47 protein-coding genes (1 of these 47 cut by a window edge) are annotated in these 57,671 nt (G+C 41.3%); 24 read left to right on the top strand and 23 right to left on the bottom strand.

Annotation, left to right across the window (positions count from 1 at the left end; translation table 11 throughout):
* Positions 1-104, bottom strand: the start of a protein-coding gene (locus HEQ36_RS01495; protein WP_052149747.1) for a hypothetical protein. 256 nt of this gene lie to the left of the window's left edge; only the first 104 of its 360 coding nucleotides appear in the window; the start codon lies at positions 102-104; the stop codon falls past the left edge of the window.
* Positions 105-700: 596 nt separating this feature from the next.
* Between HEQ36_RS01495 and HEQ36_RS01490 the strand changes: the two genes are divergently transcribed.
* Positions 701-1,747, top strand: a complete 1,047-nt coding sequence (locus HEQ36_RS01490; RefSeq protein WP_168635040.1) for a hypothetical protein — start codon at positions 701-703, stop codon at positions 1,745-1,747.
* Positions 1,748-1,840: 93 nt separating this feature from the next.
* Positions 1,841-2,167 carry a hypothetical protein gene (locus HEQ36_RS01485; RefSeq protein WP_039200004.1) on the top strand — a complete coding sequence of 109 codons (327 nt, stop codon included), beginning with the start codon at positions 1,841-1,843 and terminating at the stop codon, positions 2,165-2,167.
* A gap of 2 nt (positions 2,168-2,169) precedes the next feature.
* On the opposite strand, the gene HEQ36_RS01480 is transcribed toward HEQ36_RS01485, so the two are convergent.
* Positions 2,170-2,478 (bottom strand): hypothetical protein, encoded by a 309-nt coding sequence (locus HEQ36_RS01480; RefSeq protein ID WP_168635039.1) that lies wholly within the window; start codon positions 2,476-2,478, stop codon positions 2,170-2,172.
* 123 nt (positions 2,479-2,601) lie between these two features.
* Here HEQ36_RS01480 and HEQ36_RS01475 point away from each other — a divergent pair, with 123 nt between their 5' ends.
* From HEQ36_RS01475 to HEQ36_RS01460, 4 genes are all read left to right on the top strand, one after another.
* Positions 2,602-2,868 (top strand): type II toxin-antitoxin system ParD family antitoxin, encoded by a 267-nt coding sequence (locus tag HEQ36_RS01475; RefSeq protein WP_039200006.1) that lies wholly within the window; start codon positions 2,602-2,604, stop codon positions 2,866-2,868.
* On the top strand, positions 2,865-3,164 hold the full coding sequence (locus tag HEQ36_RS01470; protein ID WP_168635038.1) for a type II toxin-antitoxin system RelE/ParE family toxin: 300 nt from the start codon (positions 2,865-2,867) through the stop codon (positions 3,162-3,164). Before HEQ36_RS01475 ends, HEQ36_RS01470 begins: the two co-directional genes overlap by 4 nt.
* Positions 3,165-3,306: 142 nt before the next feature.
* Positions 3,307-3,759, top strand: a complete 453-nt coding sequence (locus tag HEQ36_RS01465) for a hypothetical protein (protein ID WP_168635037.1) — start codon at positions 3,307-3,309, stop codon at positions 3,757-3,759.
* 15 nt (positions 3,760-3,774) lie between these two features.
* A complete protein-coding gene (locus tag HEQ36_RS01460) occupies positions 3,775-4,389 on the top strand; it encodes a PIN domain-containing protein (protein WP_168466182.1) in 615 nt (204 codons plus the stop codon).
* Positions 4,390-4,459: 70 nt separating this feature from the next.
* Here the strand turns inward: HEQ36_RS01460 and HEQ36_RS01455 are convergent, their stop codons facing one another.
* The 8 genes from HEQ36_RS01455 to HEQ36_RS01420 form a co-directional block, all read right to left on the bottom strand.
* Positions 4,460-4,783 carry a DUF5615 family PIN-like protein gene (locus HEQ36_RS01455; protein WP_168635036.1) on the bottom strand — a complete coding sequence of 108 codons (324 nt, stop codon included), beginning with the start codon at positions 4,781-4,783 and terminating at the stop codon, positions 4,460-4,462.
* 1 nt (position 4,784) lies between these two features.
* Complete coding sequence (locus tag HEQ36_RS01450) at positions 4,785-5,003, bottom strand: DUF433 domain-containing protein (protein WP_127055616.1); 219 nt, start codon at positions 5,001-5,003, stop codon at positions 4,785-4,787.
* A 328-nt stretch (positions 5,004-5,331) separates the two neighbouring features.
* Positions 5,332-5,556: a DUF2442 domain-containing protein gene (locus tag HEQ36_RS01445; RefSeq protein ID WP_235334539.1), complete on the bottom strand. Its 225-nt coding sequence runs from the start codon at positions 5,554-5,556 to the stop codon at positions 5,332-5,334.
* 193 nt (positions 5,557-5,749) lie between these two features.
* Positions 5,750-6,223: a low molecular weight protein-tyrosine-phosphatase gene (locus tag HEQ36_RS01440; RefSeq protein WP_168635035.1), complete on the bottom strand. Its 474-nt coding sequence runs from the start codon at positions 6,221-6,223 to the stop codon at positions 5,750-5,752.
* 246 nt (positions 6,224-6,469) lie between these two features.
* A complete protein-coding gene (locus HEQ36_RS01435; RefSeq protein WP_168466179.1) occupies positions 6,470-6,817 on the bottom strand; it encodes a YbaB/EbfC family nucleoid-associated protein in 348 nt (115 codons plus the stop codon).
* A 132-nt stretch (positions 6,818-6,949) separates the two neighbouring features.
* Complete coding sequence (murB, locus tag HEQ36_RS01430) at positions 6,950-7,960, bottom strand: UDP-N-acetylmuramate dehydrogenase (protein ID WP_053540272.1); 1,011 nt, start codon at positions 7,958-7,960, stop codon at positions 6,950-6,952.
* A gap of 173 nt (positions 7,961-8,133) precedes the next feature.
* Positions 8,134-9,594: a UDP-N-acetylmuramate--L-alanine ligase gene (murC, locus tag HEQ36_RS01425; protein ID WP_168635034.1), complete on the bottom strand. Its 1,461-nt coding sequence runs from the start codon at positions 9,592-9,594 to the stop codon at positions 8,134-8,136.
* A 420-nt stretch (positions 9,595-10,014) separates the two neighbouring features.
* Positions 10,015-11,736 carry an IS1634 family transposase gene (locus HEQ36_RS01420; protein ID WP_053538855.1) on the bottom strand — a complete coding sequence of 574 codons (1,722 nt, stop codon included), beginning with the start codon at positions 11,734-11,736 and terminating at the stop codon, positions 10,015-10,017.
* Positions 11,737-12,059: 323 nt separating this feature from the next.
* Here HEQ36_RS01420 and HEQ36_RS01415 point away from each other — a divergent pair, with 323 nt between their 5' ends.
* Positions 12,060-13,073 (top strand): type I glyceraldehyde-3-phosphate dehydrogenase, encoded by a 1,014-nt coding sequence (locus HEQ36_RS01415; protein ID WP_053540270.1) that lies wholly within the window; start codon positions 12,060-12,062, stop codon positions 13,071-13,073.
* Between the two features lie 120 nt (positions 13,074-13,193).
* Here the strand turns inward: HEQ36_RS01415 and thiL are convergent, their stop codons facing one another.
* Entirely contained in the window at positions 13,194-14,237 is a 1,044-nt protein-coding gene (gene thiL / locus HEQ36_RS01410; protein WP_168635033.1) for a thiamine-phosphate kinase, read from the bottom strand.
* A gap of 61 nt (positions 14,238-14,298) precedes the next feature.
* On the opposite strand from thiL, the gene HEQ36_RS01405 reads away from it, so the two are divergent.
* The 3 genes from HEQ36_RS01405 to HEQ36_RS01395 all read left to right on the top strand — a co-directional run bounded on the left by HEQ36_RS01405 (position 14,299) and on the right by HEQ36_RS01395 (position 15,659).
* On the top strand, positions 14,299-14,952 hold the full coding sequence (locus HEQ36_RS01405) for a type I restriction endonuclease subunit R (protein WP_053540268.1): 654 nt from the start codon (positions 14,299-14,301) through the stop codon (positions 14,950-14,952).
* Between the two features lie 101 nt (positions 14,953-15,053).
* The gene (locus HEQ36_RS01400) at positions 15,054-15,389 is read left to right on the top strand and encodes a hypothetical protein (RefSeq protein ID WP_168635032.1); all 336 of its coding nucleotides are present in this window, start codon (positions 15,054-15,056) and stop codon (positions 15,387-15,389) included.
* Positions 15,390-15,659 (top strand): hypothetical protein, encoded by a 270-nt coding sequence (locus tag HEQ36_RS01395; RefSeq protein ID WP_168635031.1) that lies wholly within the window; start codon positions 15,390-15,392, stop codon positions 15,657-15,659.
* 89 nt (positions 15,660-15,748) lie between these two features.
* Here HEQ36_RS01395 and HEQ36_RS01390 read toward each other — a convergent pair whose 3' ends face one another.
* Complete coding sequence (locus tag HEQ36_RS01390; RefSeq protein ID WP_168635030.1) at positions 15,749-16,855, bottom strand: peptidylprolyl isomerase; 1,107 nt, start codon at positions 16,853-16,855, stop codon at positions 15,749-15,751.
* A 269-nt stretch (positions 16,856-17,124) separates the two neighbouring features.
* Here HEQ36_RS01390 and efp point away from each other — a divergent pair, with 269 nt between their 5' ends.
* A complete protein-coding gene (gene efp, locus HEQ36_RS01385; protein WP_039201846.1) occupies positions 17,125-17,682 on the top strand; it encodes an elongation factor P in 558 nt (185 codons plus the stop codon).
* Positions 17,683-17,994: 312 nt separating this feature from the next.
* Positions 17,995-18,516 carry an acetyl-CoA carboxylase biotin carboxyl carrier protein gene (accB, locus tag HEQ36_RS01380; RefSeq protein ID WP_039201845.1) on the top strand — a complete coding sequence of 174 codons (522 nt, stop codon included), beginning with the start codon at positions 17,995-17,997 and terminating at the stop codon, positions 18,514-18,516.
* Between the two features lie 154 nt (positions 18,517-18,670).
* On the opposite strand, the gene HEQ36_RS01375 is transcribed toward accB, so the two are convergent.
* Complete coding sequence (locus tag HEQ36_RS01375; protein ID WP_053540264.1) at positions 18,671-19,282, bottom strand: GerMN domain-containing protein; 612 nt, start codon at positions 19,280-19,282, stop codon at positions 18,671-18,673.
* Between the two features lie 1,324 nt (positions 19,283-20,606).
* Here HEQ36_RS01375 and HEQ36_RS01370 point away from each other — a divergent pair.
* The 9 genes from HEQ36_RS01370 to HEQ36_RS01330 all read left to right on the top strand — a co-directional run bounded on the left by HEQ36_RS01370 (position 20,607) and on the right by HEQ36_RS01330 (position 43,778).
* A complete protein-coding gene (locus tag HEQ36_RS01370; protein WP_168635029.1) occupies positions 20,607-21,752 on the top strand; it encodes an acyl-CoA dehydrogenase family protein in 1,146 nt (381 codons plus the stop codon).
* A gap of 12 nt (positions 21,753-21,764) precedes the next feature.
* Positions 21,765-23,363 carry an amino acid adenylation domain-containing protein gene (locus tag HEQ36_RS01365; protein WP_053540261.1) on the top strand — a complete coding sequence of 533 codons (1,599 nt, stop codon included), beginning with the start codon at positions 21,765-21,767 and terminating at the stop codon, positions 23,361-23,363.
* Positions 23,360-23,635, top strand: a complete 276-nt coding sequence (locus HEQ36_RS01360; RefSeq protein ID WP_199308362.1) for an acyl carrier protein — start codon at positions 23,360-23,362, stop codon at positions 23,633-23,635. Before HEQ36_RS01365 ends, HEQ36_RS01360 begins: the two co-directional genes overlap by 4 nt.
* A 57-nt stretch (positions 23,636-23,692) precedes the next feature.
* On the top strand, positions 23,693-30,133 hold the full coding sequence (locus tag HEQ36_RS01355; protein WP_168635028.1) for a type I polyketide synthase: 6,441 nt from the start codon (positions 23,693-23,695) through the stop codon (positions 30,131-30,133).
* Between the two features lies 1 nt (position 30,134).
* Complete coding sequence (locus HEQ36_RS01350; protein ID WP_168635027.1) at positions 30,135-35,756, top strand: type I polyketide synthase; 5,622 nt, start codon at positions 30,135-30,137, stop codon at positions 35,754-35,756.
* A gap of 288 nt (positions 35,757-36,044) precedes the next feature.
* The gene (locus HEQ36_RS01345) at positions 36,045-40,943 is read left to right on the top strand and encodes a type I polyketide synthase (protein WP_168635026.1); all 4,899 of its coding nucleotides are present in this window, start codon (positions 36,045-36,047) and stop codon (positions 40,941-40,943) included.
* Between the two features lie 136 nt (positions 40,944-41,079).
* Entirely contained in the window at positions 41,080-41,985 is a 906-nt protein-coding gene (locus HEQ36_RS01340) for a DUF4437 domain-containing protein (protein WP_053540257.1), read from the top strand.
* Positions 41,986-42,269: 284 nt separating this feature from the next.
* Entirely contained in the window at positions 42,270-42,962 is a 693-nt protein-coding gene (locus HEQ36_RS01335; RefSeq protein WP_325064574.1) for a DUF4437 domain-containing protein, read from the top strand.
* Positions 42,963-43,103: 141 nt separating this feature from the next.
* Entirely contained in the window at positions 43,104-43,778 is a 675-nt protein-coding gene (locus tag HEQ36_RS01330) for a GNAT family N-acetyltransferase (protein ID WP_053540256.1), read from the top strand.
* Positions 43,779-43,969: 191 nt separating this feature from the next.
* Here the strand turns inward: HEQ36_RS01330 and HEQ36_RS01325 are convergent, their stop codons facing one another.
* The 6 genes from HEQ36_RS01325 to HEQ36_RS01300 form a co-directional block, all read right to left on the bottom strand.
* Positions 43,970-45,193: an aromatic ring-hydroxylating dioxygenase subunit alpha gene (locus HEQ36_RS01325; protein ID WP_053540255.1), complete on the bottom strand. Its 1,224-nt coding sequence runs from the start codon at positions 45,191-45,193 to the stop codon at positions 43,970-43,972.
* Positions 45,194-45,226: 33 nt separating this feature from the next.
* Positions 45,227-45,457 (bottom strand): hypothetical protein, encoded by a 231-nt coding sequence (locus tag HEQ36_RS01320; protein WP_168635025.1) that lies wholly within the window; start codon positions 45,455-45,457, stop codon positions 45,227-45,229.
* Positions 45,450-46,010, bottom strand: coding sequence for a hypothetical protein (locus HEQ36_RS01315; RefSeq protein WP_053540254.1), 561 nt, complete (start codon positions 46,008-46,010; stop codon positions 45,450-45,452). Before HEQ36_RS01315 ends, HEQ36_RS01320 begins: the two co-directional genes overlap by 8 nt.
* Positions 46,011-46,175: 165 nt before the next feature.
* The gene (gene gntT, locus HEQ36_RS01310) at positions 46,176-47,543 is read right to left on the bottom strand and encodes a guanitoxin biosynthesis MATE family efflux transporter GntT (RefSeq protein ID WP_168635024.1); all 1,368 of its coding nucleotides are present in this window, start codon (positions 47,541-47,543) and stop codon (positions 46,176-46,178) included.
* 338 nt (positions 47,544-47,881) lie between these two features.
* Positions 47,882-48,634, bottom strand: a complete 753-nt coding sequence (locus HEQ36_RS01305) for an alpha/beta fold hydrolase (RefSeq protein WP_168635023.1) — start codon at positions 48,632-48,634, stop codon at positions 47,882-47,884.
* Positions 48,635-48,900: 266 nt separating this feature from the next.
* A complete protein-coding gene (locus HEQ36_RS01300) occupies positions 48,901-49,626 on the bottom strand; it encodes a lipocalin-like domain-containing protein (RefSeq protein WP_168635022.1) in 726 nt (241 codons plus the stop codon).
* Between the two features lie 343 nt (positions 49,627-49,969).
* Here HEQ36_RS01300 and HEQ36_RS01295 point away from each other — a divergent pair, with 343 nt between their 5' ends.
* A complete protein-coding gene (locus HEQ36_RS01295) occupies positions 49,970-50,350 on the top strand; it encodes a hypothetical protein (RefSeq protein WP_053540250.1) in 381 nt (126 codons plus the stop codon).
* A 236-nt stretch (positions 50,351-50,586) separates the two neighbouring features.
* Here the strand turns inward: HEQ36_RS01295 and HEQ36_RS01290 are convergent, their stop codons facing one another.
* On the bottom strand, positions 50,587-50,721 hold the full coding sequence (locus HEQ36_RS01290) for a hypothetical protein (protein ID WP_267902164.1): 135 nt from the start codon (positions 50,719-50,721) through the stop codon (positions 50,587-50,589).
* Here HEQ36_RS01290 and HEQ36_RS01285 point away from each other — a divergent pair.
* The gene (locus tag HEQ36_RS01285) at positions 50,696-51,460 is read left to right on the top strand and encodes a Uma2 family endonuclease (protein ID WP_190382197.1); all 765 of its coding nucleotides are present in this window, start codon (positions 50,696-50,698) and stop codon (positions 51,458-51,460) included. The two genes, HEQ36_RS01290 and HEQ36_RS01285, sit on opposite strands and share 26 nt — an antisense overlap.
* A 3-nt stretch (positions 51,461-51,463) precedes the next feature.
* On the opposite strand, the gene HEQ36_RS01280 is transcribed toward HEQ36_RS01285, so the two are convergent.
* Entirely contained in the window at positions 51,464-53,134 is a 1,671-nt protein-coding gene (locus HEQ36_RS01280) for a bifunctional serine/threonine-protein kinase/formylglycine-generating enzyme family protein (protein ID WP_168635021.1), read from the bottom strand.
* Positions 53,135-53,401: 267 nt separating this feature from the next.
* Entirely contained in the window at positions 53,402-55,210 is a 1,809-nt protein-coding gene (locus HEQ36_RS01275; RefSeq protein WP_168635020.1) for a proline--tRNA ligase, read from the bottom strand.
* A 215-nt stretch (positions 55,211-55,425) separates the two neighbouring features.
* On the opposite strand from HEQ36_RS01275, the gene HEQ36_RS01270 reads away from it, so the two are divergent.
* Positions 55,426-56,820 (top strand): 1-acyl-sn-glycerol-3-phosphate acyltransferase, encoded by a 1,395-nt coding sequence (locus tag HEQ36_RS01270; RefSeq protein ID WP_168635019.1) that lies wholly within the window; start codon positions 55,426-55,428, stop codon positions 56,818-56,820.
* 109 nt (positions 56,821-56,929) lie between these two features.
* On the opposite strand, the gene HEQ36_RS01265 is transcribed toward HEQ36_RS01270, so the two are convergent.
* The gene (locus tag HEQ36_RS01265; RefSeq protein ID WP_168635018.1) at positions 56,930-57,466 is read right to left on the bottom strand and encodes a hypothetical protein; all 537 of its coding nucleotides are present in this window, start codon (positions 57,464-57,466) and stop codon (positions 56,930-56,932) included.
* Positions 57,467-57,671: the final 205 nt, after the last annotated feature.

Raw genomic sequence — 57,671 nt, 5'->3', positions numbered from 1 at the left:
GCTATTTGTTCAGGTTGATTAGCAATGGTTTTGTTGGGAAGGAGAATGCTGGAAGTAGCTATGGCTAAGGGAAGCGTAGATAAAATCAATAGTCGGTTAATCATGATTTTTGGCTGTGCTGTGTTCTATGTTTCTATTAACACGGCTAAAAATTACAATTCCTCCTGGGTTTAAATTACAGTACAGTTTTGTAATTTACTTTGTTCGGTAATTTCTTGTAAAATACAACCAGAAAAGCTTACCTCAGTATAAATTCTGAGTCTAATAGTAAAAGTCGTCTTTAGACGAAACAGCCCTGGATTTATTGATGCTGATCTGGTTAGGGCTTATGATAATAAATTATAAGGTATAAGGTATAAATTACAAATATAGTATTTAAGTGTTTTACACATAGACAGATTTTTACAAACTTTGTTATTATTCAGATAATAACAACTCGTAGTTTTATTATTTAAAGCTACGAGTTGTTATATTACTAATCATTTTTCTATTGTTGTTAGTATGGGTGCATTTGGGAGGATATTAGATTATGAAATTTCCTAAAATTGATTATAAAAAAACAACACTTTATCTAATGAGACTTTTTTGGAAGGTATTCTCACAGATAATAATTTATTTAATTAGATTTTTTAAAAAGGTATTTTCAAGATTTCCAAGATGGCTAAAATTATTAACCATAATAATATTTCTTATCTTGAGTATGCTAACTATTCAAGGAATACAAAATTGGTTTCAAAGGTTAACATCACCATCTCCTGAAGTTGTTATTTCTCCTATATCTTCTCCAGTAGCTTTACCTCCAATTGACCGATTTTCAGATGGAGTTAATAAAGCTACTAATGCAGCAAAACTAGCTCAAAATGCAAAGACTTTAGATCAGTGGAATAAAGTAGTTAGTGAATGGCAGGCAGCTATCAATTTCATGAAGACTGTATCATCAACAAGTCCAAATTATGGTGTAGCAAAACAAAGGATGGTAACTTATCCAAAGAACTTAGCCTATGCACAAAAAAATGTTGAAAATTTGAAACAGCAACAGTCAAAACTTCAGAAAGGACAAACCATTCGTGGTCAGCAGGTTTTTAATAGTTTAAAGGGAATTTATCAAGTTCGAGGTGGACTTACACCTGTAACTGTCGTCAGCGTAATTATTCCAAAAACTGGATGGGATAAACTTTCCCAAGGAGATAAAGTTAATCTAACTATGTATACCCAAAGCCTTATTTCAATTGTCAAATCTAACCCTGCTAAATATGTTGATATTTCTCAATCTGCTCCTGCATACAATCCTTTAGTAAATAAAACAGCTAATATTTGTCAAGATTGTTGGTCAATTATTTTAAGTAATAAAGATAGTCAACCCTATGGTATTGATACAACTGTAGTTCAAGGGGATACTCCTTGGAAAGACGACGAGCCATGTTGTCGAGGAGTTAAGGCATCTGAATTTATTCAAAAGAACTTAGTATTAGCATCTGGACAAAAAAATGTTAGAAATTTGAAAAAACAAAAATCAAATTCGTCAAATTCGACTCCAGCATCAAATACATCAACTTCATCTTCCTCCACATCATCTCGAACTTTTTTAGGAAGAAGCGAGACGGGTTATGAGCTTTGGGCTGGTGAAAAGTGCGTTTACGTCAAGGGAATTACAGAAGGTGATTTGGCACGTCTCAATACCGATGTATGGGGCTTCAAAGATGCAGTCAAATTGCAGACAGGTTATAAATGTGTTCTATTTGAATAGATTGACAAAGACAAACTAACCCTGTATTTCTACTACCAGGAAATAATAATAATCTCCTGCTGTCTACAATTTACATTTTTTGAGGAATTAGATATGAAAGCTCGTGATTTCATTAAACCTGGTGAAAATATCATGGTTATTTTTACTGATGGTACGTTGCTTGAATTTAGTGATGATAATTCAGTTTTAACAGGAGATTGGAAGATTGATCCGAGTCATTCAATTAATCGAGTCATTATTTACGTGCATAACGATGAGAAAAATACTTTATATGTTGGCAATCATGCTGGTATAAAATTTATCGAAGAAAATAAGCGACATAAGATTCAATTAACTCATGTTCAATATATAGGGAAAACTAACTTGAATTGGAACGACTTTGCTGAAGCAGGAGCAAATCCTGTTCGGTATCTCCCATAGCCTTAAATATAGACTGAAAAGAGCGATCGCATTATCTGATGTAGAGTAGAGAGCGATCGCATTTCTGGTGTAGAGTTGGAGGCGATCCAATACTTGTCGGTTAAGGAAATGTAGTTAAGGAAATGTAGGTTGGGTTGAGCGACAGCGAAACCCAACATTACCAAGGATTTCGTTGGTTTTCGTTCCTCAACCCAACCTAGAGTAGTATTGGGAGGCGATCGCATTATCTGATATAGAGTGGAGAGCGATCGCATTTTTGATGTAGAGTGAGAGCGATCGCATTTTATTGATTTAGAGTAAACAGCGATCACATTTTTGATGTAGAGTTAGGAGCGATACCTTCGGTAATCTTCACTAACGCCTTGAGCATAATTAAATTTTTGGAATTATATTACAATAGTTATTATGTATAGCCAACTTAATCAAAATTTACTATGAGCATTAGTCTCACACCTAAGCAAGAACGCTTTATTGAAACAAAGCTGCAAACTGGAAAATACCATTCTGTAGAAGAAGTCCTAGAAATCGCTCTCAAGTTGCTAGATGAGTATGATCGTTCTGAGACAGCATGGGTTAAGGAAGTACGCGAAAAAATTGATGCTGCTATTGCAATTTCAGAACACACAGCACCTATTGACGGTGAAACATTTGTAAATCAAATTTTAGATCGTTTTCAGCAACAGGGACAGATACAAAAATGAATCGTTACGTTATTAATATTCTCGCTAGTCGTGACCTGAGCGAAATTGCTGAATACTTCTCACAAAACAACCTAGAAGCAGGTGAAAAATTTTTTCAGGAATTTAATCGCAAATGTCAACAATTAGTTTCCTTTCCAAACAGTGGTAAAAGCTACTCAGAAATACGTGCTGATTTACGAGGATTACTGATTGAAGGCTATATAATTTTTTATAGGGTCTTGGATGATGGAATTGAAATTTTGCGGGTAGTAGGTGGTCGTCGTAATCTTCCCTCTGTTTTTGATGATTATCAATAGAATAAATAGGATAAATTTTACCAGACTGTGAACTACACTAACGTATTTCTGATGTAGTGTTAAGAGCCATAGCGAAGCGCTCCGCAGGAATCGCATTTATAATGAAGATATTGCAATAGTCAATGTCACGAGGATTAAAAAAATGGACGTTACACAGCTTAGTAACAAAACAATAGAACTATCTGACATTACAGCTTGGGATAAAAACGGAAATAAACTTTTAGTATCAAAAGTTAGAGCTAGAAATATTGTAGAAGATATTACTGCCAAAGTCGAAGATATCCTCAAGTTTGAGTATGAACATAATCAAGTTATAATTCCTTATGCTATGACAGCTACCCGTGAAGAAATTAAGATTTTTCAATGGGATGGTGAAAATCTCAAAACTATTTACACTTTTCCAACTCATGAAGTTTTATCTGAATATGATCCAGAATTTAGTCATAAGAAGAGGATTTTTGAATATTATCTCGAAACATTAGTTGAAGGATGGTTGAGAGATTTGGCTGATAATTGGAAAACAGATAATCCACCAAAATCAAAAGAACTAACTCAGATAGGTTTTGTAGATAAAATTGCTGATGCAGCACAATAAAGGTTAGCAAATTTAATGATTACGCTTTATATAGAAACAAATTTTTTTATTGATTTTGCAAAAAACCAAGATCAAGAAACTGAGAACTTAGTCTACTCTCAAAATCCTGAAGTAACAACAAGACTTAAAATAATAACTCCTGCAATTTGTTGTATGGAAGCTCTATCTGTACTAGAAAGTGAGCGCAACAGAAGTAATCGGTTTGGGGATAACCTAAAGGATGAAGTAAGAAAACTTAAAGGAGATGTTAACTCTCAATACTCTAGAGAAATTAAACGATGTCTAGAGCAAGCAATAATTAAGAATAATGAGAGAATTAATGAGATTAATACTCGTCTTTTTGACATTTTAGAATGGGCTAAAAATTCTGTAGAACTAATACAATTAAAACCAGATATACTCAGTGCAAGTCTGGATAATTTACTTATTACTGATCCTACAGACAATTTAATTTTACATTGTATTCTTGATCATGCACAAACATCTTTAAATGAGCAGAAAGTTTTTTTGAGTGGAAATTCTAACGACTTTGGTACAAAAGAAATTAAACAAATATTACAGAAAGTAGGTATACAAAAATATTTTGCAAAAACGACAGACTTTTTAGGTTGGTTGCAGTCACAGCCTTAATTATTGGGTAATATCGCATTTCTAATGTAGAGTGAGAGCGATAGCGAAGCGATCCGCAGGAATCGCCTTATCATTCAAGACTAACAACTACAGCTTGACCTTTCACTACTTTAGATAAAATATCTAAAACTTTTGGAACTAAAGGTTTCAGATCCATTAATCTATTAGAAGATGCTTGTAAAACAACTACAGCAATATCGAACTGAGACAAATTTTGTTGAAAAGATAAATTCCTATCAACTGTAATAAAAACATCAAATTCTTTTTCTACTAAAGCCAGTAGTTTACCATTTTTAGTTCCCGCCCATCCCATTTGGGGAACTGTTTTGATTTCATAACCTACAAATTCCTTAGTTAACTTGCGGTCAATACATTCATCTAAAACCAATTTCATCCTAAGCAACCTTACTAATCATTTGTTTTCCTGCTTCCTCTAGGAATGTAATTACTTGTTCCCTAGTAACAGTGGGAAAACCATCTAAAAAATCATCTATTGAATCTCCTGCTGTTAAATAATCTAACAGTGTTTGGATAGGAACTCTTGTTCCCGTAAAAACAGGAGTACCACTCATAATTTCAGGAGACACACTTATAACTGAAGAATGATTAGACATTGTATTTGATATTTTCAAGTTATATTCCTAGTTTAACAATAAATGGAAGTAAGTGCGATACCTTTGGTGCGCTTTGCTAATACATTTTTGATGTAGAATGGAGAGCAATTATTCAGCATAAAAACTTACCTGATTTTGGGTGGTTAGTAGTACATAAATCACCAAGGCTCATAGTGGATCTGGGTCATCACAAGATACCATGATAATTCGACGTATTTTTGCAGCTATACCTAAATCAGTAAGCCAAATTTCACCAAGTTTAGGGTTCATCTCACAAATCTAAAACTTCTTACTCTACTGTACGGGATATGGTAAGCTATGATAACGCTTAACTGACTATTTTACTCCTTGGTGCAGGTGCGCCACGTAACATACCTTCTGTGCTGAGGTCTTCGTCAATTTCTTCCCAATGAATACCGTAACCACCTCCGCAGGTTTCCCATTTTAATCGTTGTTCAGGAGTAGCATTAAGCAGTTTTGGATACCAAACTAATGGTACTGTAATTGTGCGTCCATCTATTAAATCAACGCTGATATCTTCAGTAAACAACACATTCTTAATTCTTTCATCCCTTAATTTTTAATTATCTATGAACATCCTATTTGTTGAAGATGAATCAAAAATTGCTAACTTTGTCCAAGCGGGATTAAAGGCAATGCCCCAAATACCGGGGGCGCTACCCCTACGTTAAGTCCCCGACTTCTTTAAGAAGTTGGGATCTGAGGATCTGGGAATGATGATATTTTTAATTCTCAGTGATATGTTTCAATAGACCTTCACAGGCATCCATCAATAAATCTATCACATGATTAAAGCCCTCAACTCCGCCATAATAGGGGTCTGGAACTTCCTTGAGGGTGTGTGTAGAGCAAAAATCACACATCAACCTAACTTTAGAATGATATTGCCCAGAAGGGTCAACAGCGAGGATATCATCATAATTATTACGATCCATTGCCAAAATCAAATCAAACTCTTGAAAGTCACGGATTTGAAATTGCCGAGCTTGTCCAATGAGTTTAAATCCTAACTTATTCTCTGCTGCGGCACTCATGCGTCGATCCGGTGCTGCACCAATGTGATAACCAGCAGTACCGGCAGAATCGCAAAGAATTGTATTATTTAACCTGGCTTGGTCAATGAGATGATTCATAATATTTTCAGCCGATGGCGATCGGCAAATATTACCAAGGCAGACAAACAGTAGCTTATAAGGCATAATATTTTGATTTAAGTTTTAGCTTTGTGTCAGTTGCCAGTTATTTTACACTCCTGACCACTGACCGGGAATTTTAGATTTTAGATTTTAGATAAAAAAATTTGGTACGAGTCCCCATTCTTGAGAACGGAACAATACTCGCTTCGCTAACGTCAATCCCAAAGCCAAAATTTTTGAGCTTCTACACTTTAGGTTGGAGTCAATCCAAAATCCAAAATCCAAAATCGTCAATCCAAAATTGAGTGACTACATTCCAGGTAATTCCAGTCCACTGGTTAGATCTTCCATACGTTCTCGCATGGTTTCGGTGGACTTTTTATAGGCATCTTTCATCGCCGCCGCGACTAAATCAGAAAGCACTTCTGGACCTTCTTCTAAAGCAGATGGAGCAATTTCTACTCGTTTGGGTTCTTGGTTGCCACTGACGACGACTTTAACAAGTCCACCACCAGATTCTCCAAGAATCTCCATTTGCTCCAATTCTTCTTGAAGACGCTTTGCACCTTCTTGAACTTGTTGCGCTTTTTTAAATGCTTCGGCTAGTTCTTTCATTTTGCCTAAGCCAAAGCCAAATCCCTGTCCTTTTTCTGCCATAACTGGTTATCCGCTGTACGGTTGTTTATAAATCAAATTCAATTATAGATGCGATTAGTCATTGGTGATGGGTGATTGGTAATTGGTAATTGGTAATTGGTAATTTAATTACTCTTGCCTATTGCCTCTTGCCTATTGCCTCTTGCCTATATTTAACTGAAACTCACCCAACATTTTCACTTCTGGTTCTAGCCAAATTGACCAGCGTTCTTGCACCTCATTTTGAACATGACGAATAAGGGAGAAAATATCGCTGGCTTTAGCTCCTCCCCGATTGACGATAAAATTAGCATGAAGTTGGGCGACTTGCGCTCCTCCTAATTGATAACCCTTGAGTCCGGTTTGTTCAATTAACCAACCAGCAGAATAAGGTTTAGGATTTCTAAACACACTGCCACAACTAGGATAGCTGTAGGGTTGAGTGCTGAGTCGGTGTTTTTTATGTTCCTTAGTTCTAGCTGTCACTTGCACAGGATCTGATCCTGGTTGCAGTTGGAAGGTGGCTTGAGTCACAATCCGCTTACGACCTTGGAGGAGTGAACTCCTGTATGTGTAACCTAATTCCTCCGGGGTGAGAGTTGCCAGAGTTCCATCTGGAGAAAGAACTTGAGCGCTAACCAACATATCTGCGATACAGCTATTGTGCGCTCCAGCATTCATTACCACTGCACCGCCCACAGTTCCAGGAATACCCACAGCCCATTCTAATCCTTCCCATCCTAAAGCGGCTGCGTCCCATGCTAGAGTCGGGATAGGTTCTCCGGCGGATACAGTTAATTGACCTGTAGTTGGGTCAAAGTTTTTAGACCGGAGATGACGAGTGGCGATGACTAGACCGGGTATGCCGCGATCGCTCACCAACAAATTAGAACCAGCACCCAATACTGTGATTGCTAAATTATTTTCTTTTGCGTACTCAATACTTACTTGTAACGCCTCTAAATCATAGGGAGAAACATAGCACTCAGCCTCTCCACCAACTCGATAAGAAGTAAACGCTGACAAAGAAGTATGGGTTTTTAAAGGACAATTCGTCCCTGGTAGATAAATTAATTTACTATTATCCACATCATCTTTTGTTTGCAGTTGTGGAGTGAAATTAGAAAATTCGCAGATTTTGCCAAATCCCTGGGAAGTTATCATTTTTAATTCAATTAGTGAATTTTTGACATTTGTTATTTATAGCAACAGACAAGATAGTGAGGACATCAATTAACTGTGAAACTCAGAAGACAACAGGGTTTTATTCCTGAATCGGTGAATCTTTGTTCATGGCAGTGAATTGATGACAACACTACTAGAGTGAAGTTCTTAGTCTAAGAAGTGGCGATCGCTGGTTCACTCATGATGGTAATCAGTTCCGGAATAGCCTGATTTAAGTTACCCGCACCTAAAAACAGTGCCAAATCCCCCGGACATAAGGTTTGCAGTAAAAACTCACTAACCAAAGATAAAGTTTGTTGATAAACTACTTCAGGATTGTGTTTACTAATCGCAGTAGCTAAATCCTGTCCACTCACTTGTCCTAAATCAGGTTCACCCGCACTGTAAATATCCGTCAGCACAACTAAATCAGCATGAGTAAAAGACTCAGCAAACTCTTCTAAAAACGTTAATGTCCGCGTATAACGATGAGGTTGGAAGATAGCAACTACCCTCTGTCCCGGTCTAGCTTGAAGACGAGCAGCGGCTAAAGTAGCGCGAATTTCACTAGGATGATGGGCATAATCATCAATAAAAGTCACCCCAGCCGCCTCACCTCGGAACTCAAACCGTCGTCTTGCACCTTCAAATGTAGCAATACCTTGGGCAATTTCTCCAAATTCTAATCCCAAAACTCTACCCACAGCTACTGCTGCTAGAGAATTGCTGAGGTTATGATGACTCAATAGCTGTAAATTTAACAAACCCAAGGCTTTACCCTTTTCCCATACCAAAGCTGTTGTGCCATCAGCACGATAATCTATATTGGTAACGGTGTAATCAGCACCTTTATCTGGGTAAAGACTATAGGTAATGGTTGGTTTAAACCTATCACGCACTGTCTCACAATCAATGCTACCCACCAAAGTTTTGCAACCTTGAGCAAAGGTTTGGAAGGTATCAACCACCTCTTCCAATGTCTCATAGTGGTCAGGATGATCTAATTCAATATTAGTAATAATACCAATCTCTGGAGCGTGTTTTACCAGAGAACCATCGGACTCATCTGCCTCTGCTACTAAATAACGGCTTGCACCCATTCTAGCATTACCTTCCCAAGCCTTAACTTCACCACCGACCAAAATTGTCGGATCAAGCCCAGCTTGCAATAGCATATAGCCAATCATACTACTAGTAGTGGTCTTGCCATGAGTTCCTGCTACAGCGATACTGTAGTAATCAGCAATCAAAGCCGCGAGAACATCAGAACGATGCCAAATGGGGCAACCTAATTCTAGAGCCGCTTTATACTCCAAATTATTAGCATTAATAGCTGTAGAACAAATCACTTGGGGTAAAGCGGTTTTCACAGCAGACAACTTTTCTGGAGCAGTTAATGGTACGGTATTAGCCGTTACTTCTGACAGAAAAAATGCCAAATTATTGGCTTCTTGTTTACTGAAAATGTGAGCGCCCAGGGATTCTAACTTGTGCGTAATATGGTTAGCACGTAAATCTGAACCGGATACTGGCAATTGGCGTTTAGTTAGAACATAAGCCAAAGCAGACATTCCAATCCCACCAATCCCAATGAAATGAAATGGTCTGCCACTAAAATCTATAGAATTACTCATTTTTATTTACCTCTTACACCACACCAGAACCACATAAGACACGCGTATCATAACAGGATTTTGATTGTTACAGATCCTAACTATGCCATCCAAAATATTCATCCCTGCTGAATGATTAAATTTTGACTTTCGTTTTGCTCTGTGAGCCAGATTACCCCCCGGTCGAAAATTCTTGCTGTTTTTAATCTGCCCATAAGATTATTCTGAAAATTTCTGCTACATCGGGAAAGAAAATTGTGTAAATTTAAATACATTTTGTTATGATTGTTTTAGAACTAAGTAGCATGGGTTTAAAGACAGCAACTTGCATTACTTACTAAAAGCCTCTGTCGGAATTGACTACAATAGTACACTGGTAGTGAAATTATTGTTCAATTTATAACTCCCGGTTCGCCCATTTTTGCGAGAGTTAGAAGAATTCTACTCAGGAGTAAAAGATTGACCACTAAGCTGAGTATAAATAGTAGGGGGAAACCCAAGTAAAACAAGAATACGCTGCTGTAAAGGGGAAAGAGTAGTTAAATGAGTGTAGACTTCATTGTTAACCTCAATTAATATCAATGTGATTTCTTTAAATGCAACAAGAAGCATTTCAGCAGTAGGACGTGCCGTTTTACGCTGAGGATTACCAGCATAAAGTCCAGCCAATTTTTCTTGATTTTTGTCAAGATGGCGACGAACCTGAAACTCTAAAAGAGTCAAAACTCGCAAACCAATTGAAAGTAGTCGGATCAAACCAGTAATATGGTCTTCACGTTGTAAATAAATTGGAGTTAAAGAAAGAGGAAAGCCTTTAAGTCGAGCAAATCCTCGTTCTGTCAAATACTCATCTCTATAAGCACGAACTGCTTGTTTCAAACTCAGGTTAGCTTCAGTTTCATTAGTGACATAAACTCGCCAGCCTAACAGTTGAACTTGTTGTTTTACCGCGTCTTCATTAATTTTAAAATCTAAATTAAAGGAAACTTCTTCTATTATTTGAGATTGACGTTCGCCATATTGTCTTTTAACTTTTTCAACTCGCTGAGTTTGAATATCAATTTCAAATAATCCCCCAGTCCGATAACGCTTGAGAATCTCAGCTACAGATAACTCCCACTCTGGAAATGATGTCAGCTTTTTCTTGCCGCGTTTGGGGATTTTTAGTTGTTCAAGAGCATGAACGGTTTTCTGTATGCGTTCACGTAGATATTTTTCCTCTGTCTGGGCAATGGCATAAGAACGGACTACTAATTGTCGCTCTTCCCAAGATATTTCTTGCTCGTTAATCTTTTCTTTTTGGAGCAATTTTAGTTCAAATCCTTCAGCAATCTCTCTCGTTTTTCCATCTGCATAATCATAATTGATAGTTGTCAATTCTTGTTTTTCATCCCAAACTGGTTGCAGATATTCTCTTAATTTTTCTGTCGGTGTTTGCTTGGCATTTAAAGGACATAGATAAAAATCTCCCCCTGATACAATATGGATTCTTGTCCCCATTGATGCCATTTTACAGTCCCCAATATACAGTAATCCTGGCTGTTTTAGCGTCGAACGGACTCTCTCAATTGCGGGGATATATAAAGGGTCATCTGCTTTTTCTCCCGATAATATTTCTGTTGCTATTGGCATTCCTAATGGGTCTAATGTTGATAGCATGATTTTGACTTGTGCCAAATCTGGACGATGGTCTTTGCTATGACCCCATTGAAATAGCCCTTCAGTATTCACCCCGCAATAACTTGAAGCTGTTGTACTATCCAGTCTTACCCGTTCTGGTTTGATATCATACACTTGCAACAAATTACTTCCCAGTTCTTCCTCAAACGCATACCAGTTCTCGTCACAGTTAAGGTAACGCAATACTGCTTCTAATCGGTCATCGGTTAGGTCAAGTTCGTTTAAGCTTTCACCAATCAATTTTTTCAATGTTTCTAACCGTTTACCAGCCCAGGCTTGAACTTGATTTAAACGGTGGTCTGCTTGCGATAAGATATGTGTTAACCAGATCACTGCTACATTCCCCAAGCTTTGTCCTCGCCAATTTCCATGGGTGGGGAAGTTTTTATCTATTAGCTTTTGTACACCCATCCGTTCTATCTGTGTGAGTAGTACGGGTATGTCATCTACTCGTTCGTTTGTAATTATGGATTCAGTTGCCATAACGTCGAACATATACTTACTTAGCTTATTTTGTATAACCTGTCTCTGATTATACTTTTATCTGCACATTTTTCCTAACTCCCTAAAAAATGGGCGAACCGGGAGTTATAAAAATCATCATTGGGAATAGGGAACAGGAAGAATTTTCTTCTTCTTTCTAACTCCTGACTCCGAACTCCGAACTCCGAACCCCGAACTCTGAACTCCTTTCTGTATTTTTTTGTTGATCTAAAACTTTCTGGTTATAAATGGCCACCCTCTTTGCGATATGATTGGGGTCAACGATATCAACTTATAGGCATAAATACAGAGGGCAAGACACTGTGATTAGAGTTGCAATTAACGGTTTCGGGCGCATTGGACGTAACTTTGCACGCTGCTGGGTGGGCAGAGAAAATAGCAATATCGAACTGGTCGGGATTAATGACACATCCGACCCTAGAACTAATGCTCACCTGCTTAGATATGACTCTATGCTAGGCAGGTTGAAAGGTGTAGATATTAGTGCTGATGATAACTCCATCACAATTAATGGAAATACAATTAAATGCGTATCTGATCGCAACCCAGATAACTTGCCCTGGAAAGAATGGGGAATTGACCTGATTATCGAATCAACAGGTGTTTTTACCAGCAAAGAAGGGGCAATGAGGCACGTAAATGCCGGGGCTAAAAAGGTTTTGATTACAGCCCCTGGTAAAAATGAAGATGGTACTTTTGTCGTCGGTGTAAATCATCATGATTATGACCACAACAAACATAACATCATCAGTAACGCTAGTTGTACAACCAACTGTTTAGCTCCTATTGCCAAGGTATTAGATGAAAAATTTGGTATCATTAAAGGCATAATGACCACTACCCACAGCTACACAGGTGATCAGCGTTTACTAGACGCTTCCCACCGTGATTTGCGTCGGGCTAGAGCAGCAGCTATCAACATTGTTCCCACTTCTACAGGTGCAGCAAAAGCAGTAGCTTTGGTACTTCCTCAGTTGAAGGGTAAGTTAAATGGTGTGGCTTTGCGTGTACCTACCCCTAACGTTTCTATGGTGGATTTTGTAGTGCAAACTGAAAAGCGCACTATTACCGAAGAAGTTAATCAAGCGCTGAAAGAGGCTGCTGAAGGTCCTCTCAAAGGCATTTTGGGTTACACCGAATTGGAACTTGTATCTTCTGACTATCAAGGTACAGATGAATCTTCTGTTGTTGATGCCAGCTTGACTATCGTTATGGGCAATGACATGGTGAAGGTTATGGCATGGTATGACAATGAGTGGGGTTATAGCCAACGTGTTCTTGATTTGGCGGAATTAGTAGCTGAAAAATGGGTTTAATTGTCCTTTGTCCTTTGTCCTTTGTTTGAAGACCACTGACTAACGGAATGGGCGCAGGCCCTGCGCCCCTACATGGGATGGGCGCAAGACCTACATGGAATGGGCGCAGGCCCTGCGCCCCTACTGAGCAAAATGTTGAAATCCCTGGCTGAGGCTGAGAACTTGGTCGGGGATTTCTGCTTTTTCTTGGTGTAAAATCACGTTTGAGCCTGGGGTAATTGTGCCAATTATGGCTGCACTTGTGCCTAGTTTTTGCACTAATGCTAATGCTGGTTCGGGTGGTAAACACAGGACTAATTCAAAATCTTCGCCACCGTAGAGGACATATTCTAATGATTTTTCTGGTGTTAGCCACTCTTCAAAGGCTGATGGTAAGGGGATTTTACTAGATTCTATAACTGCACCGACTTGACTGGCTCGGCAAATTTGTAATACTGCGTCTGCTAAACCGTCGCTACTATCCATGCCAGAGATAGGGAAAAGGCAGGGGGCAGGGGGCAGGGGGCAGGGGGAGGTGAGAATTTCTTTGAGTATGGGTAAGACATCTAAACGTGGCTTGGGGCGCTGGTGGGCGGTGATTAAGGCTGCCTTGGCTTCAGTTTTGACGTTTTGACCGATTGAGGGATTTAAGAGTAGTTCTAAGCCTGCACGGGACGCTCCATGTATACCTGTGATGAGAATAGCATCTCCTACTTGGGCTGTGGAACGACGGATGATGAAATTGGGGTTGGCTTGACCAAAGGCGGTAATTGCTAAAGTGGTAATGGGCGATCGCACTATATCACCACCTACTATGGGAACATGATATTTTGATAAGCATTCTGTCATGCCCTGATATAGTCGCTCTACCCAATTTACAGTTACATCTCCAGGTAAACCTAATCCCACAGTTATGCCCATAGGAGTCGCCCCCATAGCTGCTAAGTCGGATAAATTAGCCGCCGCAGCCCGCCAACCAGCATCCTCTGGGGAGGTGGTAACATCACTAAAATGCACACCGTCAACGAGCATATCTGTGGTGACTATTAAAGATTGATTTGGTAAGGTTTCCAATACTGCGGCATCATCACCAATGATATCGGGTGGACAAAAACGTTGTAATCTTTCTAAAAGACCTTGTTCACCAATATCTCGAACTCGCAGGGAAGATAAATTATTATTCATAATTAAATTTACGCATTACTTTACAGATTAAAATAAAAGTATCATCTAGGAGACTATTGAGATGGTTTCTACTGTTGGCATTACAGATACCATTAAAAGTTTGAGTGATTTACAAACTCGTTGTCACTTACACCAAGCAGAAGATGAAAACTTTTTTAACGAATGGTTGACAGACTTACCCCAACTTAATACACAAGAACAATCGGGTGTTACTCGCATTAAACAGCGTTATGATTATCATCGCATTGATGGTCTATTATTAGAAGGGACAATTAATCTTTTAGTCGTTTCACCACTTTTGGAACTTGCAGGTTTTCTAGATTCACCTTACCGAATTCGTTCACCCTATGGCATAAATTTAGAAATTGAAGAACCAGAAGAAACAATTCGTGGTTTTATTGATGTCCTAGTTGTACAGGAAAAACTTTGGATTTTTGTGGTTGAATCTAAACGAAATAGTATTCCAGTTGTCGCAGCAATACCGCAGTTATTAGCCTATATGTTAACTACTCCCCACCGGGATAAATCAGTATTTGGTATGGCTACAAATGGCGATGAATTTATATTTATTAAACTAGCTATCACAGACAATCCTGAATATGACGTATCACGCACATTTTCCCTATTTCCCCGCCGACATGAATTAGCTGAAGTGTTGCAAATTTTAAAACGATTAGGAGAAGCCTGTAGGGGCGCAGGGCCTGCGCCCTCTTAATTGTATTGCATCAAGCGCGATAACCCGTACAATGGTTGGTTATGCAAGTTTTTGTCGAAATTAGGGGATACTACAGATAGTTATTTTTTTTAGTTTACCAAATGAGTGACATCAAAAGAATAGATACAAACGCCTATGTGACAGTACAGGGTCAATATGCTGTAGTTAATGAAGGTTCTGGATATGCGATCATCAATACTCAGACGAAACAGGTAATTGCCCGCAATATATCATCTTTCCTGGATTGTGTAAAAACTCTAGAGTATATCTTTAGTAATGCTGAATCTCAAAATTCTGATCCAATCCCAACCTCTGCTTTTATTTCTGAACCAGACACTCCTCCTAAATCAGTTCAAGAAAAAATTAATTATGAACCTAAAAAACTAGATGAACTGGATTTTGCTCTTGTCAGAAGTCTAGCCTCTTATTTTGAATAAATGAACGGTAAAATCCGTCATTACCGTAAAGATCATAATGCTTCAGAAGAAGAAGCAGATGTAATAGGGAGTTATTATCTAAAGACTGCTGGTATTGTTAGGGGTGTTAAAACTGAAAAAGATTTGGCAGAACTGATAGAACATATAGAAAACCTCAGAGAAAAGGTGAGTATATACAAGCATGAAGATTATAAATATCGTTGGTCTACAAGTTTAGAAAAAAACGTTCTAGCTAAATTAAGGAAAATAATGGATACACTCAAGAACTAATTGAAAGACGTTATTTGATTTGTGAACACTGCAAGAGTCAGATCCCCGACTTCTTAAAGAAGTCGGGGATCTTTTTCTTCAATAATTAATTAAGCTGCTTGAGGCTGAACTAAATTTTCAATTCCTTTAACAACAGTTGCTGATTCAATTTTATCACCAGCTTTGAGTTTATCTAAAATCTCTCTACCTTCAATCAAATAACCAAACACAGCATAACGACCATCTAAAAGATTACGTCCTGCGGGAGTAAGTTCTGGTTCAAAAAGGAAAAAGAAAACTTGAGAAGAACCACCATTAGCTTCATTTTCTGGACGTGCCATAACTAAAGCACCAAAAGACGAAAACGATAAAACCGGCATATCTAAATAACGCCCAGCTTCTTCGAGAGTAATACCGTAGGTTGGTTCTTTTTCGCCCTTGACCAAAATTTCTAAAGGAACAGCCCGATATTTGCCAGTTTGAGGATCAATAAAACCGACTTCCTTACCTACAGGATCTCCGGTTTGGAGAAAATAAGATTCTTCCGAACGGGTGAATTCTAAACCGTTATAAAAACCTCTTTGTACCAAATCAACAAAGTTACCAGCAGTCACAGGAGCGCTATAGCCATCTACAACTACAGTCAAATCACCTTTATTAGTTTTGAAAGCAATCGTAGCGCGTCCTTTGAGTTGGGGTAAATTACTATACTCAGCCGGAACTTCAAAGGGGAATTCCTTCACCATTGATTCTTCTAACAAACTGACAAGATTGAGTAATTTAGCTCTTCCGTCAAGAATGGGTTCTTTGCGTTTAGTTTTAACCACTTCTTGCAGTTCTATGATGCCAGATTTCAATTCAGTCATCCAAGCTTCGGCTTGAGGTTGGCGTTCTTCCGGAACGCTTGCTAATATTTGGGAAGGTTTATCGAGTATCCGCAATGCCTGCTTGAGGTCATTATTAACTGCACCCCATCGTTTATTTGCCCGCAGTTGGTTAGAAATATCCTCTAAACTGGCTTGCAGTTTACGTACAGGTTGATTATCTATTGGCAGTGCATAGCGCAACAAAGCCTTACCGTCGGTAATTGCGTTTCCTGCTGGTAAGCCGGCGTTACTAGCGGGAGTCCACCCAGCCGTACTTGTGCCTAAAAATATTGTTAATAGCAATATTACCTTTAGGCTGTTCTTCACCCAGGACTTAAATAAGTTCAACATGAAATTTCCCTTTCTTCAGCATCAAAGTGTTGACTGGAAGTAACTTATTGATTATCTTCCCACATTGGGGGACTGGGGATTGAAGAGGCAGGGGAAGTAGGGGAAGTAGGGGAAGTAGGGGAAGTAGGGGAAGAAATATTAATTTTGCCTGTTCCCTGTTCCCTGTTCCCTCTTCCCTGACAAATAACAACTGACAAATAACAACTAACCAATTATGACGCTGGAAGGGTACAATAAATGCCGATTGTCTTGCAAAATTTGAAAGTTTCATGATCTCTAGTAACGACTTTCGACCTGGTGTTTCAATTGTATTAGATGGTTCGGTTTGGCGCGTGATAGATTTCCTTCACGTTAAGCCAGGCAAGGGTTCTGCCTTCGTGCGGACAACACTGAAAAACGTCCAAAGTGGGAAACAGTTAGAAAAAACTTTTCGGGCTGGAGAAAGCGTTCCCCAGGCAACTTTGGAAAAAGTGACGATGCAACATACCTATAAAGAAGGCGATGAGTTTATCTTTATGGATATGGAAACCTATGAGGAAGGTAGATTAACTTCAGCGCAAATTGGCGATCGCGTCAAGTACCTCAAAGATGGTATGGAAGTTAACGTGATTCGCTGGGGCGAACAAGTCCTAGAAGTAGAACTTCCTAATTCTGTAGTTTTGGAAATTGTGCAAACAGATCCCGGTGTCAAAGGTGATACTGCTACAGGTGGTACTAAACCCGCAATCCTGGAAACTGGGGCAACTATCATGGTTCCTTTATTTATTGCCCAAGGGGAACGGATTAAGATTGATACCAGAGAAGATAAGTATTTAGGCAGGGAATAATTTTCCTATTTTTTTGATACCAATTTGGAATAGTGAGGAATACAGCAGGAGTCAGGAATTAGGAGTCAGCGTCAGGGGTAAAACCCTGTTGTGGCATAAGTTTAATTCATGTCAATTGAGTTCCTAATCACCTGGAAAGTTGCCACAAAATCCAAAATCTAAAATCGTTCGACTGAGCGAAGTCGACTGAGCGAAGTCGAAGTCCAAAATCTAAAATTGGTGCTAATGATTTCAATCCCTTTTTTATAGAGGGATTAAATCCCTGCCTTACTTAGAATTTTAATTTAACAGTTAGGTCGAGGTAAAATAATTGTGACATTAGACTTTAATGAAATCCGTCAGCTATTAGTAACTATTGCCCAAACAGATATTGCGGAAGTTACCCTCAAAAATAATGAATTTGAGCTAACAGTCCGAAAAGCTGTCAGTTTTAGCAATAATGCTCCAGGAACAGTTAGTGGTGTGGTGAGTGCTGGTGTAACCCAGTTGGTATCTACAGCCTTACCAAGTTCCACTGAGGGGGCTGTAACCAATAAAGTTGTTGATAATTCAGTCGCACAACCTCCTCATTCTTCTTCACCAATTAATCAAAAATTAGTTGAAGTACCATCACCAATGGTAGGGACATTTTACCGTTCCCCAGCCCCAGGAGAAGCAGCGTTTGTGGAGGTAGGCGATCGCGTCAAAGCTGGTCAAAGTGTCTGTATCATTGAAGCTATGAAGCTAATGAACGAAATTGAAGCCGAAGTCTCTGGACAGGTGATGGAAATTTTAGTTCAAAATGGTGAACCAGTAGAATATGGTCAGCCTTTAATGAGAATTAACCCTGATTAAGTATTAAATGGGGAAGTCGGGGAAGTAGGGGGAGTAGGGGGAGTAGGGGGAGTAGGGGGAGTAGGGGGAGTAGGGGGAGTAGGGGGAGTAGGGGGGAGTAGGGGGGAGAAAGAATTTTCCCAATGACAACTAACAACTGACAACTGACAACTGACTAAAGCGGATAATTTTTCTGAAAACTTTCGCGGGTGAGAGGTTGTTGTAATTCCACACCTTCACCCCCTAAAACCTCTAAAAGTTTGCCATTGACTTCAATATATACTTTGGCTTGAGGATTTAAACTAGTAGCAGTATATACAACTTGTCCGACACGCCCCATCATAGAAGTGCTACCTCCACCAGTGGTAAAGTTTTCAGACAAATTCACATGAACATCATTATTTTCTGCTTTGAGTCCCAATAGTTGAGTACCCTGGGGAATAGTAGTAGAGTCTGTGCCTTCACTTGGACCTGCTAATAAAGTTTTAAATGCTGCTTCTAAAACTTGATTGGGTTGGGTAGCAGCAACTTTAAAGGGTTGGGGAACTAAATCCAGGCGATTTTCCTTGGATCTGAGCCAATATATACTAGCAGTCTGTTCATTACCTTGTTGAGTTGTTGATTGCTTGATAGGCTGTTTAATGGTTTGTGAAGAGTTATCAGGTGTAGAATTATTAGGAGTATGGGCAGAAAACCAAGCCATACCACCGCTTACCACCACCACTGCTACGGAAATAGCTGCTATCAGACCAGAAGAAACGCCGTTAGTTCTTTGTTGGTTATTCATAAAACCTCGCGGTAAGTGGGAAACTCAGCGTCTTTAGACCTGAGAGGGAAGCGACACGAGCGGTTTTGACCGCTGTGGATGTTAAAATTGAAACCAGATTTTTGATTGGAATCTGGAAACCAACTCCCATTTCTGGGGTAATGTTAGCCTTGACCTGTTATAAGAGCTTGTTAGGCTGAAAGCACTGTTCCTGTTACCTTAGAACTGTTTAACTTACAGCGACAGAGCCGGAAACTGGCTACGCATTTCGAGGTGTCGTGACTCAAATAACGGCTACCCTTGGACTACGCTTAGGGTGGTCTGGTCAGTACAGCTTGCAATTTCTTGCAAGCTCAGTTCCTTTAGGGCTGGGTTACTGACAATATAAAACCTACTAGATTGAGGATGGAAATAGTATTTGTAAGATAAGTAGCCTGTTTATAAACGTTATTCCCCGGTGCAAATCTTGGCTTTTGATCTGGACATGAACTGTTATTGCTAGTTTTGCCTCTTGCCACTCCAATTGTAGAGTGATCTTTACAAGTCCGTTACCTTTCCCTTTATCTAAATCTTATGGTTTCTTGAAAAAACTTTTAAAGGCTCTTCGGTACTTGTTATGCTAAATTATTTTTTTTAAATCCCAAGATCCTTGTTATATAAGGATTTTACATTAATTTATTGGTTATTTTGAGAAATTTGGTATCAAAAACAATAAAATCCTTTATTTATATGGGTTGTGGGGTAAATAAACTCATATTTGGCATAACAGGTACGGAAGAACCCTTTTAAATTAGACTTCAGTAAAATATGGTAAGCAAATCAAATAAGTAGGTTGGCGTTGAAAATTGTCGTTATAGCAAGGCAAGAGGGTATCAGTGTTTTATAAGGAAGAACGCCGAAAACCCTTGAAAATGTGGGTGACTCAGGAAGCCACATTTGGGCTTTAGACAAGGGATGAAGGCTAGAGGCAGGATAAATCCTGCATTGATTTTAATCCATATTCGTGATACAACTATATTGTCACTAAAGACATAAAAAGCTACCGAGGGACTCTCGGAAAGTTACGCTTGTCAGATATGATTTCGCCCGCCAGGGCAAACGAAATCAGGGCAAGAACCCAAATATTTAAGGCAGTGCCTGAAACTGGGATAACTGAGGGATATAGACTGAAACTCTCTATAGAATCTCCGCGTCTTTAGACCGGAGAGTGTCAACGGAAAAACTAGATGTGCAATTTGGTAAATAGACACAGGACATAGCCGCAATTAGAATACTCTGATGAAAAATCTTGTATGCGGATATATACAATACAACCAATTAATCAACTAAAATCGTAGAGGGCATCATGGATTTTGCTTGGAACAATCAGCAAATTGAATTTAAAAAAAAGGTGATTCATTTTGCTCAACAGTCATTAGTATCCGATCTGATTGAGCAGGACAAAGAGGGGATATTTAATCGTGATGTCTGGCAAAAATGCTGCGATTTTGGTATTCACGGATGGCCTATTCCTGCCCGTTATGGCGGACAAGAGCTAGATATACTTACTACGGCTTATGGCTTGCAAGCACTAGGTTATGCTTGCAAAGACAATGGATTGATGTTTGCAATGAACGCACATATCTGGGCTGGTGAAATGCCCCTGTTGGCCTTTGGGAGTGAAGCACAAAAGCAAAAGTATCTCCCATTGCTTTGTCGAGAAGGTTGGATTGCAGCCCACGCCGCCACTGAACCACAAGCGGGGTCTGATATCTATAGCCTCAAGACAACAGCCCAAAAGAATGGAGATAAATACATTCTCAACGGACACAAACACTATGTAACCAATGGAACTTTTGCAGACCTCTTCATCATTTTTGCTACCTTAGATCCAGCTTTGGGGAAAGAGGGTTTGACGACATTTATGATCGAAAAAGATACGCCTGGTCTGGTTGTCCACAAACGTATGTCTACTATGGGAGTACGTACCGCTGAAATAACAGAACTAACCTTGGAAAATTGCGAAGTATCTGTCGCTGATCGCTTAGGTGAGGAAGGAGCAGGTCTAGCCATATTTAATCATAGCATGGAGTGGGAGCGGGGATTTATTCTGTCCTGTGCTGTGGGAACAATGGAACGATTGCTGGAGCAGTCAATTCGTTATGCTAGAAACCATAAGCAATTTGGTCAAGCAATTGGCAAATTCCAATTAGTTGCCAACAGGTTAGTAGAGATGAAGCTGCGGTTGGAGAATGCCAAGTCTTATTTGTATAAAGTTGCTTGGATGAAACAAAATCGGCAAATGGCTCTTCTAGAAGCCTCCATGGCCAATCTGTATATTAGTGAAGCTTGGGTTCAGTTATGTATGGAAGCGATCGAGGTTCACGGTGCGTATGGTTATTTAACGAATACAGAGTTAGAACGAGAATTGCGAGATGCTATCGGTAGCAAATTCTACTCTGGTACCTCCGATATTCAGCGACTCGTTATTAGCAAATTCTTAGGATTGTAAAGCAGCACCACTATGCTATATTTACTACACCATCTTCTCGCAAGTAGCGCTCGAACCCATAGCGATTCCGTTGCTATACAGCAGCAAGAGCGCGCCATTACCTACACTCAGTTAGACGAAATAAGTAACCAACTGGCAAATACCTTGAACTATGCAGGGATAGAACGGGGAGACCGAGTTGGCATTTACTTAGATAAGTCAATTGAATCTGTTATTGCTATATTTGGCATATTAAAGGCTGGCGCCACCTATGTACCGCTAGACTCTAACGCCCCAGTTAAACGGATTGCCTTTATTGTTAAAAACTGCCAGATTAAGATACTGATTACGACCAAGCAAAGAATAGATGCTTTAGGAAACACTTCCTTGGCAGACTTACATAGTCTCAGTAGTGTAATTTTGACAGATGAGGATGAGCGAACAAGTGAGTTGTTCGGAAAAGTCTTCCCATGGTCAGAGGTTTTACAAGCTCCTTGCAGCCCGCCACTAGACCCACATCTGATTGAAAACGACTTAGCTTATATTCTTTATACATCTGGCTCAACAGGAACCCCCAAAGGGGTGATGATTAGCCATCGTGCCTCTCTTACTTTTGTAAATTGGGCCTATGATACGTTTCAGGTGACTGCGGAAGACCGTGTCTCCAGTCATGCACCGTTCCATTTTGATCTTTCCATTTTTGATATCTTCACAACTATCAAAGCAGGGGGTACGGTCATTTTGCTCTCGGCGGCTTTATCAGTCTTTCCAATTAATCTGGCCAAATTTATTGCCGCAGAAAGGATTTCAATCTGGTATTCAGTCCCCTCTATTCTGACAAATTTAGTCCTATATGGTCGGTTAGAGCAACATACCTACCCCGATCTTAGAAGCATTCTGTTTGCAGGTGAAGTTTTTCCTAACAAATATTTGCATCAGTTGATGGTGCATATTCCAGATGCTGGCTATTACAACCTCTATGGTCCGACGGAGACAAATGTCTGCACATATTACCGAGTCTCACCGCCCGATATTGAAACAAGTGAAGCAGTTCCTATTGGACAAGCCTGTGCCAACACTGAAGTTTTTGTCTTGGGTACAAGTAATGAATTGGTAGCTAGAGGTGAAGTGGGTGAGCTTTGCGTGCGCGGTCCTGGGTTGATGACAGGCTATTGGGATTTGCCTGAAAAGACTGCTCAAGTCCTTGTTCCTTTTACATTGCATCATGGATTGGGATCGGAGATGATTTACCGCACGGGGGATCTTGTTAAACAATCTCCAGAGGGTGATTATATCTTTTTAGGTCGTAGAGATCGCATGATTAAGAGTCGGGGCTACCGGATTGAATTAGGTGAGATAGAGAGTGTTTTATATAGCCATCCCGCACTCGCAGAAGTCGCAGTAATTCCCATTCCCGACAATGAGATTAGTAACCGGATCAAGGCTTTTGTAGTAACGCGTGGTGATAACAAAGACACGGAAATTCTTAATGTACAGACTTTAAAATCCTTTTGTGCAGAACGGCTTCCTAAATATATGGTTCCCGATTTGTTTGAGTTCCGTAGCTCTTTACCCCAAACTTCCACTGGCAAGATAGACAAAGTTCAATTATCTCAGGAAACAGTATCATGACCGAAAACACTACCATGACAGCAGAAAATATCGAACAAATGCTCAAAGAATTTATCAGCCAAGAGTTAGCATACGACCAACCCAACTTGGTTCTAACCAACAATTTAAAGATAATTGAGCAAAGGATCGTTGACTCAATGGATCTTTTTCGATTAGTTCGCTTTGTTGAAGAAGAAATTGGAATTTTTTGGGAACCTGAAGAACTTGTATTAAAAAACTTTGAAACAATTGACAATATTACGGCTTATATACTCCGCAAATTGATGTCATAGCATGACTGAATAGTCAGAAAACTTACTGCTCTTAACCATGTTTCCAAAAAATCAATTATGAACAAAATAGATTATTCAGACCATGAGTCTAAGCCTCTGGAAAATCCTCATGAGGAACCAATTGCGATTATTGGTATGGGATGTCGCTTCCCTGGAAAGGCTGACACCCCAGAAGCATTCTGGCAATTGTTGCGTAATGGTGTAAATGCTGTCACAGACATTTCCTCTTCTCGCTGGGATCTTGAGAGATACTATGATCCAACTCCTACACCTGGCAAGATTTATACACGTGCTGGAGGTTTTTTAGATACAAATGAGATAGAAGACTTTGATGCCGAGTTTTTTCGCATGGCATCGCGAGAAGCAGCGAGTTTAGATCCACAACAACGGTTGCTGCTAGAAGTAAGTTGGGAAGCTCTCGAACACGCTGGAGTTCCACCTACATCTTTGGCAGGTAGTCAAACAGGTGTGTTTGTTGGTATTCATTGGGATGATTACTCGGCAGAGCGTTTTTATACAGTGAAGCCGAGTGAAATTAATGCTTACCCCACCTTAAGTAATTTACGAAGTCTATCAGCAGGAAGAATTGCATATCTGTTGGACTTGCATGGTCCAACGATGCAAACTGATACAGCTTGTTCCTCCGCATTAGTATCAGTCCATTTGGCTTGTCAATCTCTGCACAATCGGGAATCTAACCTAGCTATAGCTGGTGGAGTCAGTCTACTACTCTCTCCTAAGCTAGCAGTCGGTTTCTGTCAAATGAATGTCTTAGCCAAAGATGGTCGCTGCAAAACCTTTTCAGACTCAGTAGATGGATTCGTCCAAGGAGAGGGTTGTGGTATTGTTATTCTCAAACGTCTCTCTGATGCTCTGCGCGATCGCGATCCGATCCTGGCTACAATTAAAAGTTCAGTAGTCAATCACGATGGGTACAGCCTAACCCTGACAACACCTGCTAGTGTCTCCCAGGAAGCACTGCTGCGCCAAGCCGTAGAAAATGCTGGCATCGAACCTAAGCAGATGCAATATGTTGAGACCCATGGAACAGGAACGCCTTTAGGCGATCCCATTGAAGTCATAGCTTTGGCAAAAGTATTAGGTCAAGATCGTCAAGACCCATTGATCATTGGATCTATGAAGACCAATATGGGTCACATGGGAGCAGCAGCAGGTGTAGGCAGCTTAATTAAAGTTGTGCTTTCACTTCAGCATAATCATATTCCTCCTAATTTACATTTCGATAAGCCTAACCGACGCATTCCTTGGCATAAATTGCCAGTTACCGTACCAACTGAATTGATGCCTTGGCCAGAACATGAACCCAAGCTGGCAGGTGTTAGTGCATTTGGGATGAGTGGAACCAATGTTCATGTAATTGTAGAAGCAGCACCACAGCTACAGCAAGTTGAGCTTTCTAGCCAGGGAATTGAACCGTCATCCCATTTACTTACTTTATCTGCCAAGAGCGAAAAAGCCCTAAACGATCTCGCACATCGTTATTTAACCTTCTTAGAAAAAACAGAGGATGCTTTAGCAAATATTTGCTACACAGCTACCACTGGACGCTCCCATTTTGCCCATCGTTTAGCTATTGTTGCTAGATCGAAAGAACATAGTCGGGAGCAACTGGATAGTTTTATCAAGGGTGAAAAAATTACAGGCACAATTCAAGGTGATGCTTACCAAGCAGCACCGAAGATCGCTTTCTTGTTCACCGGACAAGGCGCTCAATACGTTGATATGGGGCGCGAACTTTATGAAACGCAAGCTGTATTTCGCCAAGCGTTGCAGCGATGCGATGAAATACTGCGCTCTCATTTAGACCGACCCCTGTTGTCCATACTTTATCCCGATCAAGCAGAAAATATCATCGATCTGACAGCCTATACACAACCGGCGATGTTTGCCTTTGAATACGCCTTAGCCGAGTTGTGGAATTCCTGGGGGATAGTCCCGGATGTCGTCATGGGACATAGTGTGGGTGAGTATGTCGCAGCTTGTGTGGCAGGAGTGTTTAGCTTAGAACATGGCTTAAAGCTGATAGCAACCCGTGGAAGAATGATCCAGCAACTGCCACAAGAAGCAGATGGCAAAATGGTCAGCACCATGGCCAATGAAGACTTAATAAACTCTGCGATCGCATCCTATGGGACAAAAGTTTCTGTGGCCGCAGTCAATGGTCTACAGAGCATAGTTATCTCAGGTGACAGCCTATCCATAGACTCCATTGTAGCCGAACTGAAAACTAAGCAGATCAAGACTCACGAATTGACAGTTTCTCACGCCTTCCATTCGCCGTTAATGGAGCCAGTTTTACAGCCGTTCTCTCAAGTCGCGGCGGAGGTTTTATACTCTGTACCGAAAATACCCCTGATATCCAATATCACAGGCGACCAGGTAACGGACGATATAGCAACCGCTGATTATTGGGTTCGTCATATTCGTCAACCCGTGAGATTTGCCGACGGCATGAATACCCTCCAAAAAATGGGGATAGAATGTTTTATAGAAATCGGACCCAAACCAATTCTCTTGGGGATGGGAGCTAGTTGCCTGATTGATGAAGAAAAACGCCTCACATGGCTACCTAGCATCCGTCCTGGTGCAGAATCATCCACCATCGCCGAAAGTTTAGCTCAATTGTATGTTCGCGGTGTCAATATCAATTGGCAAGAGTTTTTCCCAGACGAACACCGTTGGAAAGTGGTGTTACCAACTTATCCCTTTCAAAGAGAACGCTGTTGGGTTGAGGTAAAACAGGAGCGCGTTGCTAGAAAGAGTAGTGAAATATCTGCTCATCCCTTGCTACAAGAGAGGATCTATTCATCTGTACTCAAGCAGGGAGAAGTTCAGTTTGAGGCTTATCTTTCTACCGACGATCTGCCCTATTTGTCAGAACACCGCGCTTTCGGTCAAGCAATTATGCCTGCTAGTGCCTACTTCGAGATGGTTTTGGCAGCGGGAAATCAACTTTTTGGCAACCGCCCTATCACCTTTAAGGATGTAGCAATTGAAAAAGCTCTCAAGCTGGAAGAGCCTCAGACAGTGCAGTTGGTCTTAACTCCCGATCAAGACGGCTATTCATGGCAAATTTTCAGTTTGGTCTTCATTAATGAAGAGCCAACTTGGACGCGCTACGCCGCCGGAAAGATTGCTATAGGGAAAGATATATCAATTTCCGAACTAAACGCAAATTTAACTGCTTTACAAGCTGGACTGGAAGAATACAAGGACATAAAAGCTTTCTATCAAAAAGTCGCCACTCAAGAAATGGTCTATGCAGGAAGCTTCCAAACCGTGCGCCGCTTATGGCGTTCTGATGGAGAAGCCCTTGGACAAATTCATCTGTCTAAAAATTTTCTTAACCAGCCCTATTATTGGCATCCAACTCTCTTGGATGGATGTTTCCAAATCCTTTTAGCGGCACTACCTGCCGACTTTTCAGAAACTTATTTACCAATTGGCTACCCGCATTTCACATTTTGGCAGCATCCCAACAAAGAGGTTTTCAGTTACGTTAAACTTCATTCTCAGCCTGGTCAAGAAATCTTGAAGGCGGACTTGCAGTTAATTGGCAAAGATGGTCAAGTTTATGCCGAAGCTCTCGGACTGCAACTGAAAAAGGCTCGATCACAAGCATTACAGCAGAAAGACCCCTGGAAAGATTGGCTTTACAAAGTGGACTGGAAAGAAGTCAAAAAGACAGCAGGAACTGCAAACCCAAAAACCAAAGGTGATTGGCTAATTTTGGCAGACAGCACTGGTCTAGCTGAAACCTTGGCTGAATTGTTAAATGCCAGTGGAGAGCGATCGCACCTCGTCTATACCAAAAAGGCTAATGGGAAATATCAGCCAGAGCAACATACTATTAACTGGACAGACCCATCCGACTGGCAGCAATTGTTGGCTAATAGATCCTATCAAGGGGTGGTGTACCTTTGGGGTCTTGATGAAAATGACTCCTGTGATTCTAGCTGCGAGCAAATACTACATCTAATTCAAGCCTTGACTTCAGCCAAGATATCCCCTCAATTGTGGTTGGTTACCCAAGGGGCGCAGTTGGCCCTCAAGGATGATGATATTGCTGTCTGGCAAGCTCCTATCTGGGGACTGGGTAAAACAATCTCTCTGGAACACCCCGAATTTTCAACTACTTGTTTAGACTTGCCCTCTGGTCAACACTCCCATGAAACAGCTAAGTCTTTACTCCAAGAACTACTTGCACCGGATCGAGAAGACCAAATTGCCTACCGAAACGGGACACGCTATGTAGCTAGATTAGAGCCTTTCCACCCTATACAGACACCAAGCATTGCTCCTGTAGCACTGAAACTGACCAGCTACGGCACCCTCGACAACTTGACCTTGGTTCCCCTGGCTACCTCAACCTTGGCACCTGATGAAGTCGAGATCAAAGTTCAGGCGAGCGGACTTAATTTTAGAGATGTGCTGCGTGCGTTAGGCATGATGCGGGAAATCGAAGAGTCTTTAGGTATTGCGGCAACGGCCAGCGATATATTGTTTGGATTTGAGTGTGCAGGCACGATTGAGCGCGTTGGCAAACAAGTATCTGGCTTCAAGGTGGGCGATGCTGTCATTGCCTACGCATCAGGTAGTTTAGCAAGTGTGGTCAAGGCTAAAGCAAAATTGGTAGTTCCCAAGCCACCTGAACTCAGTTTTGCAGAGGCGGCTACAATTCCTGTTACTTTTTTGACAGCTTATTACGGACTAATAAAACGCGCTCAAATTGGTCCAACAGACCGAGTATTGATTCATAATGCGGCCGGAGGTGTAGGTCAAGCGGCTCTTCAATTAGCGCAATTAAAGGGAGCAGAAGTTTTTGCGACGGCCAGCCCCCCCAAGTGGGATTTTCTCAAGTCACTTGGAATTAAACATATATACAGTTCACGCAGCCTTGAGTTTGCCGAGCAGGTAATGACTGACACCAATGGCAAAGGCGTGAATGTCATCCTTAATAGTCTAGCTGGCAAGTTTATCGATCAAAGCTTTGACGTGCTTGCTCAAGGAGGGCGCTTTGTAGAAATCGGTAAATTGGGAATCTGGGATGAGCAGAAATTGCAAGCATTACGCCCTGATGCTGCTTATTTCCCCTTTGATTTAGGAGAGATGAATGGGTCGGAGATCATTCCTGCCATGTTGTTGGAACTGATGACTTTGTTCAAGGAAGGTAAGCTCAAACCATTACCTGCCAAAGTTTTCCCAATTACTGAATTTGTCAATGCTTTCCGCTATATGCAGCAAGCCAAGCATATCGGTAAAGTGGTGTTAAGTTTTCAGAATCCAGAAAATTGCTCGGTTCGTCAAGACGGCAGCTACCTAATTGCGGGAGGATTGGGCGCATTAGGATTAAAGGTGGCTGAGTGGCTGGTGGAACAAGGTGCTAAACATCTAGTTCTGACAGGACGAAGCAGTGTCAAACAAGCAGCAAATGAAGCCATCAGAAAATTAGAGCAGGCAGGTGCTAAAATCTCCGTCATTAATGCGGATATTTCTAATCAGGAGGATGTCAAAAAAATACTGAATGAATGTCCTAATTTACGTGGAATTGTTCATACCGCAGGTGTTTTAGATGATGGTTTGTTGAAGGAGCAAACACCTACTCGCTTCAAAAAAGTCATGGCATCCAAAGTACAAGGAGCTTGGAATTTGCATACCTTGACTCAAGATTTACTCTTAGACTTTTTTGTCTGTTTTTCCTCAGTTGCCTCTTTGATAGGCAATGCAGGTCAAAGCAACTATGCCGCAGCTAATACATTCCTTGATGCCTTAGCTCATTATCGGCGATCGCAAGGATTACCAAGTTTGAGTGTAAATTGGGGACCTTGGGGTGAGGTAGGAATGGCAGCCACTCTTGCTGGTCGCTTGAAAGCCCAAGGTTGGGGTATTATTCCCACTGAACAAGGCTTGCAAGCATTAAACTACTTGGTCAAGAACGAAGAAAGCGCTCAAGTAGGTGTACTGCCTATGAACTGGCCGAAATTTTTGGAACGACTACCAGAAATTACGCCATTCTTAGAAAATTTCCAGACAAATATTACATCATCTCAAGAGCGACCAGCCTTAGTTTCCCAACTAAAAGCTACTCTGGCTCATGAGCGCCGAACAATTTTGATGGAGCATATTCGTGCGGCTATTAGAAATGTGATCGGATTAAATGCCAGCACAAGGATTGAACCGCGACAGTCTTTGTTTGACTTAGGACTTGACTCCCTAATGGCGGTGGAATTGAGAAACTATCTGGAAAAAAGTGTCGAACATTCCTTGCGCTCAACTCTACTCTTTGACTATCCAACCTTAGAAGCATTGGTGAATTATCTGCTGCAAGAGGTTCTAGTTCTAGAGGATATGAGTGTCCAGCAAACAGAAGACCAAACGACATCCACCCAAGTATTTGAAGAACTTCCAGAAGAGGAAGCGGACATCTTACTTGCTAGTAAGTACGAAGAACTCAGTAAACTACTAGGTAATATTTAACATGACACAAACTCCCGCCAAACCAACAACATTACAGTTGCTCAACGCCCTAGAGGAAGCACGTACTAAACTACAGGCAGTTCAGCAAGCAAAAGAAGAACCGATTGCCATTATTGGCATGAGTTGCCGTTTTCCAGGCGCAAAAGATACAGAATCTTTTTGGCATCTGCTCTCAAATGGCGTAGATGCGATTCAGGAAGTACCTGCCAACCGATGGAAGATTGATGCCTGTTACGATACCAATCCAGACGCGCCCGGCAAGATGTCTAGCCGTTATGGTGGCTTTTTATCGGAAGTGGATAAGTTTGACGCGCACTTCTTTGGGATCTCGCCACGGGAAGCAATGTCCCTTGACCCACAACAGCGGCTACTGCTAGAAGTAAGTTTTGAGGCCTTAGAAAATGGCGGTCAGTCATCAGAAAAGCTATTTGGCACTCCCACTGGCGTATTTATTGCCATTAGCACCTTTGACTATGCTATGCGTCTGTCGGAAGCGCGATCGCAAATCGACGCTCATCTAGGCACAGGAACCCTTTTGAGTCCAGCAGCAGGGCGCTTGTCTTATAGTTTGGGATTGAAAGGAGCAAGCATGGTAGTAGATACAGCTTGTTCTTCCTCCCTCGTGGCAGTGCATCTGGCAGCCAACAGCTTGCGTAACAAGGAATCCGACCTAGCTTTAGTCGGAGGTGTGAACTTACTCCTAGCACCAACCCTCAGCATCAATTTCACAAAGGCACGGATGCTGGCGGCAGATGGTCGTTGTAAAACCTTTGATGCTAGTGCAAATGGATATGTCCGTAGCGAAGGCTGTGGCGTTGTTGTTCTAAAGCGTCTTAGTCAAGCTATCCGTGATGGAGATAACGTTTTAGCATTAATTCGAGGTTCTGCCCTCAATCAGGATGGGGCAAGTGGGGGACTGACAGTACCTAGCGGACCTTCTCAGGAAGCAGTAGTTCGTCAGGCATTGAAAAATGCAGGTATTAAGCCCCAGGAAGTTAGCTATATTGAAGCCCATGGTACAGGCACTTCCTTGGGAGATCCAATTGAAGCAAATGCCTTGGGTAGCCTCTTTAGCGATCGGGAAGAACCCTTAATCGTCGGCTCCGTTAAAACCAATATCGGACACCCAGAAGCAGCGGCTGGTATGGCAAGTCTGATCAAAGTTGTTCTCTCCTTGCAACACAAAGAGATTCCGCCTCACCTACACTTTGAGAAACCTAACCCTTATATTGCTTGGGATCAACTACCGCTCAAAGTTCCCACCGAATTAACCCCTTGGTCAACAGTTAATAATCAACGAATTGCTGGAATCAGTTCCTTTGGGTTTAGCGGTACCAATGCTCATATAGTCCTTTCCGAAGCACCGTCAGTTGCAGGAAAAAGCGAGTCCGAAACTGCCCTGCGCCCCCAACATTTGCTCACCCTCAGTGCCAAAACCAAACCCGCACTGGAGCAGATGGTTCGCAACTACTCAGAACACCTAGCCACTCATCCCCACTTAGATTGGGCTGACATCTGTTACACAGCTAATACTCGGCGAACTCATTTCCACGAACGTTTAGCTGTGGTTGCTGATTCAGTTTCTCAAGCAGAGGAAAAGTTATTAGCTCATCTGGCAGAAGCGGAAACCACTCATCTGTACGGAGGCAGCAAGAGCGAAAGTCAACCTGAAATTGCCTTTTTATTCACAGGTCAAGGTTCCCAGTATCTAGGGATGGGACGGAAGCTATACGCAACACAACCAACATTTCGGAAATCCCTAGAGCGGTGCCAGGAAATTTTAAATACCATCGGCAATCAAGAGCGATCGCTACTCTCAATCCTCTACGAAAATGACGACAATTCCCTTTTAGAGCAAACTGCTTACACCCAACCAGCTTTGTTTGCCATAGAGTACGCCCTAGCCAAATTATGGAAATCCTGGGGCATTGAACCAAGCGCAGTCATCGGTCATAGCGTTGGGGAATATGTAGCAGCTTGCGTAGCAGGGATTTTCTCCTTAGAAGACGGTTTGAAAATGATTTCAGCCAGAGGCAGTTTAATGCAAAAACTGCCAGCCAACGGCGAAATGGTATCGCTATTAGCTTCGCCAGAACAAGTATTAGAAGCACTGCAAGGACTCGACTCAGTCAGCATCGCAGCCATCAACGGTCCCAATAGCGTCGTCATTTCTGGTGCAGGGGAAGCAGTACGTCGGGTAGTGCAGGAATTAGAAAGCAAGGGCATAAAAAATAAGCGCTTAAAAGTTTCCCATGCCTTCCATTCAGCATTGATGGAGCCAATGCTGGCAGATTTTCGCCAAGTAGTGCAACAAGTAACATTCCACCAACCCAAACTCAACTTTATCTCCAATGTCACGGGCAATTTTGAGCGCGTTTTACCCACAACCCCAGAATATTGGGTAGATCACGTCCTCAAACCAGTAAGATTTGCCTCTGGAATGGAGACATTATACAGAGAAAGGGTAGAGATATTTGTGGAGATGGGGCCCCAGCCAATATTACTGGGAATGGGTCGTCAGTGCTTGCCATCAGGGTATGGAACCTGGCTGCCGACACTACAGCTAGAGCAAAGCGATTGGCAAGGACTGCTTCAGGCAGTGGGTCAATTGTATGTACGAGGTGTGGCGATTGATTGGGAGAGCTTCCACCGCGACTATAGCCACCGCCAAGTGAGTGTACCAACTTATCCTTGGCAGCGAGAGCGCTACTGGATTGATGTTGCCCAAAGACAACCTCAGACGGAATCGGGAATGCAGAACGGGCATCATCCTCTACTGGGTCAAAGAATTCGGAGTGCAGCACTAAAAAATCAACAAATAGTTTTTGAAAGTCAACTCACCTCAGATTTCCCTGTATATTTAGCGGATCATGCTCTCTATGAGAAAGTCATTTTCCCCACCGCAGCTTATGTGGAGATAGTCCTAGCCGCAGGAGCGCAAATCTTTGGAGCGGGGGCGCAGGAGAATCACCCATCATTGCTAGTTGAAGAGTTTCTGATTGAGCAGTCGCTAGTTTTGAATCCTGAAGAAACAGTCTCCGTTCAATTAGTATTAACACCCAATGAATCAGGGTATGAATTTGGGATTTTTAGCCGCAAAAACTCAGATGATGTTGATGTTGATGAAACATGGACTCGTCATGCCCAAGGTTATCTTTTGAGTAGAAAAGCTCCGGTGGCAAAAGTACCGCTAGATTTGGCCGCCCTGAAGCAAACAGTTAACCAAGAGCTTGAAATTAAGGACTATTACCAGAAATTCAGCGATTTGGGGGTAGAGTACGGCCCCAACTTCCAAGTAATTGAGAAGTTGTGGCGTTCTCAGGGTGACTCACAAGAAGTGCTAGGTAAGATTAAATTACCTGAGATGGTAGAGAGTAGTGTAAATAACAGCTTGCATCCACTGCTGTTAGATGGTTGCTTGCAGCTTTTGGCGGCGGCTCTTGAAGATGGCCCTGATAGCGATACCAAGACTTATTTTCTAGTCGGCTTAGAGCGTCTGAGTTTCTTCAAGCAGCCTAGTACAAGCATTTGGTGTCACGTTCATCAGTCAAGTCAGCGAAGCCCCGGTATACTGACTTCCTTCGATTTACATTTGGTTGATGAGAATGGAATAGCAGTAGCCGATCTGATTAATTTACAGGTGCGGCGTGCTAATCAAACTGCGCTCCTAGCCAATCAAACAGATGATTGGTTATACAGAATTGGTTGGGAAGTAAAACCGCGTGTTTTGGCAGCAAGCTCGTCCTTTGCTAAGGCGAATAACAAAACCTCTAAAGCAGGTAATTGGCTGATTTTCAGCGATGGAGGAGAAGTAAGCAGTTCCCTAGCCGATATGCTCAACAAACAGGGCGATCGCTGTATTTTCGTTTCACAAGGATCGTCTTTTTCATTATTAGAGAGCGATCGCTATCAAATCAACCCTGCCGAACCAAAAGACTTCCAGAATCTACTTTCCGCAATAGTCAAGCAAGATCAGTCAGTCTGCCGTGGGATAGTTTACTTATGGGGTCTTGATCAAAAGCTGGAGATGTCAGATGTGCCAACAACAGCACTAAATTTATGTTCTAGTGTGTTGTATTTGGTTCAAGCATTATCTGCAATTCCTCCCCATCATTGGGGCAAAAATATGCCTCATTTATGCTTGATCACTCGCAATGCCCAAGCAGTGACAAAAACCCCCCTACAAGTAGAACAATCGCCATTGTGGGGACTAGCCCGCGTGATTGTTTTAGAACATCCAGAACTGGAAACTGTCTGTATAGATATCGGCTCAGACCAAGTTAGTGAAATCGAAATGCTGCTCCAAGAAATGCTCTTCCCAGAAAAAGAAGAGCAAGTAGCTTTTCGGAATGGAGAGCGTTATGTCGCTCGATTAAAACGTGCTGAGGCTAAAACTATCAGCCAATTAGCAAAAATTGATTCATCAGGTAGTTATTTAATCACTGGTGGATTTGGAGCATTGGGTCTTCAAGTGGCCAACTACCTTGTGGAACAAGGCGCACGCCACCTGCTGCTAGTGGGACGACAAGGGGCAGTATCCCCAGAAGCACAAGCAGGAGTCAAGCAGTTAGAAGATAAAGGGGCGTTGGTAAAGATTGTCAAAACTGATATTTCCCAACCCGATAGTGTAGCAATGCTAATTGCCGCAACTGATATCCCCTTACGGGGAGTGGTTCATGTGGCAGGTATTTTAGATGATGGAATGCTCAGGGATCAAACCCGGCAGCGCTTCTTAAAAGTGATGAACCCCAAGGTTCAAGGTACGTGGAACTTGCACAAACTGACCAAAGAAATGCCATTAGATTTCTTTGTCTGCTTCTCCTCTATGACTTCAGTTATAGGTGCGCTAGGTCAAGGAAATTATTCTGCGGCCAATGCCTTTATGGATGCACTCTGCCATCACCGACACGCATTGGGATTACCCGCTGTCAGCATCAACTGGGGCCCTTGGGCTACCTCTGGGATGGCCACTCAATTGGATGCAAATCTTCAAAGTCGTTGGGAGGCAATAGGTTTTGGGATGATTCCGCCCAGTCAAGGAGCGCATCTATTTGCTAACTTGTTCACCGCCAAGGCACCACAAGTGGGCGCGATGCCAATAAACTGGTCGAAATATACGGTAGAAAGTGCGTTCTTCACTGACTTCCGCAAAACTACCGATCAAAAGAAAGAGCAACAAAAAACTTCACTTAATTTCCTGGAAACGGTAAAGGCTGCTGAAAAAGAGCAACGCCAGCCACTTTTAGTGGCTCACATCCAATCTCAAGTATCCAAAGTCTTGGGCTACCAGAAAGATCGCGTATTCTCTGTTTCAGAAGGGTTTTTTGACTTAGGAATGAGTTCTTTGACCTCTGTAGAGTTGAGAAACAATTTGCAAAATAGCTTAGGCTGTCGTTTGCCCGCTACGCTAACTTTTGACTATCCAACTATTAAAAAGTTGGTTGATTATCTGATGGCAGAGTTCATAGAAGAGGCTGATGAAGATGAGGATGTAGATGTCTCCGAGCAGTCCTTCCAAATAGATAGTAAAGCCCTCACATTCCAGCCCCTAGAGGAAAATGATGATGCCGATGAAATTGCAAAACAATTTGCAGAACAATTAGGTATGCAATGGGTTAACTAGATGAACCCAAATCTAGATACTCATTTAGGTGAGTATCTAGCTAGATGAGTGAAAATAATGAACAGCACTATGTTCATATCGTAAGAATTCAGGAGTATGGCTAACGCCACGCTTCGCTATCAGGAGTTCAGGAGTTCAGAAGTATGGCTAACGCCACGCTTTGCTATCAGGAGTTCAGGAAGAAGGAATAACATTTTTCTTTTATCTTCCCTGTTCCCTGTTCCCTGAATTCTTACTTCATATCAATGAATGTAGAACAATTAAGCAGTATATAATGGGGTTAATCAAATGAGTGAAAATAATGAACAACGCTATGTTCAATTGATGAAAGTAGCGTCCCAAAAAATTGCTGATTTACAATCCGAAATTGAGCGATTAAAGCAGAAAGAACGCGAACCAATCGCCATTGTTGGTATGAGTTGTCGCTTGGCAGAAGCCGATAATCCTGAAGCATTTTGGGACTTACTTGCCAATGGTGTAGATGCCATTCGAGAAGCCCCAAAGGGTCATCATTCATATCTAGATCCCTATTACGACCCAGATCCAGACGTGCCAGGCAAGGTGTATATCCGGCGTGCAGGATTTCTCAACCAATCTCCCACAGATTTTGATGCTAGTTTTTTCGGGATTTCCGCCAGAGAAGCAGCAAGTTTAGATCCCCAGCATAGACTGGTGATGGAAGTAGCTTGGGAAGCCTTAGAAAACGCTGGATTTGTCCCCGAAAAATTGGCAGGCAGCCAGACAGGTGTTTTTATGGGGATATGTGCCAATGACTACGTTTGGCAACTTGTCAAACAAGACCCTGTAGAAACAGATTTCTACATAGGATCAGGGAACGCCTATAGCCCAGTGGCAGGCCGCCTTTCTTACTTCTTCGACTTTACAGGTCCTTGTCTCGCCGTTGATACTGGCTGTGCTTCTTCATTGGCTGCCATTCACTTAGCAGTTACCAACTTGCGAAGGGGAGATTGTAACCTGGCATTGGCTGGAGGCGTACAGCGATATGTCTCGCCAGAATATTGGCTCAACCTTTGCAAATCCCGAATGTTGTCTCCAGATGGGCGTTGCAAAACTTTTGCGGCAGGAGCAAATGGTTATGCTCGCGGTGAAGGTTGTGGCATAATCGTTCTCAAACGCCTTTCAGATGCAGTAGCTGATGGTGACAATATTCTAGCCTTAATTAGAGGCACAGCACATGGGCAAGATGGAAGAACCAGCGGTCTAACTGTACCTAGCGGTTCTTCTCAGCAAAATGTGATTCGCAGAGCGATCGCCAATGCAGGTATTAAGCCCAAAGATGTCAATTATATTGAGGCTCATGGTACAGGTACTTCTCTGGGAGACCCAATTGAAGCAAATGCTTTGATCAAGGTCTTTCGCCAACGAGAAGAACCTCTGATCTTAGGTTCCGCGAAAACTAATATCGGACACTTGGAAGGAGCCGCTGGCGTAGCAGGTCTGATCAAAATCGTTCTGTCCTTACAAAATGAGTTGATTCCACAACACCTACACTTCCAAGAGCCTAGCCCTTATATTGCTTGGGATGAAATGCCAATAAAAGTGGCAAGCGAACAGATACCTTGGCCAGCAACAGATAAAACTAGGTTTGCTGGAGTTAGTTCCTTTGGTTTTACGGGCATCAATGTCCATGCTGTCCTTTCAGAAGCACCACCAGTAGCAGCAAAAAGTGAGGCAAAAACTTGGCAGCGCCCCCTACAACTGCTCACCCTCAGTGCCAAAACCAAACCCGCACTCGAACAGATGGTTCGCAATTACGAGAAGCACTTAGCAACTCATCCCGACTTAGAGTGGGCTGATATCTGTTATACCACCAACACTCGGCGGACTCATTTTCACGAACGTTTAGCTGTGGTTGCTGACTCAGTTTCTCAAGCACAGGAAAAATTATTAGCTAATTTAGCAGGAACAGAAAACACCAACCTGTTTAAAGGTAGCAAGAGCGAAAGTCAACCTCAAATCGCTTTTCTATTCACAGGTCAAGGTTCCCAGTATTTAGGGATGGGACGGGAACTATACGAAACACAACCAATTTTTCGTCAGGCATTAGACCGCTGTCAGGAAATTTTAAATGCCATTGGGAATCAGGAAAAATCCTTGCTCTCTGTCCTCTACCAAGGCGATGACAGTTCTGTCCTAGAGCAAACCGCTTATACCCAACCAGCGCTATTTGCCTTGGAGTACGCCCTAGCCTCGATGTGGAAATCTTGGGGTCTAGAACCAAGCGCAGTCATTGGCCATAGTGTCGGGGAATATGCAGCAGCTTGTGTAGCGGGAATTTTCTCCTTAGAAGATGGATTGAAACTGATTGCTGCCAGAGGGCAGTTAATGCAAAAACTCCCGGATAACGGAGAAATGGTGTCTTTATTAGCTTCGGTTGAACAAGTTACAGAAGCAATCAAAGGTACGGACTTAGTTAGCATCGCGGCTATTAACGGGCCTGAGAGCGTGGTCATTTCTGGCGAACGGGAAGCGGTACGTTTAGTAGTGCAGAAGTTAGAACATAAGGGAATTAAAACTAAGCGCTTAAAGGTTTCCCATGCCTTCCATTCGGCATTAATGAAGCCAATGCTGGCTGAGTTTCGCCAGGTGGTGCAAGAGGTAACTTTCCACCAACCCAAACTCAATTTTATCTCCAATGTCACGGGCAATTTTGAGCGTGTTTTACCCACAGACCCTGAATATTGGGTAGATCATGTGGTCAAACCAGTAAGATTTGCCGACGGTGTGGAGACATTACACAGAGAAGGAGTAGAGATATTTGTGGAAATGGGCCCCCAGCCAATATTGCTGGGTATGGCACGTCATTGTTTACCGTCTGAATATGGAACATGGCTGCCGACGCTACAGCGAGAGCAAAGCGATTGGCAAGGGGTGCTTCAGGCTGTAGGCCAATTGTATGTAAGGGGCGTGGCGATTGATTGGGAGGGCTTCCATCGTGACTATGGCTACCGCCAAGTGGGAGTACCAACTTATCCTTGGCAGCGAGAGCGCTACTGGATTGATGTAACACATACACAACCTCTAACGCAATCTGGCTCCCAGAGCGTTGCCCATTCTCTGCTCGGTCAACCATCACCTCAGCAAGCCACTGGAAAAGATTTTGCCGATCAGGTGGTGTGGAAACCACAACCTCGTTATGGCTTACCTGCTGATTATTTGGCTTCTCCGAGCGAACTAACCAGAAACATAGACAGTCAGGTATTGTTATCTGAGGCGGAGTGCAGTCGCGATCGCGACCAGGAAAAGGAACTAGAAAGTAGGAGTGTGGGGTATATTGTCAGTGCCTTTCAACAACTAGGCTTTAAGTTTGAACCCAACCTGCACTTCTCAACAGCTGAACTGATCGAGCAGTTAGGAATCGTCAAGCAGCACCAACGGTTAATCGGGTGTTTTTTGGAAATCATGGCTGAGGAAGGGTTACTGCGTTTTAATCAGTCTGAGTGGCAAGTCGTCAAGACCCCTCAGATAGTGACTCCGGACGCACAAGTGGCGAATTCGTTACTCAAATCTCCCCACTCAGCAATGGCGCAAATTGTCTCTCGTTGCGGACCTAGATTAGCCGATGTTTTGCAGGGCAAGTACGATCCGCTCCAGTTGTTGTTTCCTGAAGGTGATTTAACCAGCACAACAGAACTTTATCAAGATTCCCCAGAACTCAAGTTCATAAATACCCTCGCACAGCAGGTTGTGCAAGCGGCGGTCTCAAGGTTACCACAAGACCGAGGGATGCGGATTCTGGAAATTGGAGCTGGTACTGGAGCAACAACTTCTTACTTATTACCAAACCTGCCTGCTGATCGGGTGGAGTATTTATTCACAGATATTGGCGCTTTCTTTGTTGCCAGAGCACAAGAAAAATTTGCCGATTATTCCTTTGTACGTTATCAAACATTGGACATTGAGCAAGAGCCAGTAGCAGTTGCTCGGGGCTATTATGATTTGATTATTGCTCCCAATGTATTGCACGCCACCAAAGACTTGCGTGAAACAGTAAAAAATGTCCAGCAGATGTTGGCTCCGGGTGGAATGCTAATGCTTGTGGAAAGTACGACTCGTCAACCTTCAGTAGACATAACTTTTGGCTTGACAGAAGGCTGGTGGCGCTTTACCGACCTTGATTTGCGACCTGATTATCCCTTGTTAAGTATCAACAAGTGGCAAGAGTTGTTATCTTCATCTGGTTTTACCAATCCTGTTTCCTTTTCATCGCCTAATTCACAAAAAGTGCTGATCTTGGCTCAAGTCACCAAAGAAGACCAACCTCTGTCCAGAAATTGGCTCATTTTTGCTGATAATCATGGGTTTGCTCAGAAATTGGCGACAGAGATGAAAACAAAAGGCGATTTGCCAACAGTCGTTTTTCCAAACGAATCTCTCGACCCATCAGGGACAGAAACGGCCTCTCCACTAGCCAAATATCAGGACTTAATAACAGATCAAAAATGGCATGGGGTGGTGCATTTGGGGAATTTAGATTCTCCAGCGAACGAACTTGATGTTAACTTGGTGAAATCCTTTGTAAAATCTGGTTCTTCACCTAGATTTTGGTTAGTAACCCAAGGGGTACAAGCTATCGAAGCAGCGCAGACAGACTTGGTGCGATCGCATTTATGGGAAATCAGCCAAGTTATCCAGTCAGAGCCAGATCATCCCGAACTTTCATTTGTACTTCTAAATTTAGCTCCCGAAGGAGTTGATAACCGAGTACAAACAATTCTAGATGAAATTTGGATCGAACCTGCTTCTTCAGTAAAACTGGTTGCATTTCGTGACAAAGAACGTTTGGTTGCCCAATTGGTAAACCCAGAAAAGTCTGGGACAGAGGGTATTCTCAAACAGAAAGGGAGAGAAGAAACTTCACTCAACTTAGTCGAACAATTAAAGGCAACTGAGAAAGAGCAACGCAAAGCACTATTAATTGCTCATATTCAATCTCTATTGTCTCAGGTTTTGGGAGACAAACAAGAGAGGACTTTCTCCCTATCACAAGGATTTTTGGACTTAGGAATGGATTCTATGACATCCATAGAGCTAAGAAATCGCTTGCAAAACTCGATAGGCATCCCATTGTCATCAACCTTGTTTTATAAATATCCAACACCAGAGGCATTAGTTGACTATTTGATTCAAGATGTGCTTGCTACTTTTGTAAAGTTTGATGATTAATAGGGGTTAAACTGCTCCCCGGAGTCGCTTCCGGGGCAGTGTTTTCGCCTCCAAACGAATAGGCGGCAATGCTTGGCCATTAGGCTATAAAATAGACTCTGTAATGGCAAGCATATAAACAGGAAAATGGGAAATTATGGGTGACGCGAATAGAAGTTTTAATTTGTCCGAAATAGACCAAACGGATAATTTTTTAAGTATAGTGCCGATCCAAGAAGATTGGGGGGGAGATGGGAGTGGACGCTTACACCTATCAGGAAGGTGTACGGACATATCGAAAAAGTATGTGCCGCGTCAGTATCAATTTTTCAATACAAATACCGTGCCAGAAGAACCAGGATGGCGAATCAGTGGAATGTCTGATCAAGTCCTAGCAGGAAGACGAAGATTGCTGACGTGGCATGATTGTGGTGCATCTACTTCCAGAGTAATCCTACCGCCCAAATTTGCGGCGCCATCTGGGATATTCACTGCTGACTTGGAAATTTTTATTCTTGCTGGCAAGATTCAAATTGGTGAATGGGAACTAGATCAACATGGTTACTCCTTTATTCCTGCTGGAGTAAAAGTAGAATCTTGGCAAGTTTTAGGTGAAGAGGAAGCGGAAATTCTTTGGATGGAAAACGGGCCAGTTCCCCTCCAATACCAAGATGCAGAAACCAATTATCCAGGTGCGAGAATAAGTGAATTTATTCCAGCTTTGGATAGCAAATTCTTGCCTTGGAGTGATACAGAGAAAGTAACAATCAAGAAAAAGTTTTTAAGGAAACATAATAACGGCGGCGAAACATTGATATTTGCCATCTTGCCACATCATGTCACTCATGATGCAATGATTTATTCCTACAATGAAGAGGCATATATTTTAGGTGGATATTGTGATCTAGGAAGTTACCGACTTGCAAAGGATCACTTCTGCTATTGTCCTAGCTATAATATTATCCCTAGAGAGAAAACGGTTGATGGATTTTTTGGTTTTGCCAGAATTGATAGAGATGGCTCCCAAACGATTTACTCATCACATAACATAAAAAAATATTAGAATATTTGTCAAGCAAATGATGCGTTTACAGAAAATGACAGTTTAGGCTATAAAATAGACTCTGTAATGGCAAGCATATAAGCAGAAGAATGGGAATTATGGGTGACGCGAATAGAAGTTTTAATTTGTCCGAAACAGACCAAACGGATAATTTTTTAAGTATAGTGCCGATCCAAGAAGATTGGGGGGGAGATGGGAGTGGACGCTTGCACCTATCAGGAAGGTGTACGGACATATCGAAAGAGTATGTGCCGTATCAGTATCAATTTTTCAATACAAATACCGTGCCAGAAGAACCAGGATGGCGAATCAGTGGAATGTCTGATCAAGTCCTAGCAGGAAGACGAAGATTGCTGACGTGGCATGATTGTGGTGCATCTACTTCCAGAGTAATCCTACCGCCCAAATTTGCGGCGCCATCTGGGATATTCACTGCTGACTTGGAAATTTTTATTCTTGCTGGCAAGATTCAAATTGGTGAATGGGAACTAGATCAACATGGTTACTCCTTTATTCCTGCTGGAGTAAAAGTAGAATCTTGGCAAGTTTTAGGTGAAGAGGAAGCGGAAATTCTTTGGATGGAAAACGGGCCAGTTCCCCTCCAGTACCAAGATGCAGAAACCAATCATCCAGGTGCGAGAATAAGTGAATTTATTCCAGCATTGGATAGCAAATTCTTGCCTTGGAGTGATACAGAGAAAGTAACAAATAAAAAAAAGCTTTTAAGGCAACATAATAACGGCGGTGAAACATTTATATTTGTCACTTTACCACACTATGTCACTCACCATGGAATGATTTGTTCCTACAATGAAGAGGCATATATTTTAGGTGGATATTGTGATCTAGGAAGTTACCGACTTGCAACGGATCACTTCTGCTATTGTCCTAGCTATAATGTTACCCCTAGAGAGAGAACGGTTGATGGACTTTTCGGGTTTGCGAGAATTGATAGAGATTTATCCAAAAGCACTTGAGTGAGATACAGTCATAAGCCCCCTCCTCGCTTGCGGGGGTGGAGTTCTTGTATTTAACTCAACCGATAACCGCTATAGCTAATTGTTTACTACCTTCTTACTGTCCAAAAATTTATAATCAACTAATGGTGAGAATAGCCCATGTCTTCCTCCGAAATGAATACAAATCCTATTGACGATAGCATCATCGCTACAAAGTCGGCTCAAATCAATCCTTCAATAAAACATAAGGACATTCAGATCAGAACTGCATCAGCTTCCGACCAGAGACATATTAATGCTGCAATGGTTCTAGCCTTTAACAACGATCCTGTTGCCCGCTGGCTCTTTCCTGACCCCGATCAATATCTCACTTATTTCCCACTCCTATTTGAAACATATATTAACGAGTCCTTAGCCCATCAGACTTCTTATTATGTTGATGGTTATGGAGGTGCAGTGCAATGGATTCCGCCAGGGATAGAATGGGATGCAGAACCATTAAGGAAAGTATTTCAAGAAGGTATCGCTGAGTCACGCCAAGCAGAGGCATTTGAATTGTTTGAACAATTGGGGAATGATCATCCTAGTCAACCTTACTGGTATCTGTCCTTTCTAGGTGTGGAGCCAATTCAACAGGGTAAAGGCTTTGGTCTAGCCCTATTGCGGCCTATTCTCAGACAATGCGATCGCGATAGTATTCCTGCCTGTGTGGAAACCTGCGGCTGCATTCCAAGAAACATAGCATTCTATAAAAAGCAAGGGTTTGAGTTAATTAGCCAGTATCAAGTTGGTGATGCACCGATTATTGTCAGAATGATTCGCCAGCCACAATAGCCCGTTGGTGATCTTTATATAGAGTTCCTACGAGTTATTCGGTAAGCTGTGGGGCGTGATCGTGATTCGTAGGCGAGCGATCGCACCCCCGCAATATTCCTTAAGTTGACACCAATGATAGCTGTTGCGCCCCTACACATTTTCTTAGGTGAGCAGATTCAGTCTTTCATCCTGTAAATCAGCAACGCCACTTAGAACAAGTCTTCCTCATCAAAATTTCTATTCTGGAACTTCTGCATTCCGATTGAATCAGTTAGGTATGCCATTAAGAACTCGTGAAATCGGTGTACCATTGGTTCTTTGCTAGGAGATAACGGACCAGCAGATGAACGAAGGAAAGCTAGCTCATTCTGTATTTTTGGCAATAAACTTAAATCCTGGAGTTGTATCTTATCATACTCCTCAACTAGTGATTGAACATTCTCTGCAGATTTTGCTTCTGTGGTATTAGGAACTAACCAAGTCCAACGGATTCTTGTTTGAGATACACTGATTGGATCAATTAGAAACACTAGTACAAGATTTGGCAGACAAAATAGGCAAAAATTCGGCCAAAACGATAACCAGAAATAACCTTGCATCAATTTAGGAGGTAATCCTTCTATGACTGTACCCGGTTCTATCTCTTCTTTTGTCGAAAAGGAAGAATATTCTACGTAGTAATTATCTTTTCCTTGAAAAAAACTCTTTACAGGGGAGACCCAGTCAAGTTGAGGTATTTCATTAGTACCTTTGTGAAGAAATGGTACATGATAATTCTCAACGGTATTTTCTACATAAAGCTTCCAATTAATATTGGCTTGATAATCATGGGTATGAACATGACTCAATTCACTAATTTTATAATCATCAAATAGTTTAGGTAGTTTGCCAAGCTGTGTTTTTAAGGGAGAACAATTGGGATCAAGATTAACAAATATAAAGGGTCCCCAAGTATCAATATGAAAAGATGACAGTCCATATTTTGACATATCAAAATCTTCATGTTTTTCAAATTCAGTGACGCCTGTTAATTTTCCTTCTAGGTCATAGGTCCAACCATGATAAGGGCACACAAAACAATTAGCCTTACCATTTTCTAAAGCTAGGGGTGTGAATCGATGACTACAGATATTACGAAAAGCACGTAAATTACCTTCCTCATTTTTAACAATCAGTAGAGAAATATTTGCAATACTCACAGTAAAATAAGATTTAGGTTTTTCCAACTGATTGGTAAAACCAACAAAGAGCCAGGAACGACTAAATAATTTCTCTCTTTCCAGCCGATAAACCTCATCAGATACATACATGAATGCTGGCAAGCATACTGCTCTTTCCACTGGGTGTGGCTGCCAATTGTTCAGATAATTTAGTAATTCTTTATCCTTGATAAAATCGACATTGTTTAAGTGGTTATTTGCCGTAGCTTCCATTTTTCTTCTCCTATTGAATATTGTTTGTTGTGGCTACCAATCTATTTGACAACGTAGACAGATAGGACTTGTGTGTACACCGTAGCCTCGCTTGCGGGGAGGGGGTGGGCGGATGCTTCTGTCAAATAGACAACTACAAGAAGAATACAAGATACTTTCTTGATTTGTTAAGGGATAGCGATCACCTAAAAAGTGTGCAAGTTCATATAACTCTTTAAACAAATCTTCAGGAATATAGCCGCGATCGCTTGAATAGTTAACCAAAAATATCTTCTATATCACAAAAAGTGCAAGGTTTTGGCTTATTGCGTCTTAAAAGAGTTGCATTTTTCCCTGTGGGATATGGGAAATTGAGGATATCCAGATAGCTGAAAACCAAGTCAGGATTGCTGATATAAAGTCGTTCAAAGGCAATCATTTCACCATCTACGCCGTTGGGATTAATTCGGACTCCCACCCGGTTGGCTGGCCACACCGTCAGAACCGCCTCTACTATCTCCTTAATCTGGAGGAAGATATGTCCGCCTTTAGCATGAATAGCATCGACGACCTGTTTCCAGCCACTGGTTTGCTCATCGGAATAGATGCCGGGTGAGTTCAGCCAACCGTTCGCTTGTTCTGAAATCGTGGTTGCTTCACCAATGATTAGACCAGCCGATGCCCGTTGAGCATAGTATTCAGCCATCAGTGCGTTGGAAATCCGCTCCACTCCAGCCCGCGAACGAGTCAAGGGTGCCATGACCACGCGATTCTTTAAAGGTAGATCACCCAACATGAATGGGCTTAATAAGTGAGGAGAGATACTTTCAAAAGTCATAAAGGTTATGTCTCTGCATTTATTGTCTCATGTGTCAATGCGTAAGTTCTAGTATCTTTCCTCACTTATTAAGCCCATTCATGTTGGGCGATCTACCTTTCTTAGCCTCCCAAAAAATTGGTTTCTCCAGAACAAATCGCACTTGGAGGTATCCCGGTTGCACTCCTATTTCACCTCTAAATTCGTAACCGAGACATCACTGGCATTAATATCATCGCCAAATGTACTGGGCAGATTTACCAAAAACATCACCATTCTGACTGCATGAAATAAAGATACACTTAACCACAAGATATGGTTGCTGGAAAACTTAATGGCAGCGAAACTGGCAGGTATAAACCCAACTACAAGAGCAATTAAGCTAACATTGCGGAGGGTGTATCCTTGGGCTAAACCTAAGAAGTATCCTTCCATCGCAAAACTGATTGAACTAAAAGCTAAGGTAAGTTGTAACCAAGGAAGAAAAGTATTTATATTTGAGGTTACTTCAGTGTGGTTAGTGAACCAACTAAAAACAGTATCTGGAAATAGCACACATACTCCACCAAAAAACACTGCTACCACGAGAGCAGCTAAAATAGAAAAACCTACTAAGGGAGGTAATTGTTGTCGAGATCCTTTTCCTTTAAAGTTTCCAACCAAAGCTTCTGTACCGAATCCCATTCCCTCTACAAAATATGTATTAAAGCTAAATATTTGCCACATTAAGGTATTTTGAGCATAAATCAAAGTTCCCAGTTGGACTCCTTGATAGCTGAATATGAATGTAGTAACCAGACAAATACAATTGCTGATCAGGATATTCATATTGAGAGCTAAGTTAGATTTTATAGCTGAAATGTCCCATATTTTTCCAGATAAAGATCGAATTTCCAACCACTGAAATTCCTGGCAAAAAAATATCAATCCCATGAATAAAGATAAATATTGGCTTGTAGCAGAGGATATTCCTGCGCCTGTACTTTCCCATCCCATGTGGATAATAAATACATAATCAAGTACAATTTTGCTGCCATTACCAAGGACTGAAATTAGCACAACTAAGCTATTTTTTTCTCGTCCTAGAAACCAACCTATCAATACAAAATTGAGTAAGATTGCAGGCGCTCCCCAAATTTGGGTGTTGAAATAGGCAAGGCCCGAAGATTTTATCTCTGGGTCAGCATTTAGCAGAGCAAACCCAAGTTCTCCTAAAGGATATTGTAAGAGGATGAGGGTGATACCTATGACTAGAGCAATCAAGCCGTTACGCAGCCCCACCAACAACATCTCTTCTCGGTCATCCCGTCCAACTGCCTGTGCTGTGAGTCCAGTAGTTCCCATGCGTAAAAAGAATAAAGCCAAATAGAAAAAATTCAGCAAGTTTCCAGCAATGCTCACTCCAGCGAAGTGACGGATGTCTTCAAGATGACCCAAAAAGATGACACTGACTATATTTGCCAGTGGAATCATAATACTGGATAGGACGTTGGCTAGAGCCAGTCGGAAATAGCGGGGGATAAAGCTATATTGCGCTGGAAGTGTTTGGTTCATAGATCGAGAAGTGAGTTATGGGCAGTGTTACTGAGCATTGGTGACAAGTTACAGTTATTGTCCATTTATCAACAAGCAATTATACTTAATAAATCTTGATAATTAAGCTGAAAAACATGATTTTCAGGATGGGATACCTTCGATCAGCTTCGCTATCGCATTCTAAAAATCCAGTATTGATGTTAATCTAAGTACATTATTTTGCCTAAATTCAAGTATAGCTACTGATTAATAAAGGCGGCTTTTGTTTGACTTGTCACCAATGGTTATTGAGGACGATTTTTAAAAGGTCAAAGGTTGAGTCAAAGAGCTATCAAGCTACAATGACTTTGTGCAAGTTATAAGTCTTTCAGGGTTTGAGACATAAACTGCAACAAAGCTTGTCTATTTTCATTGAGGTAGAAGTGTCCACCTGGGAACATCTCTATTGAAAATGAGGAACGGGTGTAATCACGCCAACTAACAAGATTATCGTAACTGGCTTCCGGATCTTCAAGACCACCCAAAGCAAAAATGGGACAATCAAGAGGCTCGACTTGGGAATGGATATATGTTTCTACTAAAGTCATGTCTGCTCGCAAGGTAGGCAAGAACAACTCCATAAGTTCTTGGTCTTGTAGGACTACTTCTGGTATGGCAGAGTAAACATTGGTTAATTTTTCAATAAATTCTGCATTAGGTAACAAATGAAGGGGCGGATATAATTCAGGTATGTTAGGGGCAGGACGACCTGATAAAAACACATAAACCGGATTGACGTTTCTTTGCCGGAGTTTTCTAGCTAGGTCATAAGCAATTAGCGATCCCATACTATGACCAAAGATCGCAAATGGCTTATCCAAATGTTGCAGTAAGACATCTACTAAGTTCTCTGTCAGAATTTCAAGATTTGAAGTTGGTTTTTCTTTGATGCGATTTTCTCTTCCAGGCAACTCAATTGCACAAACCTCTACATTCGACGGCAATTCCCGAGGCCAGAGACGAAAAATGGATGTCCCACCTCCTGCATAGGGTAGGCAAAATAAGCGTAAATTGGCTTGGGGATTGGATTGGGGACATTTAATCCAAAGATTAGGTATTTCTGGTTTCATAAATAATATTTGTCTTATGAGGCACGATTAAATCTGTAAATACCCCGCTTGTTCGCCAAAGTGGTAGATTTTTAACGAGTAGTTGGTAGTATCCCTGGAAACAAGAGTGGCAAATTTTAATTCGGAAAATCAGGCAGTTTACATACCTCTAAGATACAAGGTTGGGTTACGCTTTCGCCTAACCCAACCCAACTTACAAAAAATGGACAAGGCATTGCAATAGTGTAGCTGTTTCTCCCAATAACGTTAGGGAATTCCGTGAACTGTTATTTTGAAAAGCGCTCCCAAGTTATAAAGGGAGTTTGTAGCTTGCCATCCATCATCTCTGGAGCATGAGTCAATACTAGCTCGCCATTCTTATTAAAACTATAGATGCGTACTTGATTTGTACCAACATAATTTGGAAACAGGCTGACTGCAACACGATGAACAACTTTACCTTTTTGGAGTTCATATTTACCGCAATAGGTAATATATGTTTGTACTGCTTTTGCCTGTTCTTCTAGCGTTCCCCCTAAAATATCTCCTGAAGGAAAATTAGGACGTTTGTTTTTTGAAAAGGTTGCACACATATGTCCATCGGGAGTGTACATCAGGTAACCAACAGAATCTTTCCCAAATGGATAGGTAACGTTCCCCTGTGCATCCTTGTTTATCCAGGATACCAATCGCCAGCTTCCTACAAATTGTTTTTGTTGGGCTGTCAACTCACCACGGGAAATCTTATAGGAAGAATTGGGTTCCAACCCAGAGGGGGTGGAGCCTTGCTTAGGTGAAATTCCGTCCTGTTTTAAGTTGGTAACACCTTCTTGAGCGGCAGTAGGTTTTGATGTTTCTGCCTTAATTGCAGCCCCACCATAGGACAAAATTAAGGCTGCTGTTAAGCCTCCAGAAAACCATTGAATAGAGCGCTGGATAGGACTCTTTTTTGCTTTCTTGCGCTGTTCAACACTGGCATCAATCGACTCATTATCATTAGAAATAGGATTCATAATTCTTCCTCAATAATTTGGTAATCGTCCCAGGCATTATGCAGCAATGAGCTTCTGTCTAATTTCCCCAGAGGCTCATTGCTGTGGCTGGTGTCTCAGAAGATACTACCATAGGAACATTCACTGTGTCTACATATTAAAGTCAAGAACAGCAATTCTCATTTTGAAAATAAAATAAGATAAAGTTGTGTATCAACCTTAAATTGTGAGTCCAAAATATTCAATTTTGGATTGTTTTCTCTTGTTTATTTATTGTCAATAATCATTGCTAATTGAGAAAAGCCTGATATAATTAGTTTTCAGGATGATTATTTATATCGAACTCAGGTCCTTTCAATTCATTATGTCTACGAAAGAAGATGATCTAATTTCCAGAGCGGAACTGCTGCAACAAGCCATTGCGACGTTGCAACTGATGATTCAACAAATTAAGGCTGGTGGAGAAATAGCACCATCTGGTTGCTGTGTTTCCCGTTACCAAGCACGGGGTAAACAAGGGGTTTATTGGTACTACAAATTACACGCTAATCACCCAATTTTTCCTACCACTCAACCCGACAAATTGAGTAAATACAAGCATTTAGGCAAGGCTGGAAGTCCGGCTCACGTTGATGCAGTCATGCAAGTAGCTAGGAGAACCCAAGTTGATTACTTACAATCATGTATTGATTCTCTCCGACAAAATTGGGTTGATTTGTACGATAGCCTCAAAAAGAAAAAGTAAGTCTCTCAATTTTTTTGTTCTCGTAAATAAAACGCGAACACTTTTCTATTGGTTTTACTCCCCATTTTCCTTAACCGAGCAGTATTGAGGCAAGAGGCAAGAGTAAAGAAGTTTTCAGCGATTTTACGTTTCTTTACACAGGTTGGTTTTATTGTGTTCACCTACTTGGCATTAAATTTTCAATAATGGTGCGTTGCGCTGTCGCTCTAAGAAGCGTAGCTATGCCCTCAATGGCTTTACACACCATACATATCTGCTATATTAATCAACTTTTCCAGGGCAATTTCCCGAAAAATGAATTGATAAATACTATAATAGGTAATTAATCCCTTATTTGTGGTTGTTATGGTTGTTACTGCTTCGACCCACAAGATTACCTGGGAACTCTTGCCTGAAGATTTTGTTTTAGAAGATGAACCAGTGGATAATGTTAATCAACCTTCTTTAGCCGCTGCACTGACGGAAAGCCTGCAACTGGCAGGGAAACTCCCAGAAACAGCCCTGGCTACGACCAATTACGGCATTTGTACCGTAGTTAATGGCAAAATTGTCATCAAAGCACCTGATTGGGCTTACATACCCAAAATTACCGTGCCTAGAGAGCAAATACAACGTAGTTATACTCCTCACAAACAGGGTGAAATACCGGTTGTGGTGATGGAATTTCTTTCTGACGCAAATGGGAGTGAATATTCCAGTAAAAGGACTTTTCCCCCTGGTAAATGGTTTTTTTATGAAGAGGTGTTAGAAGTTGCAAATTATCTAATTTTTGCACCTGATACGGGTGTTTTGGAATTTCATCGTTTACAAAGTTCAGGAAAATATCAATTACGTTCCCCTGATGAAAATAACCGTTATTGGTTAGGGGAAATGGATTTATTTATTGGTGTATGGCAAGGAAAGCGCGAAAACCGTGATGGTTATTGGTTACGCTGGTGGGATAAGGAGGGTAATTTATTATTGTGGGGGTTTGAGTCGGTTGAGAAGGAACGAGGAGAAAAAGAACAAGAAAGACGAGAAAAGGAACAAGAAAGACGAGAAAAAGAGCAGGCTTTACAACGGTTAGCGGAGTTGGAGAAACGATTACGAGATGCGGGAATTGGAGATTAGGAATCACCCAGAAGAACACGCGACTCGAAAACCACTACCGTAGTTACTGCCACCAGCAACTATGTAGTTACGATAGGAACAACGGCAGTTCCCAGCCTCTTGAAGCCAAGAACCACCGCGCAATATGCGTTTGCTATCGTTACCAGTCCAAGCACTACCGTCACTGGGTGCATTTGTATAGTCCTTATGCCAAGAATCTTCGCACCATTCCCATACATTACCGTGCATGTTATATAAACCAAAGTTGTTAGGGGGAAATTCGCCTACATCTGTGGTCTGTTTGTATTTGTTATTATGATTAACTACATCTGTATTAATGGTTTCACCGAAGTAAAATGGAGTTGTAGTCTTGGCTCTACAGGCATATTCCCATTCAGACTCGCTAGGTAAGCGATACATCTTACCTGTGTGTTCCCCCAACCTAGCACAAAATTCCTGGGCATCTAACCATGATATTTTTTCCACTGGCAGATTTGCACTTTGGAAGTGTGAGGGTTTAGGGTTTAAATCTATGTTGATTTTCGGTAAGCTGGCAATTTTTTGCCATTGTGCTTGGGTAATTGGGTATTTTCCGATGTAGAAAGGTGAAATTGTCACGTTATGTTGAGGTTTTTCATTTTTATATCCCTCTCCTTCTGGTGAACCCATAGAGAATGTGCCACCAGGAATACCTACCATTTCCAAAAATAAATTATTTCCTAAATTGTCTCTAAAAACTATGGGTTGTTTTGGGGAAACAATTGTTGTAGTAACTTGCCGGGAGTGATTAGGAGAAATGGTTATTGGTGAAACTTGCTGTGGTTGCAATACTGATAAAATTTCTGTTGCCGACTGAAAGCGATTTGAGGGTAGGTCTTGCAGCATTTTATCTAATATTATTTCTAAGTCATGATTCACAAATATATATTTTTTCCATATCCATTGCATGACTGTTAAATCAAATAGTGGATCAGTACCATCTGGTTTTTGGAAATATCCTGTTAATAATCGAATACAAGTTACAGCTAAACTATAAAGGTCGCTGTTGGGATAAACTATGCCGCGAAATTGTTCTGGTGGTGCATAACCAGGTGTACCTGTAACTGTTCCCAGTTTGGTGAGAACGTTGTTACCTACCTCTTTGGAAACTCCAAAATCAATTAGGAATAAAGCGCCTGTTTGCGAATGTTTAATAATATTTTCTGGTTTAATATCTCTATGAATTACTTTATTGTTATGAACAAATTGTAAAATATGTAATAATTCAATTAGGATTTTTTTTACTTCAAATTCGCTAATTTTCCCCTTTTGTCGCAGTTCGTTTAATAAATTTTGACCTTCGATAAATTCTTGAATTAGATACAGTCTGCCTTCTTGGGGAAAGAATGCGAGTAAATCTGGAATATGGGGATGTTTCCCTAAATCGTTGAGTCTGAATGCTTCTTGTTCAAATAGCTCTGTAGCTTTTTTGAGCGCAGCACTTCCTGATTGTTGGGTTAGAAATTGCTTAATAACGCAGCGGGTATCTAATCTTTGTTCGTCTACTGCTAAAAATGTCCGCCCAAAACCACCTTCACCAATAATGCGGATAGCGCGATACCGTTCTTTCAGCACTATTTGACTACCACAGGATTGACAAAGGATAGTTTTTGGTGGGTTTTGCTGTAGACACACGGGGTTAAGGCACTGACTCATAAATCCGGTTTGCAGTTAATTATCTCAGTATAATGATAGGATGAGTTTAGGTAAAAATTATTTTAATTGATTAAAATTTTTCTCTGTAATACTTAAATTTCTGATGATTTCATGAAATACAGGGGTTGTTGTTCTCATAAAATGCAATCTAGAGTGGGGAGACCCCACCCCTACGGATTTGAGACAAAAAACTGTACCTCATGACAGCAGGAAGGTTAATACTTCGACTGATTTAGTCTCACAATACCCACTTTACGAGAGTTAAAGTTAACTTTCTATTGTGTCTTTAATCCATTGTTGCAATGTATTGATAACTTCGTCAATGGCAATTTCTTGAGATTCACGGGTTGCGCGTTTGACTACTTCGACTTTACCATTTGTAATGGCTCTACCGGTGACGATTCTGAAGGGGATACCGATTAAATCTGCATCTTTGAATTTTACTCCTGCCCGTTCGTCTCTGTCATCTAATAAGGTTTCTATTCCTGCTTGGTTGAATTCTGTGTAAAGTTTTTCGGCAACGGCGATTTGTTGGGCATCTTTAATGTTAGGAATAGTGATGATGGCGTGATAGGGGGCGATCGCTACTGGCCAAATTATGCCATCTTTATCATAGGATTGTTCTACGGCTGATTGTGCTAACCGAGACACACCCACACCATAGCAACCCATGACTAAAGGCTTTTCTTCCCCTTGTTCGTTGGTATAAGTTGCACCCATCGCTTGAGAGTATTTTGTACCGAGTTGGAAGATATGACCGGCTTCGATGCCTCTAGCTGTTTGTAGGGTTTGGCTTGAGTCGTGAAGTGAGCGATCGCCTAATTTTGCTTTACGAATATCTACGGTTAGTGCAGGTAACTTAAATTGCTCACCCCAATTTGCGCCAACTACATGAAAACCAGCTTCATTTGCACCAGTGACAAAGTTTTTTAACTCCACAGCGGTTTTATCCACCAACCGCACAAACTGAGAATTTACCTGTTTATTGACCGCAATATAATCATCACTAACATCTGGTGCTATGTAACCCAAAGGCAAAGATTTTGCTTGCCATGTTGCTTGGGCTTCGGCATTTGGTACAGTTAAAGTGAGGATAGTTTTAGCACCAAATTCAGGAGCTAATTTAGTTAGTTCATTTTGTAATTTGACTTCATTAATTTCCTGATCTCCGCGAATATTTATCAACAGCAAAACAGTTAAACCGTTATCATAAACAGTTTGATATAAAACGTTTTTGACAATTTGGGTAGGAGAACATTTCAAGAAATTACAAACTTTGTCTATAGTTTCTGTTCCCGGAGTTTCCCGTTTTTCGTAAGTTGTAAAAGGTGAAGTTTCCGCTTCCGCAGGTAAAGAAACTGCTTTTTCTACGTTTGCTGCATATTTACCATCTTCAGTGTAGAGAACTTCATCTTCTCCTGCATCTGCTAAGACCATAAACTCTGTTGAACCAGAACCACCAATAGCCCCAGAATCAGCTTCTACAGCCCGAAAAGCCAAACCAGAACGCCGCAACATATTACTATAAGCAGTATACATTTCCTGGTAAGTTTTTTTCAAACTTTCTTCATCAGCATGGAAAGAATAACCATCTTTCATAATAAATTCTCGTCCGCGCATTAAACCGAAACGGGGACGAATTTCATCACGAAACTTAGTTTGAATTTGATATAAATGTACAGGTAATTGACGATAGGAACGAATCATATCACGGGCAACTGTGGTAATTACTTCCTCGTGAGTTGGTCCTAGTCCTAATTGTTGTTCCCTCCTATCAACGAGAGAAAACATAATTCCCTCAGCTTTAGTATAGGTGTCCCAGCGTCCCGACTCCTGCCATAATTCAGAAGGTTGTAACTGCGGTAATAAACATTCTTGTGCGCCGGTAGCATTCATTTCTTCCCGGACAATTTGGGAAACCTTTTGCAAAACCCGCCACATTAGGGGAAGATAAGCATAAATCCCACTACCAATGCGACGGATATAACCAGCACGGAGTAACAATTTATGGCTAGGGATTTCCGCATCAGCAGGATCATCCCGTAGCGTAACAAATAACATTTGTGATAATCGCATTGTTTTTACCTTTACTTGCTAATTTTGCCAATTATTGAAGATTAACCTGTGTCATACCAAATTAAAATGAAGCTCCATAGAATAAGATTTCCAGAATAATTAACCGCAGATGAACGCAGATAAACGCAGATAAATATGAATGATTGTTATTCTGTGCAGCCTCACATAAAATTGGTATCACCTGTCACTTGTTATAACTTGAGGAGATAATTACTGTGTCTGAAATAATGTATCAAGCGCAACCACCTTTAGAATTTATTCCGCCAGCTTTTAACCCTTTGTTGTTAAAGTTGGTACATCTAGTGCTACCTAACTGGATTCGCTGGAAAACACCCATTAGCAACATTGAAGCAGACAATGTTGAAACTTTGGCGGATTGCTATCAACGGTTTCAGGATGGTAAAATCCGGTTTATGTTGGCGTTTCGTCATCCTCAAACAGCAGACCCTCTTTGTTTAACTTATTTACTGTCCCAAATCTTGCCTAAAGTAGCACGAGTTGGGGGTACACAGCTACAATATCCGCTTCATGCCCATTTTATCTATGATCGGGGCATTCCTCTCTGGGCTGGTGATCATGTGGGTTGGGTAATTTCCCACTTGGGGGGAACTCCGATTCAACGCGGTAAAGCTGATTGGACTGGATTGCGTTCGGTGCGGGATTTGTATGTCAATGGTCAGTTTCCGATGGCTGCTGCGCCAGAAGGTGCTACAAATGGTTTATCGGAGATTATTAGTCCCTTAGAACCGGGTATCGCACAGATGGGTTTTTGGTGTGCGGAAGATTTGCAAAAAGCGGGAAGAGATGAGGAAGTTTTAATTTTACCAATTGGCATTAAATATAGTTATGTCAATGAACCTTGGGATAATATAGCAAATTTGTTAACTGAATTAGAAGCGGCTAGTGGTTTATCTGTGAATCAAGAGAAAACTGAGGCTTCTTTTGCTGCGCTTTATCCCCGATTATTAGGGTTAGCTGAACATTTATTATCGGTAATGGAGCAATTTTATACTAAATTTTATCATCAAACATTACCAGATGAAAAAATTACTAATGGGGAAATTATAGATAGAAATGAAGCTTTAGCTTATCGTTTACAAGCTGTGATGAATATTGCTTTATTTATTGCTGAACAATATTTTGATTTACCATCTAGGGGGAATTGGAATGATAGATGTAGACGGGTGGAACAAGCCGGTTGGAATTATATATTTAGGGAAGATTTTAAGGATATTAAATCATTATCACTCATTGAGAAAAGTTTGGGAGATAGAGTTGCTGAAGAAGCATATTTTCGGATGTGGCACATGAGATTAGTTGAGAGTTTTGTGGCTGTTTCTGGGATGTATATCCGCGAAAAACCAACGGTGGAAAGATTTGCAGAAATGACTTTACTTTTATGGGATATGGTTAATAAAATTAAGGGAAATATTTCTTTAAATCGTCCACAATTGGGTAAGCAGCAGGTGAAGATAACTGTGGGTGAACCGATTTCTATTTCTGAACGTTATTCTGGTTATAAAAGTAGTCGAGTTGCTGCTAGACAATCGGTGGCTGAGTTGACGACTGATTTACAGCAGGTTTTGGAGGGTTTGGTTGAGAAGGGATGATAAATAAATTGTCTCACGCAAAGGCGCAAAGGCGCAAAGGAAGGAAGAAATACAGAAATTAAAAGTGTGATTTAAATCCCCAACTTCAATAGTTGAGGATTTGGGTTAGTTATTTGGCGCTATTTTTTAATTCGTTCCATGCTTTGACAACTTTATCTAGTTTGTTTGGTATTTGAGATTGCGAGATGTCATTATATTGGGTTGTGGCTTTTTGACTGGTTATGGTATAGGTGATATAATCTGCTGAACCTGGAGGTGCTGGGAAACTTAATTTGTTGAATTGTTCAAATTTGTCTTGGGTTAATAATTTTTCAAATTGTTTAACTTGTTCTCCAGTAACTTTTTTGATACTACGCTCTGAGTCGTTAGCATCACCTGTTTTTGTTCGTATCAGTTGACCGTCTTTTAGTAAAACTGTTTCATAGGTTTTTCCAGCTATTCCCCCACTGGTAATTTCTCTAAATACTCCGTTTTTGTCTAATGGTGGTGGTAATTCATTGGCTGGAATTGGTACGGATTGGATGGTTTTAACGTCTTTGTTAACTTGATACTGTTGGTAGCTGGGATTAGCAACAACAGGCATAGATTTGAAAGTTATTACACTACCTAAAGATAGAATTGTGGTGAATATGAGGATATTTTTCATGATTTCCTTTGTGAGAATACAAGGATGATCAATCATTATTGACGTTGGGTATTTTTAGATTGTTTCTTTTTGTCTGAATTAGAATTTATAGGATTTAATGATGAAAATATTATACTTCATGAAGCATCATCACCAGCCTGGGAATAAATTCCCAGTCTTATAGCGAAAGTCCGTTAAAACGGACTAAAAGAATTTTGCAGTTTAG

Origin of the sequence: Anabaena sp. 54 (assembly GCF_017355725.1) — a bacterium.
Taxonomy (GTDB): Bacteria; Cyanobacteriota; Cyanobacteriia; order Cyanobacteriales; family Nostocaceae; genus Dolichospermum; species Dolichospermum heterosporum.
The sequence above is the reverse complement of the archived record's forward strand: the minus strand, read 5'-3'. Positions and strand labels throughout refer to the sequence as shown.

What these genes read in the sequence shown, in the direction of transcription:
- HEQ36_RS01280 (WP_168635021.1), bottom strand. Translation starts at nt 53,134, where the DNA reads ATGAGTCAGTGCCTTAACCCCGTGTGTCTACAGCAAAACCCACCAAAA.
- HEQ36_RS01405 (WP_053540268.1), top strand. Translation starts at nt 14,299, where the DNA reads ATGGTTTCTACTGTTGGCATTACAGATACCATTAAAAGTTTGAGTGAT.
- HEQ36_RS01315 (WP_053540254.1), bottom strand. Translation starts at nt 46,010, where the DNA reads ATGACTTTTGAAAGTATCTCTCCTCACTTATTAAGCCCATTCATGTTG.
- HEQ36_RS01330 (WP_053540256.1), top strand. Translation starts at nt 43,104, where the DNA reads ATGTCTTCCTCCGAAATGAATACAAATCCTATTGACGATAGCATCATC.
- HEQ36_RS01355 (WP_168635028.1), top strand. Translation starts at nt 23,693, where the DNA reads ATGAACAAAATAGATTATTCAGACCATGAGTCTAAGCCTCTGGAAAAT.
- HEQ36_RS01455 (WP_168635036.1), bottom strand. Translation starts at nt 4,783, where the DNA reads ATGAAATTGGTTTTAGATGAATGTATTGACCGCAAGTTAACTAAGGAA.
- HEQ36_RS01395 (WP_168635031.1), top strand. Translation starts at nt 15,390, where the DNA reads ATGAACGGTAAAATCCGTCATTACCGTAAAGATCATAATGCTTCAGAA.
- HEQ36_RS01470 (WP_168635038.1), top strand. Translation starts at nt 2,865, where the DNA reads ATGAATCGTTACGTTATTAATATTCTCGCTAGTCGTGACCTGAGCGAA.
- HEQ36_RS01365 (WP_053540261.1), top strand. Translation starts at nt 21,765, where the DNA reads ATGCTATATTTACTACACCATCTTCTCGCAAGTAGCGCTCGAACCCAT.
- HEQ36_RS01370 (WP_168635029.1), top strand. Translation starts at nt 20,607, where the DNA reads ATGGATTTTGCTTGGAACAATCAGCAAATTGAATTTAAAAAAAAGGTG.
- HEQ36_RS01465 (WP_168635037.1), top strand. Translation starts at nt 3,307, where the DNA reads ATGGACGTTACACAGCTTAGTAACAAAACAATAGAACTATCTGACATT.
- HEQ36_RS01375 (WP_053540264.1), bottom strand. Translation starts at nt 19,282, where the DNA reads ATGAATAACCAACAAAGAACTAACGGCGTTTCTTCTGGTCTGATAGCA.
- HEQ36_RS01360 (WP_199308362.1), top strand. Translation starts at nt 23,360, where the DNA reads ATGACCGAAAACACTACCATGACAGCAGAAAATATCGAACAAATGCTC.
- murC (WP_168635034.1), bottom strand. Translation starts at nt 9,594, where the DNA reads ATGAGTAATTCTATAGATTTTAGTGGCAGACCATTTCATTTCATTGGG.
- HEQ36_RS01450 (WP_127055616.1), bottom strand. Translation starts at nt 5,003, where the DNA reads ATGTCTAATCATTCTTCAGTTATAAGTGTGTCTCCTGAAATTATGAGT.
- HEQ36_RS01440 (WP_168635035.1), bottom strand. Translation starts at nt 6,223, where the DNA reads ATGCCTTATAAGCTACTGTTTGTCTGCCTTGGTAATATTTGCCGATCG.
- HEQ36_RS01460 (WP_168466182.1), top strand. Translation starts at nt 3,775, where the DNA reads ATGATTACGCTTTATATAGAAACAAATTTTTTTATTGATTTTGCAAAA.
- HEQ36_RS01485 (WP_039200004.1), top strand. Translation starts at nt 1,841, where the DNA reads ATGAAAGCTCGTGATTTCATTAAACCTGGTGAAAATATCATGGTTATT.
- HEQ36_RS01490 (WP_168635040.1), top strand. Translation starts at nt 701, where the DNA reads ATGCTAACTATTCAAGGAATACAAAATTGGTTTCAAAGGTTAACATCA.
- HEQ36_RS01340 (WP_053540257.1), top strand. Translation starts at nt 41,080, where the DNA reads ATGGGTGACGCGAATAGAAGTTTTAATTTGTCCGAAATAGACCAAACG.
- HEQ36_RS01275 (WP_168635020.1), bottom strand. Translation starts at nt 55,210, where the DNA reads ATGCGATTATCACAAATGTTATTTGTTACGCTACGGGATGATCCTGCT.
- HEQ36_RS01285 (WP_190382197.1), top strand. Translation starts at nt 50,696, where the DNA reads ATGGTTGTTACTGCTTCGACCCACAAGATTACCTGGGAACTCTTGCCT.
- HEQ36_RS01325 (WP_053540255.1), bottom strand. Translation starts at nt 45,193, where the DNA reads ATGGAAGCTACGGCAAATAACCACTTAAACAATGTCGATTTTATCAAG.
- HEQ36_RS01350 (WP_168635027.1), top strand. Translation starts at nt 30,135, where the DNA reads ATGACACAAACTCCCGCCAAACCAACAACATTACAGTTGCTCAACGCC.
- HEQ36_RS01265 (WP_168635018.1), bottom strand. Translation starts at nt 57,466, where the DNA reads ATGAAAAATATCCTCATATTCACCACAATTCTATCTTTAGGTAGTGTA.
- HEQ36_RS01345 (WP_168635026.1), top strand. Translation starts at nt 36,045, where the DNA reads ATGAGTGAAAATAATGAACAACGCTATGTTCAATTGATGAAAGTAGCG.
- HEQ36_RS01300 (WP_168635022.1), bottom strand. Translation starts at nt 49,626, where the DNA reads ATGAATCCTATTTCTAATGATAATGAGTCGATTGATGCCAGTGTTGAA.
- HEQ36_RS01390 (WP_168635030.1), bottom strand. Translation starts at nt 16,855, where the DNA reads ATGTTGAACTTATTTAAGTCCTGGGTGAAGAACAGCCTAAAGGTAATA.
- HEQ36_RS01295 (WP_053540250.1), top strand. Translation starts at nt 49,970, where the DNA reads ATGTCTACGAAAGAAGATGATCTAATTTCCAGAGCGGAACTGCTGCAA.
- HEQ36_RS01420 (WP_053538855.1), bottom strand. Translation starts at nt 11,736, where the DNA reads ATGGCAACTGAATCCATAATTACAAACGAACGAGTAGATGACATACCC.
- HEQ36_RS01400 (WP_168635032.1), top strand. Translation starts at nt 15,054, where the DNA reads ATGAGTGACATCAAAAGAATAGATACAAACGCCTATGTGACAGTACAG.
- HEQ36_RS01305 (WP_168635023.1), bottom strand. Translation starts at nt 48,634, where the DNA reads ATGAAACCAGAAATACCTAATCTTTGGATTAAATGTCCCCAATCCAAT.
- murB (WP_053540272.1), bottom strand. Translation starts at nt 7,960, where the DNA reads ATGATAACTTCCCAGGGATTTGGCAAAATCTGCGAATTTTCTAATTTC.
- efp (WP_039201846.1), top strand. Translation starts at nt 17,125, where the DNA reads ATGATCTCTAGTAACGACTTTCGACCTGGTGTTTCAATTGTATTAGAT.
- HEQ36_RS01475 (WP_039200006.1), top strand. Translation starts at nt 2,602, where the DNA reads ATGAGCATTAGTCTCACACCTAAGCAAGAACGCTTTATTGAAACAAAG.
- gntT (WP_168635024.1), bottom strand. Translation starts at nt 47,543, where the DNA reads ATGAACCAAACACTTCCAGCGCAATATAGCTTTATCCCCCGCTATTTC.
- HEQ36_RS01435 (WP_168466179.1), bottom strand. Translation starts at nt 6,817, where the DNA reads ATGGCAGAAAAAGGACAGGGATTTGGCTTTGGCTTAGGCAAAATGAAA.
- thiL (WP_168635033.1), bottom strand. Translation starts at nt 14,237, where the DNA reads ATGAATAATAATTTATCTTCCCTGCGAGTTCGAGATATTGGTGAACAA.